Source organism: Mycobacterium sp. NGS29 (assembly GCF_059812965.1).
Genome location: NZ_JCALDR010000008.1, coordinates 54,096 through 109,800, shown reverse-complemented (window position 1 = coordinate 109,800; position 55,705 = coordinate 54,096). Strand labels below are relative to the sequence as shown.

General features: G+C 66.7%; 58 protein-coding genes, 1 tRNA gene and 2 pseudogenes (3 of these 61 cut by a window edge). 23 read left to right on the top strand and 38 right to left on the bottom strand.

Features of this window, described 5'->3' with window-relative positions:
- Positions 1-17 carry the end of a mycobilin-forming heme oxygenase MhuD gene (mhuD, locus tag AC5Y5Z_RS13575; RefSeq protein WP_463828557.1) on the top strand. It extends 301 nt beyond the left edge of the window, so 17 of the gene's 318 nt are visible here — the last part of the coding sequence; its start codon lies off the left edge, out of view; its stop codon occupies positions 15-17.
- Positions 1-1,347, top strand: partial view of a serine hydrolase gene (locus tag AC5Y5Z_RS13570; protein ID WP_499925554.1) — the 3' portion only. The gene continues 9 nt to the left of window position 1, outside the view; only the last 1,347 of its 1,356 coding nucleotides appear in the window; its start codon lies beyond the left edge, outside the window; it ends in the stop codon at positions 1,345-1,347. Before mhuD ends, AC5Y5Z_RS13570 begins: the two co-directional genes overlap by 26 nt.
- Positions 1,348-1,426: 79 nt before the next feature.
- Here AC5Y5Z_RS13570 and clpC1 read toward each other — a convergent pair whose 3' ends face one another.
- The 15 genes from clpC1 to AC5Y5Z_RS13495 form a co-directional block, all read right to left on the bottom strand.
- Positions 1,427-3,949 carry an ATP-dependent protease ATP-binding subunit ClpC gene (gene clpC1 / locus AC5Y5Z_RS13565; protein ID WP_463828555.1) on the bottom strand — a complete coding sequence of 841 codons (2,523 nt, stop codon included), beginning with the start codon at positions 3,947-3,949 and terminating at the stop codon, positions 1,427-1,429.
- A 293-nt stretch (positions 3,950-4,242) separates the two neighbouring features.
- On the bottom strand, positions 4,243-4,581 hold the full coding sequence (gene lsr2 / locus AC5Y5Z_RS13560; protein ID WP_236978550.1) for a histone-like nucleoid-structuring protein Lsr2: 339 nt from the start codon (positions 4,579-4,581) through the stop codon (positions 4,243-4,245).
- Between the two features lie 111 nt (positions 4,582-4,692).
- Positions 4,693-6,204, bottom strand: a complete 1,512-nt coding sequence (gene lysS / locus AC5Y5Z_RS13555; RefSeq protein ID WP_473139854.1) for a lysine--tRNA ligase — start codon at positions 6,202-6,204, stop codon at positions 4,693-4,695.
- A gap of 48 nt (positions 6,205-6,252) precedes the next feature.
- Positions 6,253-7,071 carry a type III pantothenate kinase gene (locus tag AC5Y5Z_RS13550; protein ID WP_463828553.1) on the bottom strand — a complete coding sequence of 273 codons (819 nt, stop codon included), beginning with the start codon at positions 7,069-7,071 and terminating at the stop codon, positions 6,253-6,255.
- Positions 7,072-7,073: 2 nt separating this feature from the next.
- Positions 7,074-7,493: an aspartate 1-decarboxylase gene (gene panD, locus AC5Y5Z_RS13545; protein ID WP_463828552.1), complete on the bottom strand. Its 420-nt coding sequence runs from the start codon at positions 7,491-7,493 to the stop codon at positions 7,074-7,076.
- Positions 7,493-8,413, bottom strand: a complete 921-nt coding sequence (gene panC, locus AC5Y5Z_RS13540) for a pantoate--beta-alanine ligase (RefSeq protein ID WP_499925552.1) — start codon at positions 8,411-8,413, stop codon at positions 7,493-7,495. Before panC ends, panD begins: the two co-directional genes overlap by 1 nt.
- Entirely contained in the window at positions 8,410-9,321 is a 912-nt protein-coding gene (locus tag AC5Y5Z_RS13535; RefSeq protein ID WP_463828550.1) for a Rossmann-like and DUF2520 domain-containing protein, read from the bottom strand. The genes panC and AC5Y5Z_RS13535 overlap by 4 nt, the downstream gene beginning before the upstream one ends.
- A gap of 102 nt (positions 9,322-9,423) precedes the next feature.
- Positions 9,424-10,716 (bottom strand): DUF6779 domain-containing protein, encoded by a 1,293-nt coding sequence (locus AC5Y5Z_RS13530; RefSeq protein ID WP_499925550.1) that lies wholly within the window; start codon positions 10,714-10,716, stop codon positions 9,424-9,426.
- 77 nt (positions 10,717-10,793) lie between these two features.
- The gene (locus tag AC5Y5Z_RS13525; RefSeq protein WP_463828548.1) at positions 10,794-11,270 is read right to left on the bottom strand and encodes a DUF3180 domain-containing protein; all 477 of its coding nucleotides are present in this window, start codon (positions 11,268-11,270) and stop codon (positions 10,794-10,796) included.
- Positions 11,270-11,785 (bottom strand): 2-amino-4-hydroxy-6-hydroxymethyldihydropteridine diphosphokinase, encoded by a 516-nt coding sequence (folK, locus tag AC5Y5Z_RS13520; protein WP_499925548.1) that lies wholly within the window; start codon positions 11,783-11,785, stop codon positions 11,270-11,272. The genes AC5Y5Z_RS13525 and folK overlap by 1 nt, the downstream gene beginning before the upstream one ends.
- Positions 11,786-11,792: 7 nt before the next feature.
- The gene (folB, locus tag AC5Y5Z_RS13515) at positions 11,793-12,194 is read right to left on the bottom strand and encodes a dihydroneopterin aldolase (protein WP_473139859.1); all 402 of its coding nucleotides are present in this window, start codon (positions 12,192-12,194) and stop codon (positions 11,793-11,795) included.
- A complete protein-coding gene (gene folP, locus AC5Y5Z_RS13510) occupies positions 12,187-13,029 on the bottom strand; it encodes a dihydropteroate synthase (protein WP_499925547.1) in 843 nt (280 codons plus the stop codon). Before folP ends, folB begins: the two co-directional genes overlap by 8 nt.
- Entirely contained in the window at positions 13,026-13,628 is a 603-nt protein-coding gene (gene folE, locus AC5Y5Z_RS13505) for a GTP cyclohydrolase I FolE (protein WP_463828544.1), read from the bottom strand. The genes folP and folE overlap by 4 nt, the downstream gene beginning before the upstream one ends.
- A 15-nt stretch (positions 13,629-13,643) precedes the next feature.
- On the bottom strand, positions 13,644-15,878 hold the full coding sequence (gene ftsH, locus AC5Y5Z_RS13500) for an ATP-dependent zinc metalloprotease FtsH (protein WP_473139860.1): 2,235 nt from the start codon (positions 15,876-15,878) through the stop codon (positions 13,644-13,646).
- Positions 15,879-16,020: 142 nt separating this feature from the next.
- Positions 16,021-16,434: a VOC family protein gene (locus AC5Y5Z_RS13495; protein ID WP_499925663.1), complete on the bottom strand. Its 414-nt coding sequence runs from the start codon at positions 16,432-16,434 to the stop codon at positions 16,021-16,023.
- Between the two features lie 87 nt (positions 16,435-16,521).
- Here AC5Y5Z_RS13495 and AC5Y5Z_RS13490 point away from each other — a divergent pair, with 87 nt between their 5' ends.
- The 4 genes from AC5Y5Z_RS13490 (at position 16,522) to AC5Y5Z_RS13475 (ending at position 19,950) form a co-directional block, all read left to right on the top strand.
- Positions 16,522-17,487, top strand: a complete 966-nt coding sequence (locus AC5Y5Z_RS13490) for an alpha/beta fold hydrolase (RefSeq protein ID WP_499925545.1) — start codon at positions 16,522-16,524, stop codon at positions 17,485-17,487.
- Positions 17,484-18,671: an LLM class flavin-dependent oxidoreductase gene (locus tag AC5Y5Z_RS13485; protein WP_463828541.1), complete on the top strand. Its 1,188-nt coding sequence runs from the start codon at positions 17,484-17,486 to the stop codon at positions 18,669-18,671. Before AC5Y5Z_RS13490 ends, AC5Y5Z_RS13485 begins: the two co-directional genes overlap by 4 nt.
- Positions 18,671-19,684 carry a zinc-binding dehydrogenase gene (locus AC5Y5Z_RS13480; protein WP_499925543.1) on the top strand — a complete coding sequence of 338 codons (1,014 nt, stop codon included), beginning with the start codon at positions 18,671-18,673 and terminating at the stop codon, positions 19,682-19,684. The genes AC5Y5Z_RS13485 and AC5Y5Z_RS13480 overlap by 1 nt, the downstream gene beginning before the upstream one ends.
- Before the next feature lie 68 nt (positions 19,685-19,752).
- Positions 19,753-19,950: a three-helix bundle dimerization domain-containing protein gene (locus AC5Y5Z_RS13475; protein ID WP_463828539.1), complete on the top strand. Its 198-nt coding sequence runs from the start codon at positions 19,753-19,755 to the stop codon at positions 19,948-19,950.
- 12 nt (positions 19,951-19,962) lie between these two features.
- On the opposite strand, the gene AC5Y5Z_RS13470 is transcribed toward AC5Y5Z_RS13475, so the two are convergent.
- The 6 genes from AC5Y5Z_RS13470 to dacB all read right to left on the bottom strand — a co-directional run bounded on the left by AC5Y5Z_RS13470 (position 19,963) and on the right by dacB (position 26,227).
- Positions 19,963-21,210 carry a PPE family protein gene (locus AC5Y5Z_RS13470; RefSeq protein WP_463828538.1) on the bottom strand — a complete coding sequence of 416 codons (1,248 nt, stop codon included), beginning with the start codon at positions 21,208-21,210 and terminating at the stop codon, positions 19,963-19,965.
- 12 nt (positions 21,211-21,222) lie between these two features.
- Positions 21,223-21,522, bottom strand: a complete 300-nt coding sequence (locus tag AC5Y5Z_RS13465; protein WP_463828537.1) for a PE family protein — start codon at positions 21,520-21,522, stop codon at positions 21,223-21,225.
- A 724-nt stretch (positions 21,523-22,246) separates the two neighbouring features.
- Positions 22,247-22,864 (bottom strand): hypoxanthine phosphoribosyltransferase, encoded by a 618-nt coding sequence (hpt, locus tag AC5Y5Z_RS13460; protein ID WP_499925541.1) that lies wholly within the window; start codon positions 22,862-22,864, stop codon positions 22,247-22,249.
- The gene (gene tilS / locus AC5Y5Z_RS13455) at positions 22,861-23,820 is read right to left on the bottom strand and encodes a tRNA lysidine(34) synthetase TilS (protein WP_499925539.1); all 960 of its coding nucleotides are present in this window, start codon (positions 23,818-23,820) and stop codon (positions 22,861-22,863) included. The genes hpt and tilS overlap by 4 nt, the downstream gene beginning before the upstream one ends.
- A complete protein-coding gene (locus AC5Y5Z_RS13450; RefSeq protein WP_463828534.1) occupies positions 23,799-24,842 on the bottom strand; it encodes a zinc-dependent metalloprotease in 1,044 nt (347 codons plus the stop codon). The genes tilS and AC5Y5Z_RS13450 overlap by 22 nt, the downstream gene beginning before the upstream one ends.
- A complete protein-coding gene (gene dacB, locus AC5Y5Z_RS13445) occupies positions 24,839-26,227 on the bottom strand; it encodes a D-alanyl-D-alanine carboxypeptidase/D-alanyl-D-alanine endopeptidase (protein WP_499925537.1) in 1,389 nt (462 codons plus the stop codon). Before dacB ends, AC5Y5Z_RS13450 begins: the two co-directional genes overlap by 4 nt.
- Before the next feature lie 90 nt (positions 26,228-26,317).
- Here dacB and AC5Y5Z_RS13440 point away from each other — a divergent pair, with 90 nt between their 5' ends.
- From AC5Y5Z_RS13440 to AC5Y5Z_RS13425, 4 genes are read left to right on the top strand one after another with little or no spacing between them, the layout of a single operon-like run.
- The gene (locus AC5Y5Z_RS13440) at positions 26,318-26,806 is read left to right on the top strand and encodes an inorganic diphosphatase (protein ID WP_473139866.1); all 489 of its coding nucleotides are present in this window, start codon (positions 26,318-26,320) and stop codon (positions 26,804-26,806) included.
- Between the two features lie 30 nt (positions 26,807-26,836).
- Entirely contained in the window at positions 26,837-28,102 is a 1,266-nt protein-coding gene (locus AC5Y5Z_RS13435; RefSeq protein ID WP_463828531.1) for a hypothetical protein, read from the top strand.
- 35 nt (positions 28,103-28,137) lie between these two features.
- Positions 28,138-28,833 (top strand): polyprenyl-phospho-N-acetylgalactosaminyl synthase PpgS, encoded by a 696-nt coding sequence (gene ppgS / locus AC5Y5Z_RS13430; protein ID WP_463828530.1) that lies wholly within the window; start codon positions 28,138-28,140, stop codon positions 28,831-28,833.
- A complete protein-coding gene (locus AC5Y5Z_RS13425; protein WP_463828529.1) occupies positions 28,830-29,192 on the top strand; it encodes a DUF2304 domain-containing protein in 363 nt (120 codons plus the stop codon). The genes ppgS and AC5Y5Z_RS13425 overlap by 4 nt, the downstream gene beginning before the upstream one ends.
- Before the next feature lie 24 nt (positions 29,193-29,216).
- Here AC5Y5Z_RS13425 and AC5Y5Z_RS13420 read toward each other — a convergent pair whose 3' ends face one another.
- On the bottom strand, positions 29,217-30,161 hold the full coding sequence (locus AC5Y5Z_RS13420; RefSeq protein ID WP_499925535.1) for an NAD-dependent epimerase/dehydratase family protein: 945 nt from the start codon (positions 30,159-30,161) through the stop codon (positions 29,217-29,219).
- Between AC5Y5Z_RS13420 and AC5Y5Z_RS13415 the strand changes: the two genes are divergently transcribed.
- Both AC5Y5Z_RS13415 and AC5Y5Z_RS13410 read left to right on the top strand, forming a co-directional pair.
- Positions 30,127-31,941 carry a hypothetical protein gene (locus AC5Y5Z_RS13415; RefSeq protein ID WP_499925533.1) on the top strand — a complete coding sequence of 605 codons (1,815 nt, stop codon included), beginning with the start codon at positions 30,127-30,129 and terminating at the stop codon, positions 31,939-31,941. The genes AC5Y5Z_RS13420 and AC5Y5Z_RS13415 overlap by 35 nt on opposite strands.
- Positions 31,942-32,202: 261 nt before the next feature.
- Entirely contained in the window at positions 32,203-32,409 is a 207-nt protein-coding gene (locus AC5Y5Z_RS13410; RefSeq protein ID WP_473139870.1) for a hypothetical protein, read from the top strand.
- Here AC5Y5Z_RS13410 and AC5Y5Z_RS13405 read toward each other — a convergent pair.
- From AC5Y5Z_RS13405 to AC5Y5Z_RS13385, 5 genes are all read right to left on the bottom strand, one after another.
- Positions 32,406-32,930, bottom strand: coding sequence for a hypothetical protein (locus tag AC5Y5Z_RS13405; protein ID WP_473139871.1), 525 nt, complete (start codon positions 32,928-32,930; stop codon positions 32,406-32,408). The two genes, AC5Y5Z_RS13410 and AC5Y5Z_RS13405, sit on opposite strands and share 4 nt — an antisense overlap.
- Positions 32,920-33,102: a hypothetical protein gene (locus AC5Y5Z_RS13400; RefSeq protein WP_473139872.1), complete on the bottom strand. Its 183-nt coding sequence runs from the start codon at positions 33,100-33,102 to the stop codon at positions 32,920-32,922. Before AC5Y5Z_RS13400 ends, AC5Y5Z_RS13405 begins: the two co-directional genes overlap by 11 nt.
- Before the next feature lie 171 nt (positions 33,103-33,273).
- Entirely contained in the window at positions 33,274-33,702 is a 429-nt protein-coding gene (locus tag AC5Y5Z_RS13395; RefSeq protein WP_473139873.1) for a hypothetical protein, read from the bottom strand.
- Positions 33,699-34,241, bottom strand: coding sequence for a hypothetical protein (locus tag AC5Y5Z_RS13390; RefSeq protein WP_473139874.1), 543 nt, complete (start codon positions 34,239-34,241; stop codon positions 33,699-33,701). The genes AC5Y5Z_RS13395 and AC5Y5Z_RS13390 overlap by 4 nt, the downstream gene beginning before the upstream one ends.
- Positions 34,228-35,013: a TIGR04255 family protein gene (locus AC5Y5Z_RS13385; RefSeq protein WP_473139875.1), complete on the bottom strand. Its 786-nt coding sequence runs from the start codon at positions 35,011-35,013 to the stop codon at positions 34,228-34,230. The genes AC5Y5Z_RS13390 and AC5Y5Z_RS13385 overlap by 14 nt, the downstream gene beginning before the upstream one ends.
- Before the next feature lie 184 nt (positions 35,014-35,197).
- Between AC5Y5Z_RS13385 and AC5Y5Z_RS13380 the strand changes: the two genes are divergently transcribed.
- From AC5Y5Z_RS13380 to AC5Y5Z_RS13355, 6 genes are all read left to right on the top strand, one after another.
- Entirely contained in the window at positions 35,198-35,365 is a 168-nt protein-coding gene (locus tag AC5Y5Z_RS13380; RefSeq protein ID WP_473139876.1) for a hypothetical protein, read from the top strand.
- A 310-nt stretch (positions 35,366-35,675) separates the two neighbouring features.
- Positions 35,676-36,170 (top strand): hypothetical protein, encoded by a 495-nt coding sequence (locus AC5Y5Z_RS13375; RefSeq protein ID WP_499925530.1) that lies wholly within the window; start codon positions 35,676-35,678, stop codon positions 36,168-36,170.
- A 10-nt stretch (positions 36,171-36,180) separates the two neighbouring features.
- On the top strand, positions 36,181-36,336 hold the full coding sequence (locus AC5Y5Z_RS13370) for a hypothetical protein (protein ID WP_499925528.1): 156 nt from the start codon (positions 36,181-36,183) through the stop codon (positions 36,334-36,336).
- Between the two features lie 260 nt (positions 36,337-36,596).
- The gene (locus AC5Y5Z_RS13365; RefSeq protein ID WP_499918763.1) at positions 36,597-36,869 is read left to right on the top strand and encodes a hypothetical protein; all 273 of its coding nucleotides are present in this window, start codon (positions 36,597-36,599) and stop codon (positions 36,867-36,869) included.
- A 19-nt stretch (positions 36,870-36,888) separates the two neighbouring features.
- Positions 36,889-37,749, top strand: coding sequence for a hypothetical protein (locus AC5Y5Z_RS13360; RefSeq protein WP_499925526.1), 861 nt, complete (start codon positions 36,889-36,891; stop codon positions 37,747-37,749).
- Between the two features lie 253 nt (positions 37,750-38,002).
- Entirely contained in the window at positions 38,003-39,181 is a 1,179-nt protein-coding gene (locus AC5Y5Z_RS13355) for a hypothetical protein (RefSeq protein ID WP_499925525.1), read from the top strand.
- A 285-nt stretch (positions 39,182-39,466) separates the two neighbouring features.
- Here the strand turns inward: AC5Y5Z_RS13355 and AC5Y5Z_RS13350 are convergent.
- Positions 39,467-40,626, bottom strand: a pseudogene (locus AC5Y5Z_RS13350) (IS3 family transposase).
- Between AC5Y5Z_RS13350 and AC5Y5Z_RS13345 the strand changes: the two are divergent.
- A pseudogene (locus tag AC5Y5Z_RS13345) lies at positions 40,625-41,639 on the top strand (tyrosine-type recombinase/integrase). The pseudogenes AC5Y5Z_RS13350 and AC5Y5Z_RS13345 overlap by 2 nt on opposite strands.
- 19 nt (positions 41,640-41,658) lie before the next feature.
- Here the strand turns inward: AC5Y5Z_RS13345 and AC5Y5Z_RS13340 are convergent.
- Both AC5Y5Z_RS13340 and AC5Y5Z_RS13335 read right to left on the bottom strand, forming a co-directional pair.
- Positions 41,659-41,734, bottom strand: a tRNA-Thr gene (locus AC5Y5Z_RS13340).
- 34 nt (positions 41,735-41,768) lie between these two features.
- Positions 41,769-42,986 carry a DNA polymerase III subunit delta' gene (locus tag AC5Y5Z_RS13335; protein WP_499925523.1) on the bottom strand — a complete coding sequence of 406 codons (1,218 nt, stop codon included), beginning with the start codon at positions 42,984-42,986 and terminating at the stop codon, positions 41,769-41,771.
- A gap of 110 nt (positions 42,987-43,096) precedes the next feature.
- Between AC5Y5Z_RS13335 and AC5Y5Z_RS13330 the strand changes: the two genes are divergently transcribed.
- Entirely contained in the window at positions 43,097-44,752 is a 1,656-nt protein-coding gene (locus AC5Y5Z_RS13330; RefSeq protein WP_499925662.1) for an adenylate/guanylate cyclase domain-containing protein, read from the top strand.
- A 10-nt stretch (positions 44,753-44,762) separates the two neighbouring features.
- On the opposite strand, the gene topA is transcribed toward AC5Y5Z_RS13330, so the two are convergent.
- From topA to cspA, 3 genes are all read right to left on the bottom strand, one after another.
- Positions 44,763-47,567, bottom strand: coding sequence for a type I DNA topoisomerase (topA, locus tag AC5Y5Z_RS13325; RefSeq protein WP_499925522.1), 2,805 nt, complete (start codon positions 47,565-47,567; stop codon positions 44,763-44,765).
- Positions 47,568-47,774: 207 nt separating this feature from the next.
- Positions 47,775-48,353, bottom strand: a complete 579-nt coding sequence (locus AC5Y5Z_RS13320; RefSeq protein WP_463828524.1) for a hypothetical protein — start codon at positions 48,351-48,353, stop codon at positions 47,775-47,777.
- A 174-nt stretch (positions 48,354-48,527) separates the two neighbouring features.
- Positions 48,528-48,731, bottom strand: coding sequence for a cold shock protein CspA (gene cspA, locus AC5Y5Z_RS13315; RefSeq protein WP_036363014.1), 204 nt, complete (start codon positions 48,729-48,731; stop codon positions 48,528-48,530).
- Positions 48,732-49,031: 300 nt separating this feature from the next.
- Here cspA and AC5Y5Z_RS13310 point away from each other — a divergent pair, with 300 nt between their 5' ends.
- The 3 genes from AC5Y5Z_RS13310 (at position 49,032) to AC5Y5Z_RS13300 (ending at position 53,907) form a co-directional block, all read left to right on the top strand.
- Positions 49,032-51,359, top strand: a complete 2,328-nt coding sequence (locus AC5Y5Z_RS13310; RefSeq protein ID WP_499925521.1) for a DEAD/DEAH box helicase — start codon at positions 49,032-49,034, stop codon at positions 51,357-51,359.
- 145 nt (positions 51,360-51,504) lie between these two features.
- Positions 51,505-52,335: a PE family protein gene (locus AC5Y5Z_RS13305; protein ID WP_499925519.1), complete on the top strand. Its 831-nt coding sequence runs from the start codon at positions 51,505-51,507 to the stop codon at positions 52,333-52,335.
- 549 nt (positions 52,336-52,884) lie between these two features.
- Positions 52,885-53,907, top strand: coding sequence for a PAS domain-containing protein (locus AC5Y5Z_RS13300; protein WP_499925518.1), 1,023 nt, complete (start codon positions 52,885-52,887; stop codon positions 53,905-53,907).
- 34 nt (positions 53,908-53,941) lie between these two features.
- Here the strand turns inward: AC5Y5Z_RS13300 and AC5Y5Z_RS13295 are convergent, their stop codons facing one another.
- The 5 genes in view from AC5Y5Z_RS13295 to AC5Y5Z_RS13275 are tightly spaced (at most 35 nt apart) and all read right to left on the bottom strand, a layout consistent with a single transcriptional unit that may run on beyond the window.
- Positions 53,942-54,247 (bottom strand): Rv3654c family TadE-like protein, encoded by a 306-nt coding sequence (locus AC5Y5Z_RS13295; protein ID WP_463828520.1) that lies wholly within the window; start codon positions 54,245-54,247, stop codon positions 53,942-53,944.
- Between the two features lie 16 nt (positions 54,248-54,263).
- Positions 54,264-54,548 carry a TadE family type IV pilus minor pilin gene (locus tag AC5Y5Z_RS13290; RefSeq protein ID WP_499925517.1) on the bottom strand — a complete coding sequence of 95 codons (285 nt, stop codon included), beginning with the start codon at positions 54,546-54,548 and terminating at the stop codon, positions 54,264-54,266.
- A 35-nt stretch (positions 54,549-54,583) separates the two neighbouring features.
- A complete protein-coding gene (locus tag AC5Y5Z_RS13285; RefSeq protein WP_463828518.1) occupies positions 54,584-54,784 on the bottom strand; it encodes a DUF4244 domain-containing protein in 201 nt (66 codons plus the stop codon).
- Between the two features lie 15 nt (positions 54,785-54,799).
- Entirely contained in the window at positions 54,800-55,381 is a 582-nt protein-coding gene (locus tag AC5Y5Z_RS13280) for a type II secretion system F family protein (RefSeq protein WP_463828517.1), read from the bottom strand.
- On the bottom strand, positions 55,378-55,705 hold the end of the coding sequence (locus AC5Y5Z_RS13275; protein ID WP_499925515.1) for a type II secretion system F family protein. It continues 473 nt past the right edge of the window; only the last 328 of its 801 coding nucleotides appear in the window; its start codon lies beyond the right edge, outside the window; the stop codon is at positions 55,378-55,380. The genes AC5Y5Z_RS13280 and AC5Y5Z_RS13275 overlap by 4 nt, the downstream gene beginning before the upstream one ends.

The window sequence follows — 55,705 nt, the reverse complement described above, 5'->3', positions numbered from 1 at the left end:
ACGCGCCCGCCGAGTAACCGGCGCCGCGTCGCGGCGCTGGCCGCGACCGCCGCGCTGGTGGTGACGCTGACCCCCGGGTGCGCGTCGTCCCCGACGCCCTCGGCGAACGCGGCGAACCCGGGGCGCCGGATCGAAACCACCACTCCCCCAGGTCTGCGGGCCCAGCAGACGCTGGACATGCTCAACTCCGACTGGCCGATCGGACCGGTGGGCGTCGGTACCCTGGCCACCCCGGACAAGGTCGACTCGGTGCAAGCCACCATGGAAAGCCTCTGGTGGGACCGGCCGTTCGACCTCAACAGCGCGGACATCGGCGCCAACGTGGCCACCCTGCACCTGATCTCGTCCTACGGTGCGCGACAGGACATCCGGATACACACCGACGACACCGGCCAGGTCGACCGGTTCGATCTCGACACCCAACCACCCCCACCGATCACCGCGTGGCGTGATGTCGACGCCGTGCTGAGCAAGACCGGCGCCCGCTACTCCTACCAGGTGGCCAAGATCGACAACGGCCAATGTGCCCGGGTGGCCGGCGCCAACACCGAGACAGCGCTGCCGCTGGCGTCGATCTTCAAGCTGTACGTGCTGCATGCTCTCGCCACCGCGGTCACGCGCGGCACGGTGTCCTGGGAGGACCAGCTGACCGTGACCACCAAGAGCAAAGCCGTCGGGTCCTCCGGGCTGGAACTGGCCCCCGGTGATCACGTTTCGGTGCGCACGGCGGCGGAGAAGATGATCGCCAACAGCGACAACATGGCGACCGATCTGCTGATCGACAGGTTGGGCACCCACGCTGTCGAGGAAGCCCTGGCCACCGCCGGCCACCACGATCCGGCCAGCATGACGCCCTTCCCCACCATGTACGAGTTGTTCTCGGTCGGCTGGGGACAGCCCGATCTGCGGGAGCGATGGCAGCACGCCTCCCAGCAGGAGCGCGCCGCGCTGCTCGCGCAGGCGAATTCCACTGTCTATCAACCTGATCCGACTCGTGCGCACACTCCGGCCTCGGCGTTCGGCGCCGAATGGTACGGCACCGCTGAGGACATCTGCCGGGTGCATCTGGCGCTGCAGGCCGACGCGGTCGGTCCCGCCGCACCTGTGCGGAAGATCCTGTCCGCCGTTGCCGGCATCCAGCTGGACCGCAATGTGTGGCCGTACATCGGCGCGAAAGCCGGCGGCCTGCCCGGAGATCTGACGTTCAGCTGGTACGCCGTCGACAAGACCGGCCAACCCTGGGTGGTCAGCTTCCAGCTGAACTGGCCGCGCGATCACGGGCCGACGGTGACCAGCTGGATGCTCAAGGTCGCCAAGCAGGCCTTCGCGCTGATCGAACCGCGCTGACCCCGAGGACCTGGTCGCCGGCCGATAGTTTTACGAGCGGCGCCGGGCCAGCTGAGCAGCCGTCGTCAGACGACTCCTGCTACTGGGCCTCGTGCGCCCCGGCCTTGGCCAAGTCCGGCTCGGTCGGCTTACGCGCACCGGTGAAGGTGAACTTCGCTTCCTCGCCCGAACCTTCGCCGTCCCAGTTCTCGACGTCGACGGTGACGACCTGCCCCGGACCGACCTCCTCGAACAGGATCTTCTCCGAGAGCTGGTCCTCGATCTCGCGCTGGATGGTGCGCCGCAGCGGACGGGCACCCAGCACCGGGTCGAAGCCGCGCTTGGCCAGCAGTGCCTTGGCCTTGTCGGTGAGCTCCATCGACATGTCCTTGGTCTTGAGCTGCTTGCCGACCCGCTCGATCATCAGGTCGACCATCTGGATGATCTCTTCGCGAGTCAACTGGTGGAAGACGATGATGTCGTCGATGCGGTTCAGGAACTCCGGGCGGAAGTGCTTCTTCAGCTCGTCGTTGACCTTCTGCTTCATCCGCTCGTAGTTGTTGTCCCCGCCACTCTGGCTGAACCCGAGGCCGACCGGCTTGGAGATGTCGGAGGTGCCCAGGTTCGACGTGAAGATCAGCACGGTGTTCTTGAAGTCCACCGTGCGGCCCTGACCGTCGGTGAGTCGTCCGTCTTCGAGGACCTGCAACAGGCTGTTGTAGATCTCCTGGTGCGCCTTCTCGATCTCGTCGAACAGCACCACCGAGAACGGCTTGCGCCGCACCTTCTCGGTGAGCTGGCCACCCTCTTCATAGCCGACGTAGCCCGGAGGGGCACCGAACAGCCGCGACGCGGTGAAGCGGTCGTGGAACTCGCCCATGTCGATCTGGATGAGCGCGTCGTCGTCGCCGAACAGGAAGTTGGCCAGCGCCTTGGACAGCTCGGTCTTCCCGACCCCGGACGGGCCGGCGAAGATGAACGAACCCGACGGGCGCTTGGGGTCTTTCAGCCCGGCGCGGGTACGGCGGATGGCCTTGGAGACGGCCTTGACGGCATCCACTTGGCCGATGATCCGCTTGTGGATCTCGTCCTCCATGCGCAGCAACCGGGTGGTCTCGGCCTCGGTGAGCTTGAACACCGGGATACCGGTCCAGTTGCCCAGCACCTCGGCGATCTCGTTGTCGTCGACCTCGGCGACCACGTCCATGTCCCCGGAGCGCCACTGCTTTTCCCGCTCGGCGCGCTGGGCGACCAGTTGCTTCTCCCGGTCCCGCAGGCTGGCGGCCTTCTCGAAGTCCTGGGCGTCAATCGCCGACTCCTTCTCCCGGCGCGCGTCGGCGATCTTCTCGTCGAACTCGCGCAGGTCTGGCGGAGCGGTCATGCGCCGGATACGCATCCGGGCGCCGGCCTCGTCGATCAGGTCGATCGCCTTGTCCGGCAGGAAGCGGTCGTTGATGTAGCGGTCGGCCAGGGTGGCCGCAGCCACGATCGCGGAGTCGCTGATGGAGACCCGGTGGTGGGCCTCGTACCGGTCCCGAAGCCCCTTGAGGATCTCGATGGTGTGGGCCACCGTCGGCTCACCCACCTGCACCGGCTGGAAGCGGCGCTCCAGGGCGGCGTCCTTCTCGATGTACTTGCGGTACTCGTCGAGCGTGGTGGCGCCGATGGTCTGCAGCTCACCGCGGGCCAGCTTCGGCTTCAGGATGCTGGCCGCGTCGATCGCACCCTCGGCAGCACCGGCACCCACCAGCGTGTGCAGCTCGTCGATGAACAGGATGATGTCGCCGCGGGTGTTGATCTCCTTGAGCACCTTCTTCAGGCGTTCCTCGAAGTCACCGCGGTAGCGACTGCCGGCCACCAACGATCCCAGGTCCAGGGTGTAGAGCTGCTTGTCCTTCAGCGTCTCGGGAACCTCGCCGTGCACGATGGCCTGCGCCAGGCCCTCCACGACGGCGGTCTTGCCGACGCCGGGCTCGCCGATCAGCACCGGGTTGTTCTTGGTGCGGCGGCTCAGCACCTGCATGACCCGCTCGATTTCCTTTTCGCGGCCGATGACCGGGTCCAGCTTGCCTTCCATGGCGGCCGCGGTCAGGTTGCGACCGAACTGGTCGAGCACCAGCGACGTCGACGGGCTGCCGGATTCGCCGCCGCGACCACCGGTACCGGCCTCCGCGGCCTCTTTGCCCTGATAGCCGCTGAGCAGCTGAATGACCTGCTGACGCACCCGGGTCAGCTCGGCACCCAGCTTGACCAGGACCTGCGCCGCCACGCCCTCACCCTCGCGGATCAAGCCCAACAGAATGTGCTCGGTGCCGATGTAGTTGTGGCCGAGCTGCAGGGCCTCCCGCAGGCTCAGCTCGAGGACCTTCTTGGCGCGCGGGGTGAACGGGATGTGCCCGGACGGTGCCTGCTGACCCTGTCCGATGATCTCCTCGACCTGGCTGCGGACACCCTCCAGGGAGATTCCCAGCGATTCCAGCGACTTGGCCGCGACGCCTTCGCCCTCGTGAATGAGACCCAGCAGGATGTGCTCGGTGCCGATGTAGTTGTGGTTGAGCATCCTGGCTTCTTCTTGAGCCAGAACGACCACCCTGCGGGCACGGTCGGTAAAACGTTCAAACATCGGTTATTACCTGCTCTCCCTCACCATCGGTAGCTCCGTCGTGCAAAGACATCTGCCGGCACAGGGGCCGACTACCGCGTACCTGCCATCCACTCTAATGCTCGGCCCGTCAGGGCACTAACCTCACGGTGCGCAGCGACGCCGGAGCACAAGAGAATAACGGGGAAAAGCGACAATGCGTTTCCCATCTCCGGCGGTGATCGCTACGCCACAAGCGAAATGCAAAAAACCGGCGCCCAGGTTTAATACCTGGACGCCGGATCGCGCGTACTAGCAGTGCCGATCGGTCGCGACTACGTGGCCGCGTGGAAGGCGTCGATGACGTCGGCCGGGATGCGCCCCCGGGTCGAGACGTTGTGACCATTGCGACGCGCCCATTCCCGGATCGCGGCGCTCTGTTCGCGGTCGATGGCGCCGCGACCGCGCCCGGAACCCGAACGTCCGCGCCGCCGGCCGCCGACCCGACGTCCGGCCGCGACCCAACCCTTCAGGTCGTTACGCAGTTTCGCCGCATTTTTACTGGAAAGGTCGATCTCATAGGTCACCCCGTCAAGCCCGAATTCGACGGTTTCGTCGGCGGCGCCGGCACCGTCGAAATCATCGACCAAGGTGACGGTCACTTTTTTCGCCATTGGCTTACCCTCATGTTCTTCCTGTGCAGTTAGAGATGCAGTTCGGATAGACTCCCCGGTTCTCTAATCTGCCATAGGAAGTGGAAATACTCAATCCGACACAAGAGCAGTTCAGTTGGAGTGCGGCCGAACAATCGGGAACAAAACAGTCTCCCTAATTGACAGACCGGTCAAACACATCAACAACCGATCGATACCCATTCCGGTACCAGTGCACGGCGGCATACCAAACTCCAGAGCGGCCAGGAAATCCTCATCGAGAACCATAGCCTCGTCGTCACCGGCAGCTGCCGCGCGTGCTTGATCGGCAAATCTCTCGCGTTGCACTACCGGGTCATTCAATTCCGAGTAGCCGGTTGCCAGCTCGACTCCGTGCAGGTAGAGGTCCCACTTCTCGGTGACTCCGGCAATACTGCGGTGCTGGCGCGTCAAAGGCGTGGTCTCCACCGGGAAATCCCGGACAAATGTGGGCGCGGTCAAGCTCTTGCCCACTGCGTGCTCCCAGAGTTCTTCGACGAGTTTGCCGTGACCAAAGCCACGATCGTCCGGAATCTCGACATCTAGTCGGGCCGCGATCGCACGTAAGGTCTGCACCGAAGTCTGCGGTGTGATCTCTTCACCGAGCGCATCGGACAACGATAAATACATCTCCAGAGTTGCCCATTCTCCGTCGATGTTGTACACACTGCCATCCGGCATCGGAAGTTCTCTGGTTCCGATCGCCTCGTCGGCAACCTCTTGAATAAGCTCTCTGGTGACCAGTGCCGAATCGTCATAGGTGCCGTAGGTCTGGTAGGTCTCCAGCATAGAGAATTCCGGGGAATGCGTGGAATCGGTTCCCTCGTTTCGGAACACTCGATTTAGTTCGAAGACCTTGTCGAAACCACCGACGATGCAGCGCTTGAGGAACAGTTCCGGCGCGATCCGCAGGTACAGGTCGATGTCGAGGGCATTGGAATGGGTGACAAACGGTCGCGCCGCCGCACCACCGGCCAGCGTCTGCAGGATGGGCGTTTCGACTTCGAGGAATCCGCGCCGGTCCAGCGCGTTGCGCAGCGCCCGGATGACGGCGATCCGCTGCCTGGCCACGCTGCGCGCCTGCGGGCGCACGATCAGGTCGACGTAGCGTTGCCGTACCCGCGCCTCCTCGCTCATCTCTTTATGTGCAACGGGCAGCGGCCGCAGCGACTTGGCGGCCATCTGCCAGGAATCGGCGAGAACGGACAATTCGCCGCGACGTGAACTGATCACGGTGCCGTGCACATACACGATGTCGCCGAGGTCGACGTCGGCCTTCCACGCGTCCAGGGACTCCCGGCCGACTTTGTCCAGGCTGATCATCGCCTGCAACTGCGCGCCGTCGCCGTCCTGCAAAGTCGCGAAACACAGCTTGCCGGTGTTGCGCGCGAAGACCACCCGGCCGGCGACGCCGACGACGTCCTCGGTGGCGGTATCGGTCGGCAGATCGGGGTAGGCAGCCCGGATTTCGGCCAGCGTGTGCGTGCGCTCGATGGCCACCGGGTAGGGATCGTGGCCTTCAGCCAACAGGCGAGCGCGCTTGTCCCGGCGAATCCGAAACTGTTCGGGAAGGTCCGCGGCGGATTCTCGATCGGGGGCACTCACGACGTGCCAGCTTAAATGAACCCGCGGCGTGCGCCCCAATTGCGACTGTCAGCGCGCGGTCTTGAGCCGGCCGCGCTGGGCGTCCTGATTGCGCTCGAAGACCATCCGCAGGCCATCCAGGGTCAGGTGTTTGTCGTAGTGCTCGACGGTGTGCAGTTCCGGCAACAGCAGGGGTGCGGTATGTCCGGTGGCCACCACCGCGACGTCCTCACCGGCCGCGAAACCCTGCACATCGTCGCGGATGCGGCCGACCAGTCCGTCGACCAGGCCGGCGAAACCGAACACCGCGCCGGCCTGCATGCACTCGACGGTGTTCTTGCCCACCACGGACCGCGGCCGGGTCAGTTCGACCCGGCGCAGCGCCGCCGAGCGGGCCGCCGCGGCGTCCGAGGACACCTGCACGCCGGGCGCGATCGCGCCCCCGAGAAACTCCCCTTTGGCCGACACCACGTCCACGCAGATCGACGAGCCGAAGTCGACGACGATCGAGGCCTTGCCGAACTTGCTGAATGCCGCCAGGCAGTTGACGATCCGGTCGGCGCCGACCTCTTTGGGGTTGTCGACCAACAGCGGGATGCCGGTGCGGACGCCGGGCTCGATCAACACATGCGGCACCGACGGCCAGTACTGCTCGAGCATGATGCGCACCTCGTGCAGCACGGACGGAACGGTGGACAGCGCGGCGGCACCGGTCAGCCGCTCGGCATCCTCACCGATCAGGCCGTCGATGGTGAGCGCCAGCTCGTCGGCCGTGACCTCGGACTCGGTACGAATCCGCCACTGCTGCACCACTTTTGCGTGATCTTTGACCCCGGCCAGCAAGCCGACGACGGTGTGGGTGTTGCGGACATCGATCGCCAGCAGCACGGTTATCGCACGCCGATCCGCGGATCGAGTAGCTCATCCACGCCGTCGGGCACGAAGGCCGGGTCGTGGCCCAGGTCGATCTGCTTGTTCGCCGCGTCGACGAATACGATCCGCGGCTGGTAGGCGCGCGCCTCGGCATCCTCCATGGCTCCGTAGGCGATCAGGATCACCAGATCGCCCGGGTGGACGAGATGTGCTGCGGCACCGTTGATTCCGATTATCCCACTACCGCGTTCACCGGTGATCGCGTAGGTCACCAGCCGGGCGCCGTTGTCGATGTCGACGATGGTGACCTGTTCACCTTCGAGCAGGTCGGCGGCATCCATCAGATCTGCGTCGATGGTCACCGATCCGACGTAGTGCAAGTCGGCCTGGGTAACGGTGGCGCGGTGGATCTTCGACTTCAGCATCGTCCGTAACATCAGTTCCTCCAGTGTGATTCGTCCGACCCAGCGGTGTCGGCGACATTTCCGATTTGAATTGCAACGTTGTCCAGCAGGCGGGTGGCGCCCAGCCGCGCCGCGATCAGCAGCCGGCCGGATCCGCCGGTGGGTACCGGGCCCAGCTCGGTGTCGCGCAGTTGCAGGTAGTCGACCTGCAGGCCGGATGTCGCGTCCAGCACCGCCTGTGCCGCGTCCAGCGCGGCCTGCGCACCGAACGTCGCGGCGTGTGCCCCGGCCGTCAGGGCCGACGAAAGTGCCACCGCGAGTTCACGTTGCGCCGGGTCGAGGTAGCGGTTGCGCGACGACATCGCCAGCCCGTCGGATTCGCGCACCGTGGGCACTCCGACCACCCGCACATCGAGATTCAGGTCGGCGACCATCTGCCGGACCAGGACCAGCTGTTGATAGTCCTTCTCGCCGAAGAAAATCCGATCGGGACGCACGATCTGCAGCAGTTTCACCACGACGGTCAGCATCCCAGCGAAATGCGTTGGGCGCGAGGCGCCCTCGAGCTCGGCGGCGAGCGGACCGGGCTGCACGGTAGTGCGCATGCCGTCGGGGTACATGGCCCCGGCGGTCGGTGCGAACACGATCTCGACGCCTTCCTCCCGCAACATCGCGATGTCCTGGTCGAGGGTGCGCGGGTAGGCGTCGAGGTCTTCGTTGGCACCGAACTGCAACGGGTTGACGAAAATCGACACCACCACCACCGAGCCCGGCACCCGCTTGGCGGCGCGTACCAGCGTCAGGTGGCCGTCATGCAGGGCGCCCATGGTGGGCACCAACATGACTCGACGGCCGGTATGCCGCAGCGCCCGGGTAACCTCGGAAACCTCGCGCGGGACGGCGTACACGTTCAGCCGGCCGCGGTCGAACGTCGGCGCCTTGCCGGCGGTCATCGCGCCAGCACCTCGACGACGTCGGTGGGGGCATGGGCACGCTGCGCGGTGCGCAGCGCATTCACCCGGTACGCCTGGGCGAGGTGCGGATCAGCGCCTTCCAGCGCGCGCAGATGCCCGGCGACGGCGGCGGCGTCCCCGCGGGCGACCGGCCCGGTGAGTGCGGCCTGTCCGCGTTGCAGGGTGTTTTCCAGGGCCGCGCGGGCCAACGGTCCGACGATGCGCTCGGCGATGCCACCCGGCTGGTTCTCCACGGGCTGCTGCCCCAGCAGTTCGCCGCCGCGGATCGCGGTCCGCAGCGCCTCCAGCGCGTCGGCCAGCACCGTGACCAGGTGGTTGGAGGCGTGGGCCAGCGCGGCGTGATAGAGAACACGGGCGTCCTCGCGCACACTGAACGGCTCGCCACCCATTTCCAGCACCAGCGACTGCCCGATGGCGTAGCCGACGTCGTCGGCCGCGGTGATGCCGAAGCAGGTGTCGGCCAACCGGGCGATGTCCTCATCGGCGCCGGTGAAGGTCATCGCCGGATGAATCGCCAGCGGAATGCAGCCCTGCTCGCTCAGCGGGGACAGGACCGCGACGCCGTTGGCGCCGGAGGTGTGCGCCACGATGGTCCCGGGCCGCACCGCCGAGGTGGCCGCCAGGCCGGACACCAGGCCGGGCAGTTCGCTGTCGGTGACCGCCAGCACCAGTAGCTCAGCGGCGGCTGCGACGTCCGGCGGCGGCAGGACCGGGGTGTCGGGCAGCCGACGCTGTGCCCGGAGCAACGATGCGCGGGAGATGGCGCTGCACGCGACCACGACGTGATCGGCGCGCTCCAGCGCGACTCCCAGTGCGGTGCCCACCCGGCCGGCGGAGATGATCCCCACCTTGAGCCTGGCCGGGCGCAAACCGTCGAACTGCACCATCGCAGACGACCTCACAGATGTCTTTGTTCGTTCCAGTCCCGCAATTCGGGTACCGGACGGTCACCAAGACTCTAGTCGATCCGCCGGACGCAGCACAGCGTGTCAGCCGTCACGCCGCCGCCGGCGCCCACCGCCCGGCTGGACCTGGAGCCGCGCCATCAGGTCTGCGACCGTCTGCCCACCCGCCGGCTCCTCCGGGACATCGGACGCGTCGGCGTCGGCGCTGCGATGCCTGGATGCCGGGGGGGCGGGCGCCAACCGCGGGGACGCAGGCTCGGCCGGCGCGACGGACTCGTCCGGTCCGGAATCCTCGGTCCGGGCGAAGCTGCCGACCCCGTGGTCCCGGTACTCCGCGGAGTGCCGCGACCGGGACCGACGACCGCCGTACTGGGACGGTGCCTCGCCGTGAGCGCCGGCGGGCTCGTCCTCGGCATCCCGGTAGCGCCTTCTGCGGCCCGATTGTCCGGGCGGGGCCGGGTCGGAGGGTGCCCACCGACTGCCGGGTGTCCCGGGTGGCAGCCACTGCCCTTCGGCGGCGACGGCCTGCCATTCGGCCGGACGCTCCGGCCGCGGCTCCGGCAGCAAAGGTGCAGGTGGCGGCGTCTGCGGCTGCGGCCACGCCGCCGGCGGCTGCGGCCACGCCGGCTGTTGCGGAGCCTGTGGCGGCGGGCGGTGGCGTGGTTCGGCGGGCGTTTCCGGGGGTGCCGGGGCTGCGAACTGCGGCACCGGCGCGGGTTGCTCGCGCACCGGCGCGGGCGGGCGGGGCGGCAGCAGCGGTTCCTCCGGTACATCGATGATGGCGGTGTCGTCGCTGCGCACGATCCGGTCGTCCCGCCGCACCGCCGTCACCCGATCACTGGTCACCCAGTCCGCGGGGGGGATTTCGCCGTTCTGGGCGGGGGCCCGGTCCGTCAACGCACGGGTGCCGTCCCTGCCCAGGGTCTCCAGCGCCGGCCGCTGTTCGAGATCGGTGTCGAACAGAATCTCCAGGTTGGTGCGCAACGAGGCCAGTTCGGCCCGCAGCGCCGCAATCTCGTCGGCGGCCTGCGCATGTATCTCCGCGGCCAGCTCCCGGCGCAACTGGGATTCCACCGTCAGTTCGTACTCACGACGAGCGGAGATCTCGCGATCCAACTGCAGGTCGTAAACCAGCTTCATGTCGCGGGCGCGTGCCTGGTCGGCCTCGGCCTGCCGGCGATACAGCACCGACACGAACGCACCGGCGACGGCGGCCCACAGCGCCAGGATCACAGCGAGCTTGAGCAGTTCCACGCGATCGGTGAAAACCAGCGCGGAACTGGCCCCGATAGCCAGGACCAGCAACGCCGTCAAGAGCACCCAACCCGGCCTGCGGCCGCCGCGCCGGACTCGGGCGCCGCGGGACAGAACGGTCATGGCCAGAAACTGTACCCGGGCGAGGTCAGTCAGCGTGTCGTGCCGGTCCGGCGATTCTCCGGCCGAGCCGACTTTCGTCAGGTTTCGACGCCCTCGCCGTGCTCGGTCGGATCCGGCGGGGACTTGCAGCAATGCTGTAGCCAGAGCGCCGCGACGATCAGGGCCAACGCGCTCACGGCGGCTACCACCGCGCCGGAGGTGTCGGCTGCGGCCGCCCGCAGCCACGACCGCCGCGGCAGGAAATACACCAGCACGCCCAACCACCACCCCAGCACCAGCGCGCCCATCCACGCTGAGGCCTTGGCCACCACCAGGCTGCGCGCCACCGCCAGCGGGTGCAGCCAGCCTGGCGCGTCGCCGATCTCCCCGTCGTCGATCTTGGTGCGCACGTAGCGCCCCCACCGCCACTCGGCGAACGCGACCACCAGCAGCGAGATCCCCGTCCAGATCGTGATCGGCGGAAACCACCGGTAGAGCACCGTGATCAGCAGGTAGCCGACCACCGCCGCCCCGATCACCACCACGGTGAGGTCGCGCTTGCGGGTCGGGCCCATCAACGCTCCAGCTTCAGCGACGTCGGCCGCACGCCGGCCCGGTCGGCGGGCCGTAGTGCGCCGATCATCTCCGCGACGGGGCGCGAACTCCCGTCGAGCCCCAACTCGGCGCCGGGATCGACCTCCAGCCACGGAACCAGGACGAAGGCCCGCAGGTGGGCCCGCGGATGGGGCAGCGTCAACTCGCTGCTGCGGCAGACGACTTCGCCGCCGGCATCGTGACAGGCCACCAGGTCCACGTCGAGCGTTCGCGGACCCCACCGTTGTTCGCGGATACGCTGCGCCGCCTGCTCGAGTTCGTGGGCGCAGCTCAGCCAGTCGGTCGCGGTGCGGGCCGGATCGTCGGCGACCAGCACGGCGTTGAGGAACGGGTCCTGCGGCACACCACCCCACGGGTCGGTCTCGTAGACACCGGATACCGCGGTGACCGCGTCGCCGAGTCCGTCGACCACCGATTGCAACGCGGCCACCCGGTCACCGACGTTGGAGCCGATGGACAGCACGACGCGACTCATCGGCGCGTCATACCGCTCGGTCCGCCGGGATCACCGAACCCCGACCGCCGCGACGCGACCGTCGGGTCACCACCGCGACGTCGTCGAACTGCTGCGCAATGGGAGCCTGCGGTTTGTGCACCGTCACCTCGACGGCGTGCACCCGCTCGTCCTTGATGACGTCGTCGGCGATCTCGGCTCCGACCGTTTCGATCAGGTTCCGCGGCGTGCCCCCGATCACGTCGGCAGCCAACTGGGCCAGCACGCTGTAGTCGTAGGTGTCGGCCAGGTCGTCGCCAGCGGCGGCCTGCGCCAGGTCGATCCACACGGTGATGTCGACGACGAATTCCTGCCCATCGCGCCGCTCGTGTTCGAACACACCGTGCCGGCCGCGAATCCGCAAGCCGCGCAACTCGATTCGATCAGCCATCGGGCCCGGTCCCGTTCCCGCCCTGCCAGGCACGGACCACCCGCAGGGCGTCGACCGAGGCGCGCACATCGTGCACCCGAACACCCCACGCCCCGTGCAGGGCGGCCAGCGCCGAGATCACCGCGGTCGCCGTCTCACGCCCGTCCGGCGGACGGGGCGTTCCGTCCGGCCCGGCCAGCAACGTCCCGAGAAAGCGCTTGCGCGAGGCGCCCACCAGCACCGGCAGCCCGGTGGCGACCAACTCGGACAAGCCGTGCAACAACGCCCAATTGTGTTGACCGGTCTTGGCGAATCCCAGACCGGGATCGATCACCAAATTGGCCGGATCGATGCCGGCGGCCACGGCGTCGTCGACACTGGCCAGTAGATCCGCGCGCACGTCGGCAACCACATCGGCGTAGTCGGGGACCCGGTGCGGGTGGTCCGCCGACACCGGCCGCCAGTGCATCAAGACCCACGGCACCTGCGCTTCGGCCAGCAGCGGGGCCATCGCCGGGTCGGCCCGCCCTCCCGATACGTCGTTGACGAGCTGTGCGCCGTTCTCCAGCGCGGCCCGCGCCACGCACGCGTGCATAGTGTCGATACTGACTGTAATACCTTGTGCAGCAAGCTTTTTGACTACTGGTACCACGCGAATCGACTCGACCTCAGGGTCCACCCGCGCCGCGCCGGGCCGGGTCGACTCGCCCCCGACGTCGACGATCTGCGCACCGTCGGCGGCCAGCGCCAGGCCATGCTCGACGGCACCACCGGCGTCCAGGTAACGCCCGCCGTCGGAGAACGAGTCGTCGGTGACGTTGAGCACTCCCATCACCTGCACGGGCGCCGGACTCACTTGCGCAGGATGAGATCGAGCGCTTCGGCCCGAGAAGCGGCGTCGGTCTTGAACTGACCCCGCACCGCCGACGTCGTGGTGGTCGATCCGGGCTTGCGCACCCCGCGCATTGCCATGCACAGATGCTCGGCCTCGATCACCACGATCACCCCCCGTGGATTCAGCTTGTGCACCAGCGCGTCGGCGATCTGACTGGTGAGCCGTTCCTGGACCTGCGGGCGCTTGGCGTAGAGGTCGACCAGGCGGGCGATCTTGGACAAGCCGGTGACTCTGCCGTCCACCCCGGGGATGTAGCCGACGTGGGCCACCCCGTGAAAGGACACCAGGTGGTGTTCGCAGGTGGAGTACATCGGGATCTCTTTGACGATGACCAGTTCGTCGTGGTCCTCGTCGAACATCGCGGTCAGCACCGAGGCCGGATCGGTGTAGAGGCCGGCGAATATCTCCCGATAGGCCCGGACAACGCGAGCAGGGGTGTCCCGCAAGCCATTTCGGTCTGGGTCCTCACCGATCGCAACGAGCAGTTCGCGAACCGCGGCCTCGGCGCGGGCCTGGTCGAATTCCCGCACCCGGGTACTCCTGGAATCCAGCTGCGTCATTGAAGCCTCCGTTATTCAGCCGTGGGCCGGCGGGTTGGACCGAGTCACGTCCTTCTCGCGCTGGTCGGACTCGGCGGGGTCCGTCTCGGTATCCGGGCTGGGATAACTGGGAGCTGGTTGTGGACGATTGGACGACTTGGGCGGCCACCCGGGGGCGTGCCAGCCGGCGGGGGCGCCGTAGTCCGGCTGGGTGCTGCCGTGCGAACCGTTGGCACCCTGAGAACCGCTGTCGCCGTTGCCCTGCGTCTCGGATTGAGCTTGTTCGGCAGCCTTGCTGGCCCGTGCGATCGCGGCCTTGAACGCCGGCTCCGGCACCGGCTGGGGCCACGGCTCGCCGCGTTCGATCGCCAGTTCCCCCGGCGTCTTGATCGGCGGTTTGTCCGACGGGATCCGGCCCCCGAAGTCGTCGAACATGGTCAGTCGGGGCCGCTTCTCGACGTCGCCGAAGATCGCCTCCAATTCGGGGCGGTGCAGGGTCTCCTTTTCCAGCAACTCGCCGGCCAGCGTGTCCAACACATCGCGGTATTCGGTGAGGATCTCCCAGGCCTCGGTGTGCGCCGCCTCGATCAGCTTGCGCACCTCCTCGTCGATGGCGCCGGCAACCTCGTGGGAGTAGTCCGGCTGGTTGCCCATGGTGCGTCCCAGGAACGGGTCGCCGTGTTCGGTGCCGTATTTCACCGCTCCCAAGCGGGCACTCATGCCGTACTCGGTGACCATCGCGCGGGCCACCTTGGTCGCCTGCTCGATGTCGGACACCGCACCGGTGGTGGGCTCCCGGAACACCAGTTCCTCGGCCGCGCGACCACCCATCGCGAACACCAGCTGGGCGATCATCTCCGAGCGGGTGCGCAGACCCTTGTCTTCCTCGGGTACCGCGACCGCGTGCCCGCCGGTGCGCCCACGGGCCAGGATCGTCACCTTGTAGACCGGGTCGATGTCCGGCATCGCCCATGCGGCCAGCGTGTGCCCGCCCTCGTGGTAGGCGGTGATCTTCTTTTCGTGCTCGCTGATGATGCGGCCCTTGCGGCGCGGGCCGCCGATGACCCGGTCGACGGCCTCTTCCAGGGCCGGGCCGGTGATGACGGTGCCGTTCTCGCGGGCGGTCAACAGCGCCGCCTCGTTGACGACGTTGGCCAGGTCGGCGCCGGTCATCCCGACGGTCCGCTTGGCCAGCCCGTCCAGGTCGGCGTCGTCGGCGATGGGCTTGCCCTTGGAGTGCACCCGCAGCACCGCGCGGCGACCGGCCAAGTCCGGGTTGGACACCGGGATCTGCCGGTCGAAGCGACCGGGCCGCAGCAGCGCCGGGTCCAGGATGTCGGGACGGTTGGTGGCCGCGATGAGGATGACGCCGGCACGGTCACCGAAGCCATCCATCTCCACCAGCAACTGGTTGAGGGTCTGCTCGCGCTCGTCGTGCCCACCGCCGAGCCCGGCGCCGCGCTGGCGGCCCACCGCGTCGATCTCGTCGACGAAAATGATGCACGGGCTGTTCTGCTTGGCCTGCTCGAAGAGATCCCGCACCCGGGACGCACCGACGCCGACGAACATCTCGACGAAGTCCGAGCCGGAGATGGTGAAGAACGGCACACCGGCTTCGCCCGCCACGGCGCGGGCCAGCAGCGTCTTGCCGGTCCCCGGCGGGCCGTAGAGCAGCACGCCTTTGGGAATCTTGGCGCCCAGCGCCTGATACCGGGACGGGTTCTGCAGGAAGTCCTTGATCTCGTAGAGTTCCTCGACCGCTTCGTCGACACCGGCGACGTCGGCGAACGTGGTCTTGGGCATGTCCTTGGACAGTTGTTTGGCCCGTGACTTGCCGAAGCCGAAGCCCATCCGGGCACCGCCCTGCATGCGGGAGAACATCACGAACAGACCCACCAGCAGCAGCAGCGGTAGCACGTAGACCAGCAGCTCGCCGAGCAGACTGCCTTCGTTGACCACGGTGCTGACCTTGGCGTTCTTGGCGGTCAGCGCCTTGAGCAGCTCGACCCCGTACCCGGCCGGGAACTTGGTGATGACCTTGTCGGAGTTCTCGGTGTCGTTGTTGCTCTTCTTCAGGGTCAGTCGCAGCTGCTGCTCGCGATCGTCGATCTGCGCGCTCGCGACGTTGTCGCTGTTGATCTGTGCCATCGCCACCGAGGTGTCGACGGGTTTGTAGCCGCGGGTGTCGTCGCTGAAATAGAAGAACAACCAGCCGAACAGCACCAATACGGCGATCACCGTAATTGTGCGGATCACGTTTCTACGGTTCATCTATCATCGGCCGGCTCGGCCAGGTCCTTCCCGATACACGCAGCTGGAAATGTCCAGGTTACCGCCCCTGGCGACAGCAAGCTCCGGCAGAGCCGGGGCGCAGCATGAACAACGAGCGGAAGTTCCCGAAAAGCGCGCCCGGCTACCGGTAATAACGCGCTTCCACCACATTGCCGTCCGGATCGGGAAAGTAGTAACCCTGCGGCGCCCATCCCTGCGCGCCGAACGAATTGTCCAGCCGCGAGCTGGTGTCGATGCCTTCGTCGCGCAGTCGCCGATCCAGGGCGTCGTATTCGTCCTTCGACATCGCCAGGCACACGTGGTTGATCCGGTGGCCGGCGCTGCCTTCGACGTTGGTCATCGCCTCGGTGCCGGAGGCGCCCTCGGCCGGTATCAGGTCGAGGATCGAATCCGCGCAGACCCGCACACTCGGGAACGGCGCCCGGCCGGCATCGAACTCTTCGAACCGGACCGGTTCCAAACCCACCACCCGGGTATAGAAGTCCATTGCCGCCCGCGGGTCCTTCGTCCACAACACCACGTGGTCCAGCCGCATCGCGCCCACCTTCATGTCGTCGCCTCTGCGGTGTCCAAACTACCCGCGGGCCTTCTCAGCCCCGGGCTGCTGTGCTTTGGTGAGACGGTGGGCTCATCAACCGAACGGTTAGTCGACACCAACGGTGTGCAGCTGCGAGTGGTCGAGGCCGGGGAGCGCGGGGCGCCCGTGGTGCTGCTGTGTCACGGCTTTCCGGAACTGGCCTACTCGTGGCGACACCAGATTCAACCGCTGGCCGATGCCGGCTACCACGTGTTGGCGCCCGATCAGCGGGGTTACGGCGGGTCGTCGCGCCCGGCGCCGATCGAGGCCTACGACATCCACCAGTTGACCGCCGACCTGGCCGGGCTGCTCGACGATGTCGGCGCCGAGCAGGCCGTGTGGGTCGGCCACGACTGGGGTGCCGCCGTGGTGTGGAACGCACCGCTGTTGCATCCCGAACGTGTCGCGGCGGTTGCTGCCCTGAGTGTTCCCGTCACGCCGCGCCCCAAGGTCGCGCCCACCCAGGCCTGGCGGCGCATGTTTGGCGACCACTTCTTCTACATCCTCTATTTTCAGCAGCCCGGCGTCGCCGATGCGGAGTTCGACGCCGATCCGGCCCGCGCCGTCCGCCGGATGATGGGCGGCCTGCGGCTTTCTGACGACCACAGTGCGGGGCTGCGCATGGTGGCGCCCGGATCCGAAGGTTTCATCGACCGGCTGCCGGAGCCCGACGGGCTGCCCGACTGGATCAGCCAGGCCGAACTGGACCACTACATCAGCGAATTCGCCCGTACCGGCTTCACCGGCGGCCTGAACTGGTACCGCAATTTCGACCGTAACTGGGAGACCACACCCGAACTCGCCGGTGCCACCATCTCGGTGCCGTGCCTGTTCATCGGGGGGACGGCCGATCCGGTCCTCAGCTTCACCCGCGCCGATCGAGCCGCAGAGGTGATCACCGGCCCCTACCGCGAGGTGATGCTCGAGGGAGCCGGGCACTGGATACAGCAGGAGCGACCCGAAGCGGTGAACGAGACCCTTCTCGACTTCCTCAAAGGAGTGCAATGGTGAGTGCGCCAATGCGATTCGGTGTTTTCATCACACCGTTTCATCCCACCGGTCAATCCCCCACGGTGGCACTGGAATACGACATGGAGCGGGTCGTCGCGCTGGACCGCCTGGGCTTCGACGAGGCGTGGTTCGGCGAACACCATTCCGGCGGTTACGAATTGATCTCCTGCCCGGAGGTGTTCATTGCGGCCGCCGCAGAGCGGACCAAGCACATCCGGTTGGGTACCGGTGTGGTCTCACTGCCCTATCACCATCCGCTGATGGTGGCCGACCGCTGGGTGCTGTTGGATCACCTGACCCGTGGCCGGGTGATGTTCGGCACCGGTCCCGGCGCGCTGCCGTCGGATGCCTACATGATGGGAATCGATCCGGTCGACCAGCGGCGGATGATGCAGGAATCGCTGGAGGCGATCCTGGCCTTGTTCCGCGCCGCTCCCGACGAGCGCATCGACCGGCACACCGAGTGGTTCACCCTGCGCGACGCGCAGTTGCACATCCGCCCGTATACCTGGCCTTATCCGGAGATATCCACGGCCGCAATGATTTCGCCGTCGGGACCGAGGTTGGCCGGCGCACTGGGCACCTCGCTGCTGTCCCTGTCGATGTCGGTACCGGGCGGGTATGCAGCTTTGGAGACAACCTGGCAGGTGGTGGTCGACCAGGCCGCCAAAGCCGGCCGCGAAGCACCCCGGCGGCGCGACTGGCGGGTGTTGAGCATCATGCACATCGCCGACACCCGGGACCAGGCGATCGAGGACTGTACGTACGGGTTGCTGGATTTCGCCGAATATTTCGGCGCCGCCGGATTCGTCCCGCTGTCCAACTCGGTCGACGGCACCCAGTCACCCCGCGAGTACGTGGCAGACTATGCGGCGCAGGGAAATTGCTGCATCGGCACGCCGGACGACGCAATCGCGCACATCGAGGATCTGCTGGAACGCTCCGGCGGGTTCGGTACATTGCTGCTGCTCGGCCACGACTGGGCGTCGCCGGCAGCGACTTTCCATTCCTATGAACTGTTCGCGCGCAAGGTTATTCCGCATTTCAAGGGACAACTCGAAGCCCCGCGGGCTTCGCACGAATGGGCCAAGGACAAGCGTGAGGAGTTGATCGGACGCGCCGGTCAGGCCGTCGTGCAGGCCATCACTCAGCACGTCGCCGAACACGACGAGACGGGCAACTGATGCGGGCATCGGTGCTGCGCGACGGGCGCATGGTCTACCGCGACGACCTGCCCGAGCCGACACCGGGGCCGGGACAGGTGCTGGTCGCGGTCCGTGCGTGCGGAATCTGCGGCTCTGACCTGCATTTCGCGGCCCACGGCGGCAAGGTGCTGGAAATGAGCCGCCGGGTGGCCGGCAATACGGGTGGCATGGACGTCGACCTGAGCCGGGACATCTTCATGGGCCACGAGTTCAGCGCCGAGGTGCTCGAGGCCGGTCCCGACACCGACACCCATCCGCCGGGAACACTGGTCACCTCACTGCCGGTGTTGTTGTCCGACAAGGGCGTCGAGCCGATCGTGTACAGCAACAGCACGCTCGGTGGGTATGCCGAGCGGATGCTGCTGTCGGCGCCGCTGTTGGTGCCGATCCCCAACGGTCTGGACCTCAAGCACGCGGCCCTCACCGAGCCGATGGCGGTGGGGTTGCATGCGGTGAACAAGTCCGACATCAAGGTCGACGAAGCGGCCCTGGTGCTGGGCTGCGGGCCGATCGGCATCGCGATCATCGCCGCGCTGCGCGTCCGCGGCGTGCAAAGCATTGTGGCGGCTGACTTTTCGCCCAAACGTCGCGAGCTGGCGACCCTGATGGGAGCACATCGGACGGTGGATCCGGCACAGGGCTCGCCGTTCGACGTCACGAAGGCGGTGGTGGTGTTCGAGGCCGTCGGGAGACCCGGGGTCATCGACGACGTGCTGCTCCGAGCACGGCGCGGCACGCGCCTGGTGGTGGCCGGTGTCTGCATGGAACCCGACACCATCCACCCGTTCTTCGGCACCGCCAGCGAGATCAGCATCCAGTTCTCGTTGGCCTACGACTTCGAGGAGTTCAGCGAGTCGCTGCGAGCGATCGCCGAGGGTGACATCGACGTCAGCCCCCTGATCACCGGCGAAGTCGGACTGGACGACGTCGGGGCGGCGTTCGACGACCTGGCCGACCCGGAACGGCACTGCAAGATCCTGGTTACGCCCTAGCAACCACGACGTTCCCCGGGCCTGAATGCCAAGTTGACGGACGGTGCATCCTGTCGCACGCTTACTCGATGGCCGGGATCAACGAGGACGCGATGATCGCCCGTCTGGAGCGCCGACTGGCAACGCAATACCGCCATCTGCCGCCCGATCAGGTGGCCGGCGCCATCGAGAATGCACGCGCCAGCCTGGCCCACAGCCGGATCCGGGACTTCATCCCGTTGCTCGTCGAGCGGCGGGTCAACGCCGAATTGGCGGGGGCCAGGTAGGCGGCTGCTGCGCTAGCCGCCGGACGGCGGCTGCGCGATCACGGTGGGCTTGAAGCCGTAGCGGGGAGCGGCGAAGTTCGCCACACTGCGCCCGGTGCCGGCCCCGGGCGCCATCGGGAGCCCGCCGAACGCTGAGGTAGCGGGTTGGGCGGCGGCCGCACCTGCAGCGCCGTTGAGCGCCACGTTGATCGGCGTCGCCCCCGGCGTGGCCGTCCAACTGGCCGGGACCGAGACCGCCCCGACCTTGGCCGCGTTACCGACTGCGCCGGTGATCCCGCCGAGAGCGTTGCCGAAACCGCTGCCGAAGGTCGGTGCAGCAGCCGCCGCAGCCCCCTCCGCCGCCTTTGCAGCGCCCTCTGCCGCTTTTGCGGCCGCGGGGAACGCGCTGTGGAACAGGCCGTCGATATCCTTCATCGCGGTGGTGCTCAGTCGGAATGGAGAGACCATTCTGATGTAGGTGTCGAACCCGGAACTGAAGTCCACCGTCTGGGAACCGGTCAGCCCTTCCACCACATCGCCCAGGATTCCGTTCAACACGATCCCGTCGCCGTTGGCATTCCAGGCCGCTCCGGTCAATCCGAGCGCTGCTTGCGGATTGGCCAGCCACGGTGGGACGTTCGTCAGGCCGCCCAGCTGGTTGAGCGCCCGCACCACATCGTGATAACCCGCCGATGCCAGGGCGGAGTTGACCGCGTTGATCTGCGCGTTGATTTGGTTGCTGAGCCCGGCGATGCTGGTCGCGACGGACTGCGGTGTCAGAGTCGGCAGGTCCGCGGCCGCCGCGGAGGCACCCGAGTAGCCGTACATGGCGGCGGCGTCCTGCGCCCAGAACTCGAGATATTGCGCCTCGGTGGCGGCAATTGCCGCGGTGTTCTGGCCCAGAAAGTTCGTCGCCAGCAGACCGGCCAGCAGTGCCCGGTTGGCCTCGATCACCGGTGGCGGCACCGTCGCCAGAAATGCGGCCTCGTAGGCTGCCGCCGCGGCGACAGCCTGCGCGCCGGTCTGTGCGGCCTGTTCGGCCGTAGCGGTCAACCAGGCAATTTGCGGCGTGGCCGCGGCGGCCATGGCTGCCGCCGAGGGGCCGGCCCACGGCCCGTCGGTCAGGCCGGTGACGACCCCGCCGTAGGAGGCTGCAACGGATTGCAATTCGCCCGCCAAACCTTCCCAGGCAGCGGCTGCGGCCAGCATCGGCCCCGACCCCGCACCTGCATACATCAGCGCGGAGTTGACCTCCGGCGGAAGAGCTGCGAAATCCAACATTGACCTGTCGTCCTAACCGATCGTGGCAGCGTTGGCGGCTTCGGTGGTGCCGTAGGAACTACCGCTGAGACCCAGCGTGGTCGCCAACTGCTCCTGGACCGCCACGGCCTGCTCACTGATCGCCTGAAACAGCGTGGCGTGGTTGACGAAATGGTTGGCCATGATCAGCGACACCACGTCGGATGCGGCCGGAACGACCGCACTCGTCGGGCCCGCGGCGGCGGAATTGCCGGCACGGTGGGCCGAAAAAATGGACATGAGCTCCCCCGACGCACCGGTCAGAACTTCTGGCTCAGCAAAGACAGTCGACATTTGAGTCCTCCCTCAACGTTTACGTTGCACAACAGCAATCAGCGACCAATGACGTGGCACGTCACTCGTCGCTGAGCTGGTTCCTCGACCACGTTAAGTCCGACAAAGGGCGCAAAACAGGCCATCAGCGGCTTGTTCACTGGCGGGACAATAACTATTCATTTGCTGCATTGAATCCGCAGGTGGAGTGGAGACTAGGTATGAATCATATATGTTTCATATATGAAATGAGTTTTATATGAAGTTCTAAAAAGCACGTGCAATCGCAGCTACCCTGTGCGTCTGCGGCCCCGGCTATCCGCCGCGAACACCGCCACCAATCGGGGCACAAGCTGCCGCCTGATAGCCCAGAGAACGCCGTTGACCTGCAGTTCCAGCCCGGACGCGACTGCCTGCGACTTCCCTGCGCACGCGAACAGACTGGACCGGAGCGACGGCTCGTCGCCGCCGAGCGGCTGCTCACCGCCTCCGATGGCGGCGGAGTCCAGGCTCGGCGACGGTCCCGGCGTCGGACCCGCAGATTTGCGAACGACGCGAGATTCCCAACGGATCGCCGCTGCTTAAACGTGAAATCGTTGAACCGGACCTGCCCCCATAAGCGGCCAGCAGTCGACTTTCGAACCAGAACGGCGTTTGCTGGGTGTTATCCAGGTCACTCAATTAGGACGGTGTTCACCTCGGCGACAGCTGAACAGCAGGTGAACGGAAAGTAATTTACCAGCGGTTATTGATAAACGCGGGGGTCCAGAGTGCCGATATAGGACAGATCACGATAGCGCTCGTCGTAATCCAGGCCGTAGCCGACGACGAAGTCGTTGGGGATGTCGAAACCCACGTAGGTGATGTCGACGTTGGCCCCCACCGCATCGGGTTTCCGCAGCAGCGTGCACACCCGCAGCGAGCGCGGATGCCGGCTGCTGAGGTTCCGCAGCAACCACGACAGCGTCAGCCCCGAGTCGACCACGTCCTCCACGATCAACACGTCGCGGTCGTGGATGTCCCGGTCGAGATCTTTAAGGATGCGCACCACCCCCGACGACGATGTCGAGGACCCGTAAGAACTGACCGCCATGAACTCGAACTGGGTCGGCAGCGGAATGGCGCGGGCCAGGTCGGTGACAAACAGGACGGCACCCTTGAGCACGGTGATCAGCAGCAGATCCTGACCGGTGGTGGCCGCCGGGTCACGGTAGTCGTCACCGATCTGTTGCCCGAGCTCGGCGATGCGGGCCTGGATCTGCTCCCGGGTCAGCAACACCGACTCGATATCCCCCGGATACAGCTCCGCCGTCACGTCCACAGCGTGCCACGCCGACCGGTCAACAACCAACGCAACCGTCAAATCGTCTCGGGGCGCAACTCGAGTAGGCCGTCGCGCCGGCCCGCGACCAGCCGGCGACCGCGCAGCTGCGACCCAACCGCCACACCACCCTGGCCGCGCCAGCCCGTGACCAGTTTGTCGACCCCGCGAATCTGCTGGTCGGTAAGTCCGGTCGCACCGCCGGCCAGCAGCCAACGGCGAATCACCCGTCGACGCACCGGGTCGGGCAGCTCGCCGAGCGCCCGGGTATCCAGCCCCGTACCGGCCGTGGCCCCGCTCAGCGCCTCCGCGGCGAGCGCATCGATCAGCTCGGTGTCCTCGCGCAGGGCGGTCGCGGTGCGGGCCAGCGCCGCCGCGACCCCGCCGCCGAGCACGTCTTCCAACAGCGGCAGCACCTCGGTGCGCAGCCGCACCCGGGTGAAACGGCGGTCGCCGTTGTGCGGATCCTGCCAGGCGGTGACGCCCAGCTCGCGGCAGGCAGCGTGGGTGACCTCCCGCCGCAGCCCCAGCAACGGGCGGCACCACGGCGGATCAAACGGACGCATACCGGCGAGCGAGCGGGCTCCCGAGCCGCGGCCCAGGCCCAGCAGCACCGTCTCGGCCTGGTCGTCGAGCGTGTGCGCCAGCAACACCGGCCCGTCCCGATGGGCGGCCAGCGCGCCATAGCGGGCGGTCCGGGCCGCGAACTCCGGGCCGCCGTCGGTGCCGACCTGCACGCGCAATACCCGGGCATCCGCGCATCCCATCGAAAGAGCTTGTGCCCGTGCGGTTTCGGCCACCTCAGCCGAATCGGACTGCAACCCGTGATCCACGATCAGCGCGGTAGTGGGACGCAACCGAGCTGCGACGGCGGTGAGCGCCAGCGAATCCGGGCCACCGGAGAGTCCGATGCACCACCGCTCGTCAGGACCCAGATAGGTCTGCGCGAAATCTGCTGCAGCCCTACGCAACTGGGCTAAAGCACCCGGTCGATCCATCGCTGTGGGTGCTCGATCTCGGCGGGTAGCGGCAGCGTCTCGGGTCCCGTCCAGATCGTATTGAAACGCTTCATCCCGACCCGCTCCACCACCGAGTCGACGAACACCTTGCCGCGGGTGTACTGGCTGAGCTTGGCATCGACACCGAGCAGCGCGCGCAGCAGCCGCTGCAGCGGCGGTTGTTTGCGGCGGCGGCGTTCGTCGAACCGTTGCCGGATGGTGGCGACCGACGGAACCACCATCGGCCCGACCGCGTCCATCACATGCTCGGCGTGCCCTTCCAGCAGGGTGCCGAGCACCAACAGCTGATCCAGCGCCTGGCGTTGCGGTTCGGACTGCACGGCGCGCATCAGGCCCAGGATCCCGGTGGCATTGGGATCGTCCGTCCCGGCACCGCGCGACCGGATGAACTCGGCGAGTCGGCCGGCCACCTCACGGATATCGTCAGCGGGCTCCCGGGTCAGCAGACCCAGCGAACTCGACATGTAACCGGCGATCCACGGGTTGGCGGTGAACTGCACCCGGTGGGTGACCTCGTGCAGGCACACCCACAATCTGAAGTCCGACGGATCGACATTGAGCTGGCGCTCGATGGCGATGACGTTCGGATACACCAGCAGCAGCGTTCCGCCCTCGGACCCGAACGGGTCGTACTGACCGAGGATGCCCGACGACACGAACGCCAGCACCGCACCGGTCTGCGCGCCGGTGAGCCGGCCGGTGAGCCGGCCGCGGGGCTGGTCGCTGCCGTTGGTCATCGCCTTCATCGATTCGGTGGCAGCCCGGATCCACGCCGGCCGGTCCACCACCCGCGCCGGCGGCACCGCGCCGTCGGTGATCAGCCCGGTCACGTCGCGGACCGGCGGTTCGGCCTGCTCGGCGGACCGCAGCAGCTGATCCACGACCTGCCGTCGGGTGTAGTCAGAGGTGACCGGACCGCCACGGGTCAGCTTTTCCCCGACGGTGGCCGCGAAACGCCAGTCAACGGCGTTGCCCATCGTCAATTCCGCGCTGTCGGTCATACCGCACACCCGCAGAACCACAACCGGGTGGCGAGCGCGTCGATCGCGTTGCGACCGTTCGGGCCGGCGTCGTTGGAGATGAATGCGAACGTGAGCACCCGTCCGCTGGCGTCGGTGAGCACCCCCACCAGGGAGTTCACCGCGGTCAGCGAGCCGGTCTTGGCCCGCAGCCAGCCGGCCGGGCCCTGGTCGGTGGACCGGTCCAGAAACCGCTCGCCCAGCGTGCCGCTGCCGCCGGCGATCGGCAGCAGATCCAGCAGTGCCCGCAGCGATGGTTGATCCGGACCTGCGGCGGCCTGCATCACGCCGTCCAGGGTGCGGGCCGTCAGACGGTTGTTCACCGACAGTCCGCTGGAGTCGGCCAGGGCGGCGCCGCCGGTGTCGACGTGCGCGGTGTTCAGCCGGCTGGTCACCGCGTCGACGGCCCCGGTGAAACTGCGCGGCCGGTTGATGGCCGTTGCCACTTCGCGGCCGATGCATTCGGCCATCACGTTGTCCGAGGCGTTCATCATCTGGGACAGCCGCTGCACCAGCGGCGCCGACTGCACCACCGCCAGCTGGCGCGCACCGGACGGCGCCGAAGCGATAGACACCGCCGCCGGATCCAGACCCAGCGCGATGGCCAGCTCCCGGCCGGCATCCAGGGCCGGCGTCCGGCTGCGGCGGGAGTTGACGGTGGTGGGCTGGATCCGGCCGGCGTCGATCATCGCCGCCTCAATCGGGGCGACGTCACCGTTGTCGACGTCGGCGGGGTCCCAGCCCGGCGCCAGGGTGGGACCGCTGAACGCCGAGATGTCCACCTGCACCGAGGTGGGCGTCATACCGCTGCGGTGCACCTGCTCGACCAGGTCGTTGATCCGTGCCGCACCGCGATACCAGGTGTCCACGCCGGGCGGGGCCGCGGACAGGGTCGGGTCCCCGGCACCGACCAGCACAACGGGACCCTGCGCGCTATTCGGGGCGGCCACCACCCGGGTGCTGATCCGGGCTTGGCGGTCCAGCGTGAGCAGCGCCGCGGCGGCAGTCAGCACCTTGTTGGTGGACGCCGGCACCAACGGTACGTCGTCGAGCTGTTGCCAGAGCTGCTTATTGCTCATGGCATCGGTGATCCGGCCGCCCAGTCTGCCCAGATTGGGATCCGCCACCACCGCCGCCAGCGCCGCGGCCACCCCCGTCGGGCTGGGTGCCTCTGCGTTGTCGGCCACCGCGCTCACGCCTGCCTTGACCGTCGGTGGTCGCGGCGGCGGCACCGTTGAACGCGCCCCGCCGCTGCCGTGCCCGCCGGTGGTGAACAGCACGGCCGCCGCCACCACCGCAGCCACGCACGCCAGCACCGCCAACCCGACGAACACCCGGGTGGTCTTGCGCCAGCGTCTGGGAGCCATAGATCGCGCGATCTCCTGTCTTGTCGTGTCCCATTCTGCCGAACCGCCCACACAGCAGTGCCGCCGCACCTGCTCGACTACTGTGTAGCCGTGCAATTCGACGTGACCATCGAAATCCCCAAGGGCCAGCGCAACAAATACGAAGTCGACCACGAGACCGGTCGCGTGCGCCTGGACCGCTACCTCTACACCCCGATGGGCTACCCGGCCGACTACGGCTTCATCGAGGACACCCTGGGTGAAGACGGTGACCCGCTCGACGCCATGGTGTTGCTGCCGCAACCGCTGTTTCCCGGGGTGCTGGTGGAGGCGCGGCCGGTGGGCATGTTCCAGATGGTCGACGAAGCCGGTGGCGACGACAAGGTGCTCTGCGTGCCGGCCGGCGACAAGCGCTGGGACCACATCCAGGACATCGGCGACGTTCCGGAGTGGGAACTCGAGTCCATCAAGCACTTTTTTGTGCACTACAAGGACCTGGAGCCCGGCAAGTTCGTCAAGGCCGCGGACTGGGTCGGCCGCGCCGAGGCCGAGGCCGAGGTGCAGCGTTCGGTGGAGCGGTTCAAGACCAGCGGGCACTGACCGACATCCTCGACCGCTAGTGTCGCGACGGTGACGGACGGCGCGGGTACCCCCGCAGTGTCGGCGGGACCGGTCACCCGCGGCAGCGTCGCCCGGGTCGGCACGGCCACCGCGGTCACCGCCTGCTGCGGCTACGCGGTGGTCTACCTGGCCGCACGCCATCTTGCGCCCAGCGGCTTCTCCGTCTTCGCCGTCTTCTGGGGAGCGTTCGGCCTGGTCACCGGCGCCGCCTCCGGCCTGCTCCAGGAAACGACGCGCGAGGTGCGCGCAATGCAGTACCTCGACGTGCTGCCCGAGCGGCCCCGCACCCGCCCGTTGCAGGTGGCCGGCCTGGTCGGGCTGGTCTCGGCCGTCCTGATCGCCGGCAGCTCACCGTTGTGGAGCGGGCGGGTGTTCGTCGCGGACCGCTGGTTGTCGGTGGCGCTGCTCAGCGTCGGGCTGGCCGGATTCTGCCTGCACTCGGCCCTGCAGGGCATGCTGGCCGGCACCAACCGATGGGGGCACTACGGGGCGCTGATGGTGACCGACGCCGTCATCCGGGTGGCGGTCGCCGCGGCCACCTTCGTGATCGGCTGGGGCCTGGCCGGGTTCCTGTGGGCGACCGTCGCGGGTTCGGTGGCATGGTTGATCATCCTGGCCGCCTCGCCCGCGGCACGCAGCACGGCACGGCTGCTGACCCCGGGCAGCCCCGCCGCCTTCCTGCGCGGCGCCGCACACTCGATCACCGCCGCCGGAGCCAGCGCGATCCTGGTGATGGGCTTCCCGGTGCTGTTGAAAGTGACCTCCGCCGAACTGGGCACCGAAGGCGGTGTGGTGATCCTGGCGGTCACGTTGACCCGGGCGCCGTTGCTGGTGCCGCTGATGGCCATGCAAGGCAACCTGATCGCACACTTCGTCGACGAGCGCGGCCACCGGCTGCGGGCGCTGGTATCCCCGGCGCTGCTGGTCGCCGGGATCGGCGGGATCGGGGTGCTGCTCGCCGCCGTGGTGGGCCCGTGGCTGCTGCGTTTCGCGTTCGGGTCGCAATACGCAACCAGCAGTGCACTGCTGGCCTGGCTGACCGCCGCCGCCGTCGCGATCGGGTTGTTGACGCTCACCGGATCCGCCACCGTCGCGGCCGCCCTGCATCGGGCGTATTCGCTGGGGTGGGTCGGCGCGACGGTGACCTCGGGGCTGTTGCTGCTGCTGCCGACCGCATTGCAGACCCGCACCGTGGTCGCGCTGCTGTGTGGCCCCCTGGTGGGGATCGCCGTCCACCTGCTTGCGCTCGGGCGCGGCGCACGCGTCGGCACCTGATCACGGCCTGCCCGGCGTGTACTTTGTGGCTTGACATGGGTTCTGAAACGCATGACGTGTGGATCGTCGTCCCCAACTTCAACGAAGGCGCTGTCATCGGTGCGGTGATCAGCGAACTGCGATCGGTTTTCGACAACGTCGTCTGCGTGGACGACGGCAGCTCCGACGGCAGCGGTGAAATCGCCCGGCGGGCCGGCGCTCACCTGGTGCGTCATCCGATCAACCTGGGTCAGGGCGCGGCCATCCAGACCGGCATCGAGTACGCCCGCGCGCAGCCCGGTGCCGCGGTGTTCGCGACATTCGACGCCGACGGTCAGCACCGCGTCAAAGACGTGGCCACGATGGTCGCGCGGATCAAGCGGGGCGACGTCGACGTCGTGATCGGGACCCGTTTCGGCCAGGCGGTGGCCACCCGGCCGCCGTTGCTGAAGCGGATCGTGTTGCAGACCGCGGCGCGGCTGAGCCGGCGCGGCCGCCGGCTCGGGCTCACCGACACCAATAACGGCCTGCGGGTCTTCAACAAGACCGTCGCCGACGGGATGAACATCACCATGAGCGGCATGAGCCACGCCACCGAGATCGTCATGCTGATCGCCGAAAACCGGTGGCGCGTGGCCGAAGAACCGGTCGAGGTGCTCTACACCGACTACTCCAAGTCGAAGGGGCAGCCGCTGCTCAACGGCGTGAACATCATTTTCGACGGGTTCCTGCGCGGGAGGATACGACGGTGAACTGGATTCAGCCGCTGCTGATCGGCGCCATCATCGCGCTTTTGGTGTTCCTGCTGCGGTCGCGGCGCAGCGCCCGGGCGCGCGCGTGGGTGAAGGTGGGCTACGTCCTGTTCGTGCTGCTCGGTGTCTACGCGGTGCTCCGTCCGGACGATACGACGGTGGTCGCGCACTGGTTCGGGGTGAACCGCGGCACCGACCTGATGCTCTACGCGCTGATCATGGCGTTCAGTTTCACCACGCTGAGCACCTACATGCGGTTCAAGGATCTGGAACTGCGCTACGCGCGCCTGGCGCGGGCGATCGCGCTGGAAGGCGCGCAACCGCCCGATGCCAGCGTGGGTTCGCCGCCGCGAGAGTGAATTCAGCCGCCCGCCCCGGCGGGCTCAACTCCCGTGCTTGTGCCGGAAATATTCCACCGTGCGCCGCACCCCGTCGGCTAACCCGACCTGCGGTCGCCAACCCAAAATCTCTGCCGCCAAACCGATGTCGAGGCAGGAGCGCTTCAGGTCACCTAGCCGCGGCGGATGGAACTCCGGGTCGTCGGGCCCGCCCACGGCGGCGGCGACCGCGGTGTGCAGTTGGCGATCGGAGGTTTCGACTCCGGTGCCCACGTTGAACCGCTGCCCGCCGCCCTGCTCGCCGGACGCCTTGACGAAGGCGTCGACGACGTCATCGACGAAGACGTAGTCGCGGGTGTTGGAGCCGTCACCGAACACCTTGGTGCTGCTGCCCTCGAGCAACGCCTGGGCGAAGATCGCGACCACGCCGGCCTCGCCGTGCGGGTCCTGGCGCGGACCGTACACGTTGGCCGGCGCGATGTGCGAACAGTCCAGGTCGTACAGGTGCCGGAAGGTGTTCAGGTAGATCTCCCCGGCCACCTTGCCCGCGGCATAGGGCGAAAAAGGATCGGTCGGCACCGTCTCGGGCGTCGGGTACTGCGGCGGGATGCCGTAGATCGACCCCCCCGAGGAGGTATGCACGACCTTGCGTACCTGTGCGCGACGCGCCGCCTCGGCCAGCCGGATGGTGCCGATCACGTTGACCGAGGCGTCGAACTGCGGGTTGGCCACCGAGTGCCGCACGTCGATCTGGGCCGCCAGGTGGAACACCACCTCGGGGCGGTGTTCGTCGAAGATGGCCTGCAGGTCCGAGGTCACGATGTCGGCCTCGACGAACGTGTGCGCCGGCTCGTCGAGTAGATGCTCGAGGTTGGTCGCCCGGCCGGTCGCGAAGTTGTCCAGGCCCACCACCGTGTGACCGTCGGCCAGGAGACGGTCGACTAGCGTCGAGCCGATGAAACCGGCAGCCCCGGTGACCAGTGCGCGCACCGGCCCACCATACCGAGTGGCGCGGGCGGTCATCGTCGCCGCAGGTGTGCTGATCGCGGTGCAGCTGGCAATCCGCGCGGCGCTGGCGTTCAGCGGCTATTTCTACTGGGACGATCTGATTCTGATCGGCCGCGCGGGCAGCCACAGTCTGGTGTCCCCGTCGTATCTGTTCGACGACCACGACGGGCACGTGATGCCCGGTGCGTTTCTGCTGGCCGGTGCGATCATCCGGCTGGCACCGCTGGAGTGGGCCGGGGCGGCGGTCAGTCTGGTGGTGCTGCAACTGCTGGCGTCGCTGGCGGTGCTGCGGGCGCTGCGGGTGATTCTGGGCTGGCGGCCGGTGTTGTTGCTCCCGTTGACCTTCGCGCTGTTCACCCCGCTGGGAGTGCCGGGGTTCGCGTGGTGGGCGGCGGCGCTGAACTCGCTGCCGATGCTGGCGGCGCTGGCGTGGGTGTGCGGTGACGCGGTGTTGCTGGTTCGCACCGGCAGGCAGCGTTACGCGCTGACGGGTGTGTCGGTGTATCTCGGTGGCCTGCTGTTCTTCGAGAAGGCCGCGGTGATCCCGTTCGTCGCCTTCGCGGTCGTGGCCCTCGCCGGTCATGTGCGCGCAGATGCGTCGCCGCTGCGGGCCGCCTGGCGGGCCGGCATCCGGCTGTGGGTGCCGTCGCTGGCGGTGACCGCCGGCTGGGTGGTGCTGTATCTGGTCGTGGTGAATCAGCGGCGATGGAGTTCGGACGTCGCGATGACCTGGGCCCTGCTGCGCCGGTCCGTCACGCACGGCATCGTGCCCGGTCTGGCCGGCGGCCCCTGGCACTGGGCGCGTTGGGCGCCGGCCTCCCCGTGGGCCACCCCGGGGACCGTGGTGATGGCGCTCGGATGGCTCAGTGTTGCTGCGGCGCTGGCAGTTTCGCTGATCCGCAAGCAGCGGATCGGACCGGTGTGGCTGATCGCCGCCGGTTACGCCGTGGCCTGCCAGGTTCCGATCTACCTGATGCGGTCGTCGCGTTTCACCGCCCTCGAACTGGCGCAGACCTTGCGGTATTTCCCCGACCTGGTGGTGGTGCTGGCGCTACTGGCCGCGATCGCGTTCACCGCCCCCAACCGGCCGTCGGCGGCGTGGCTGGACACCTCCCGGCTCCGGACCGCTGCGACAACCGTTGTGGCGCTGCTCTTCTTGGCCAGCAGCCTGTACTCGACGTCGACGTTCGCGCAGGTATGGCGCGACAATCCGGCCGAGCCCTATCTAAAGAACGCCCGGGCCGGCCTGGCGATGGCGGACCCGACGGTGCCGTTGCTGGACCAGGAGGTGGACCCGATGGTCTTGCAGCGGGTGGCATGGCCGCAGAACCTGGCCAGCCAGCTGTTCGCTTTGCTTCGCGATCGACCTGAATTCAGTTCCGCCACCACACAATTGCGGATGTTCAACAGCAAGGGGCAACTGGTCAACGCCCGGGTGACCTGGGTGCGGACCATCAGGCCGGGGCCGGTCGCGCAGTGCGGCTACTTCGCCCAGCCGGACCGCCCGACGCGCCTGATCCTGGACGGTCCGCTGCTGCCGGCCGACTGGACTGTCGAGTTGCACTACCTGGCCAATACCGACGGCTCGATGATGCTGGCCCTGTCCGACGGGCCAGAGGTGAAGGTCCCGGTGCATCCCGGACTCAACCGCGTCTATGCCCGGTTGCCGGGTGCCGGCGATGCGATCACGGTGCGGGCCAACACCGCTGCACTCGCGCTGTGTCTGGCCTCCGGGCCGGTGGGGTTTCTGGCGCCGCTGTGAGCGCCCAGCCCGGAGACTTCGCGGCGCGTCGCCGATCCGGTGAAGTGTGGAGCCGCCTAGGAGAATCGAACTCCTGACCTATTCACATATTGACGTAGAACGATAGCGTTCAAGAGAGTCCGCTAAGATATTGCAGCGCAACGTGATACACGATTCATCGTCCGCTAGCGTGCCCACGGATCCGGGGTGATTTAGGGGCGTTTGTATCAGGAAAGTGGAGACCCGTCTATTTTGTCGGTGCCTTTCATTACAGTCACCCACATGAGCACCGACATCAGCGTCCAGACCACCACATTCGGCGGTTCCGGCCAGCCGTCGCACTACCTCCCTGGCCCCAGACCAGAGAAACTGCCGATTTCGGCGAAGGTCTGGGACGTCGCCAAGGACTACGGCAAGGAGTCGGAGGCGGTCGTGGTGGCCTTGTACGAGGCCGTCATGCGACTGGAGTCGGCGTTGACAGCAGACTAGGACGGCCCTACCCCCCAGGTGGCACCGCGCGCAAACATCTCGCGATTGCGCTTATCCAGCTTCTCCCACCGCTTCTCGTCGCGAGGCTCCGCTCCCTGTTGGAACGCCAACTTCAGTACATCCTCGATCATGACCCGGCCGGTCGGTATGTGCCCCTTGCCGAGTGCCGAGCAGTGAAGATGTGGACGCACTTCATGCGACGACGAAATCGGGTGCCAGTGATATTCGTATTGGGGGGTGCCATCGATCAGCAGGTCGTACATGTAGCCCGTCGTGGTGACCTTCCACGGACCCCGGTCACGATCGTCGGAGGCGACGATTTTGTATCGCATACTCACACTCAGGCCCAGCTTGCCGGCGGCGCGGAGTCCGACGACCTCGCCGTTGTTGAGGGTGAGAACACCCTCTTCGCCTGCCCTGTAGTTGTCGGCGGTGACCTTGCCGTCGAGGAACATACCGAGGGCGGCCTGGATCGGCGCGACAAACGCCTTAACTGCTTCGGCCTGAGTCCTACCGGCCACTCGGACGAAGCATGGCGACCTTCATCACGTCAGTGTCGGAGTCATCCGCATAGGAGCCGTTGTCCCAACGCCGCGCGAACGTCGCGCCATCAATGCCGAGCAGACGGTGAGCAGCTTGATCGAAGATCTTCCACGATCCGTCTGCGCTGATCTTCTGAAACTTGACTGCCATACTCACACCCCCTCTGTTCGTAACGATAGCTTTGTTTCTCGTAGCGTCGCATGTACCTCTGACAACTATATCTCTCCCGGCTATTTCGACCTGCCGGTTCGTGTCAAAACGCGCAGGTGGGCGGGCCGGGGGGCGGCTCGGCGAACCGGGCTTGCGTCGCGTCTGCGCCTTCTATTCCGTGATACCGCTGTGGATTATCCGCGCCCGCCTGGCTAGGTCCTCGCGCGCTTTCCTGCCCTGCTTCTTCGGTAGGTCGTTGTCGACGACTAGGGAATGGGCGACGTCGCGAGGGTGTGACTGTTCGGTGTCAGGGTATGGGTCGAACGCCACGCCGAGGCAGACCTCCCGGACATCCTTCACCAGCATCGAGAAAACTCCATTCTTGGGTTCCCGCTTGACATCCGCCCAACTGAGTCCGTGTTCGGCGAGAATTCGGTCTCGATAGCAAGAGATGCCGTCGTCATCAAAGCGCACTGCAGCCACGGTGATCGACACCTTCTTCGTTCCCTGGTCGGTCACTGTCCAGTGTTCGTGAGGGATGCTTGGCGAATATCGGTACAGCACTTCCTCTGGGCCGATCTGAGGATCGTCAGCCTTCACCGCGGAATCAGTTGATGTTGAACTCCTGCACTGATCTTCTCGAGGAAGATGCGCGAATCATCGAGTGCGACTCCTAGCAGTCGAGGCCCGTCAGTCTGGCCTTTGCTGACTGCGAGTTCATGATCAAACGCTTCACGACCATCGGCCCAGTAGCCACGAAACGCCAGTTCACCATCCTCAAATGCGATTGTGAGTTGGTCACCATCAACGAGCCAGACGACATGCAGTCCGCCGTCGGGGAGCGGCGAGAACTGCGGCGTTGCAAGCCCATCAGCGTGTGTGAGTGCCTTGATCAAGGAGACCGCAAGGTTCGCGACTGCGGTGTGCACCGCGCGGCCGCTGGCGCCGTCCCAACCTCGGGGCAGCCGCGTTAGCTTGGCCAGCTCGCTCTGTGCGTACACGATGACTTCTGACCGCGTCGGGTGGGAGACTTGCGGTTGTCCGGGCTGGGCGGCCCACCATCGAATATGCGCATCTTGAATAAACGTCGGCACAGTTCTGGGCGACGAAGTGATTGGCGATTGTTCAATTACTGGCATCGGTCTTTCCCCATTCGATGTGCATGCCCTCCGTTGTGACGTGGTCAAACATCATTACGCCTTCCCTATGTGCAACATCAAGGGCGGCGAAGACGTCCACTGAAGAAAGTTCGGCGTCTATCGCAACTATCGAGTTGATCTCAAGTTGCAGCTCATTCTCGTCAGCAGGGTAACCGAGCGATATTGTCTGCCGCCCAAACGGTTGGCCGTCCGTCTCGCTGAGTTGGCGCTCCATCTGGACCCTGGTTGCGACATGACCGTCGAGAGTGAAGGTGGTCGAGAGCGCATCAATCACCCGCGGTACATCAGATGCGCCGGCTACCGCGATTCGGTTGAAGAAGGTCACCTCTGCGGCACTTGGCCGGAGAACGCCAAACCCCGCACCTTCTATGTAACGCTCGAAGTCGCTCCAGATAGACGACAACTCAGCACGTAACACGTCATAGCGCGGATACGGGTTATCACCCTGTTGCTTACGCCAATTGATCAGTAGGCGGTCGTGTTGCACCTGAATGAGTAGTGATTCGTCCTCGGTCAAAACCCACAACCGAATCGGTGCGACCGAGTTGCCGAATTGGAACATGAAGTTGGCCGGCCCCAGTGGTGGCAGAGCTACCTGTTCCTGAACTTTCGGGAAACGCTCTCGCCATCTGTCGACCAGGCGCACCAACGCGACCGTGTCAAGACCAGGCAACTGCAGAAAGTGAATGCCCGCGGCCACCTCGATCACCGGCGGCAGTTTGAACGAGGGGAGAGCTTGTGCAATGGCCACGCCCCCCATTGTGCAATGTTAAGGCAGCGGTGGGACGGTTGTGACCAGCGACACTGGCGTCATCGCCGGCAGCAGCGTGATCGCTAATGCCGACCAGTGAGGACCGAATCGAGTCCCGTGGCATCAGATTGTGTATCCGGGTATGCCTCTGACGGATTGGCGTTGGCGTGGGAGTTGGGCGGTCATGGCGGTGTCGATCATGTCTTTGGACGTGGCTGTCGCCGAGGATGAAGACTTGGACGAGCCGGAGCGCAGCAGAGCCCGAAAAGTGCTTGACGGCCTGCTGTCAGGAGGCTCAAAAATCGCAATCACAGCCCTCGGTGGCGCCGGCGGCCACATTCTGCACAGCTGAGCGGCCACTGACTCCGAGGTAACAATCTCCCGAGTTATCACCGGAGTCTTAGACCGATGTGTCCGGCCCTGGAGCGAGACTGACCGCATGGCAATCAAGGTGCAACTGATAACAGGCGAACCGCCCCTGAGCTTCGACACCGGGACAGGTTGGAGGTAGTCGCCGGCGGCGTCCTGAAAATCAGCAAGGCAGACCGCGAGACCCTCTACATCAGTCCCGCGCAGTGGGTGACCGTCGAGGAGACTCGGGGGCCAGTCGCAATGCCAGTGGTTGGTCACGCAGATCCGGGTCCGGAAGATTCCGCGTTCTAGTGTCGGCCGAGCCCGCTTCCGACAAGCGCCTTGAATTGGCCTATGCCGTAGCGCAGGAACGGCTGAAGCTGCAGGACGCCACGCTAGCGAACACGCGAACCAGGGCGAGCAATCTGCTCGCCACTACCGCGCTGTTTATCTCCTTTTCAGCCGGGGTCGGCTTGATCCAGAGCGATCCGGACTCAGAGTCCGCGCTTTGTTCCGGCATAGCCCTGATCCTCTTGCTGGTCGTGGTCGCTCTAGGTATCAGCGTGCTGGTGGTCGTGTGGCCGGCCAAGATGTGGTGCTACACCCCGTTAGCTTCGAAGATCATGGCCAGGATTGCGGCGGGAGATGACGTAGCAGCTATCCGCCGGTACGTCATCGATGCAATGATCACCGGAGCCGAGGCTAACCACGACATGCTCGAACTGAGACAGAATGCGTTCCGTTGCGCGGTCGTGCTGCTCGTAGTCGAAGTCGTACTGCTCCTTTGCGCTATCGCCCTCCACTGAAGGACCGCACGTGACTGACCATTGGGACAACAAGAGCAAGCGCGAAGAGATCGAACGAAGGAAGGCAGAGGCCGCCGAGCGTAAGAAGGCCGAGCTCGCGCAGGAACGAGATCGCCGTGAGCGTGAAATCGACGAACGCCGAAGTCGGCGCGATGGGGACAAATAACGCGCGTTGTCTTGCCCGACGCTGGATTATCTTTGGAGGGAGCCCGCATGCAGTTCGACGAGTTACGCACACTCATCACCGCATCCAGACACTCTGACTGGCATCGAATCCGTTCGGGCCCAACGTATCGTGACAGCTTCGCGACTTGGAGCAGCCCCGCCGACGGATCGGCCGGTTGCGAGGTTCACGGTCACACGTACGTTGCGGTCTACAAGCCGGACATCGACATCACCATCGCATTCGGGCGAGAATCCGGTTTGATGTCGCGCGATCTGAAATTCGGGTGGGCGGAGTTTCCAGATCCCAAGGTGTCCATGCACGATGCCGACGTGTTCTGGCGGGGGTCGCTCGTTGATCGAGTCAACTTCGTATACGTTGACGGCGGACGCTGCGCCCTACCGCTCGGACTCGGACACCAGGGCCTCGAGATCACCCGACATGAGTTCGCGGTGGCCCGCCTGATCGATGCGTTGGAGAGCGGCGATCGCTTTGACACGTACGCGTCGGGTGTGCCCTACGAGTTCGTCGACTGATCAAGTCCCCCGAGCCCGCATGACCGAACCACCGACCCCCTCACCGGTTCCCGACGAGCACCTAGAGGAATGGAAATCATCGGCGCTATTGGCCCGGTCATGCCGACTCGTGATGCAGAGAACCGTCGACCCGGTACCAGGCAGCGCACTCGCTACCGCAGATCTTCATTACCCACATGAGAAAGTCTCGGCGTGGACGCGCGAGTACTTGTTGGCTGCGGGTGACTCTCTCGGTTTCTGGGCCGATCACTTCTCTCCGTACGAGTTCGCCCCGGATGCGGCGCACGAGGTGCCGTACCGGTCGTATCTGCTGCTGGGACGTGCTGGTCTGGAAGCCGCCGCCCATGCGCTTTGGCCGCTCAGCTCGCCTACCTCCGAGGACTGCGCCAGTCGCCATGTCCGCTTGCTGCACCGCGACTTTCGTTACCATCGCCAGGCTCTCCGGGCAGGTGTGCGCGACGAGTCCTATATCCAGTCGCGGATCAACAACCTTGAACGGCGTGCTCGCGACTCGCCGCTGCCGCTGCGGCCGGCGGATAATCCGCCCGGGTACGAAGGGCTCATACGTCATGCGGCGCAGCATGTTCAGCGCGATCCCGACGAGTGGGCCTACATATGGAATGCCGCTAGCGGCGCGGCGCATGGACAGAATTGGTTTGGCATTGAGGGGTACGAGCTGCACAGCCGAGATGAGTACGAGCCTGGGTACTTCCGGATTCAGCGTCTCCCCGATCCCGAGTTCATTACAGCGACAATGGACGCGGCGTCGCTCTGTGTCCTGGCCGGGACGCACAGGTGGCTGTCCCTCGGTGGTCACCCTGATGAGCTGTACAGGCAAGCACTGCAAGGCATTTCGGACCGGATGCCGAAGGGCCGCTAATGTCCATGTCCATCGGAAGAAATCCCGCCATAGTCCCGTGCAATTGCACGGATGTGCTTGCCCGTCCAGATCTTGGACCACAGTTTGCGTCCGATCTCAGTCTTGGTGAAAACCCCCAGATCGCGTCCCCTGCAGCGATAACACCGGCCGCAAGCAGGTGTGTTCCCAAGCCACACGTATCCAATGTGACGCGCTCCCCGGTGCGCAGTCCGCCGACTCGCCGCTCGGCGGCGTGAAGACTACGGAACGCGTCGTGAAACTCTTCAGTGACGTTAAGCGGACCGACCGTAGTCCGGCCCGGTTTTCTGAGGGTGACTTCGAGTTCCTTGACCGTGTTGCTGGTGCGCATTGGGATCGCGTGCGGGTGTTGCTCGAGCGGTGGTTCGCCGAGCATCCGAGCGACGCCAAGCGTGACCTCTACAGCAGGTTCACCGATCACGACAGCGGTCAGCACCTGGGGGCTTGGTGGGAGCTGTATATCGCTAGCTTGTTCCGGTACTTGCGGTATGACGTTGTCGCACACCCCATTATCGAAGGATCTAAGGGCAAGCCCGACTTCCTTATGACGAAGCCAGGAGCTTCTTTCTACATCGAATGCGTGGTCGCCGGCACCGGGGGGACACGCGGCAACGTTGAATGGATCTACGACTGCATAAGCGATGTTGAGACTCGCGACTTTCTCGTCGGTGTCGAGCGCGTCGAAACCGGTACCAAGAAACCGAAACGGAGAGATGTCACCCGACCTATCGCGCAGTGGCTCGCGTCGCTTGACCCTGACGATATTCTCTCGAAACCGGGAGAAGAACTGCCTCGCAGGACGATTCCGATACGCGACTGGTCACTGGAGCTGGTTGCCTACCCGACTAGGCCTGATGCAAGACATAAGGGCGGCCGGATAATCGGCACACTGCCCGCAGTCTTCGGCTTCCCTGCCAACACAATTGATCGCATCCAGGAGAAGATCACTAAGAAAGGGCGGCGTTACGGTAATAGCCCGCTGCCGCTGCCGCTGATCGTAGCCGTGTTGGAGGGAACCGGATGGGTGGATGAGGATGAGTTCGGCGACGCATTGTTTGGCCGCAGGGAATTTCAATGGAATGAGGGCGACGCCGCGTCGATACGTCAAGTGCGACGACGCGATGGCTACTTCCGTGGTGATTGGAAAGACGATGACGACCAGCGTGGAATTCGCGTATCGGCTGTGCTGATCGGATCCAACCTTCGGTATTGGAGAATCGCAACAGATTTACCCCGCTTATGGCTGAATCCATGGGCCGCAACCCCAATCAACAACCGCGACGGCTTCGCTACCACCACAGCACTTGAGAGCGGGCAGTTCGTAGAAAGCGCGGCAACGCTCGATGCGTCGTCAGTATTCGATCTCGAACCCGACTGGCCATCTTTCCCTACGAAGCGCTTCGATGATGAATAAGCCGAGTGCCATGGCGGGCGCACCCAACCTGCCGTCATGAGCGCCGTACACACTGGGCGACGCCGAAAAATCTCGAATGGTCGAAGGGGCAGTGACCGTTGTTCTCGTACGGCGCCAACCTCGCGCCCTCATGTTCTTGAGCCCAGGCGTCACGGGCCGCCAGGAACCTCGCGAACGCCGCCCTCCACGTCCGCTCAGTCCGATACCGAACACCCTGAAAGGGTCTGCTGCACCGTCAGGTGACAGTTTTGACCTGACCCACCTGTTGGGTTCCATTTTCGGTGACTAACTGACGGCGGTGAGGGTGTTGTTGGTGAAGGATAGTTCGTATTCGACCGGGGTGCGGTAGCCGAGCGCGGAGTGGCGGCGTCGGCGGTTATGGAAGATTTCGAGGTAGTCGAAGATCGCGTTGGCCAGCTCGACGCGGGTCTTCCATTTCTGGCGGTCGAGCAGCTCGATTTGCATCGAAGACCAGAAGCTCTCCATCATGGCATTGTCCAGCCCGTCGCCGATCGTCCCAAAGGACGGCAAAAGCCCCGCGGCGCGGATCTTCTCGCCGAAAACCCAAGAGGTGAACTGGGTTCCGTGATCAGCGTGAACGATGCCACCGGGTGATGGGCGGCGGTTGCGGATGGCCATGTCCAACGCATTGACCACCAAAGTCGCATCGGCCTTCGAGTCCATCGACCAGCCCACGATGCGGCGGCTGAACGCATCCAGGACAGCACAGCAGTACAGCCATCCTTCCCGGGTCCTGTGTTGGGTGATGTCGGTGAACCACAACTCATTTGGCGCCAGCCGGTGGAACTTGCGGTTCACCAGATCATCGGCGGTCACTACGCCGCGCAACCGTTTGACCCGGATCGGACCGGGCAGGCCGTAGATGCCGGCGAGCGTCATCAGGACCGAAACCGTGCGTGGGCATACTGTGATCCCCATACCGAGGGTGAGTTCGGCGTGGACGCGACGATAGCCGTAGGTGCCGCGGGAAGCGACATGGATCTCGCGGATCAGTCCGGTCAACCACTGCCGGCGCAGCTGAGTGGCTGTGATCGGTTTTCGCTTGTGCTTGTAGTAATTCTGCCGGGTCACACCGAGAATGAGGCAGCAGCGATCCACAGGCGCCCCGGCGTCGACGAGTCGGTCGATCACCGGGTACAGGCTTTTGGGCGGGGCTTGTCCTCACCGAGGACCGTGGCGGCCTGGCGCACGATGGCAAGCTCGGTTTCCAGCTCGCGGATCCTTCGCCGCGCTGCTCGCAACTCTGTTGATTCGCACGTCGGGACACCGGGGCGTATGCCGCGGTCGATGTCGTCCTGTTTGATCCACTTGGACAGCGTGACCGGGTGGATACCCAGATCGTCGGCGGTCTGCTTCTGCGGCTTGCCGGCGCGCACGAGGGCAATCGCTCGGGCACGGAACTCGGCAGGATACGGGCGCGGCATGACGGTCAGACTTTCGTACAGGCCGTCAGGTAGTCACCGAATCTGGAACCCAGACGGTGGGTCAGGTCAAGATGTCACCCATCCGTGCAGCAGACCCAAGTATGGCGCCGGCCAGCTAGGCGCGCTGCGGGTGACTGAGCTTCCGACGTCGCGGGCCAACGCGCACATTCAGGGCGTGGCGGCAACGACAACGTCTCAGGCCGGCTATCTGCGGATAATTCTGCGCGGGATGTTCTCGTTGGCCGTGCGCTTTGACGTCCTGGCGGTGAATCCGATCGTGGAGACCAAGACCGCGAAGCTGCACAGGAAGCCAGCCCGCGCGATGACACCCGCCGAGTTCGAGCGAGTGCGGGCCGCGGTCGACGCGTACGCAAGCCGCGAGGGGCATGGCGGCCCGAAGCCCGGCCGACTGCTGCCGGCGTTCATCGAAGTGCTGGCCGCGACCGGCGCACACCCGAGTCAGGTGCTGGCATTGCGGTGGTCAGATGTCGATCTGCTCGCGGACCCCCCGACTGTGACAATCTCGGGCACCCTGGTCGACCACCAACGGATCCCAGGCAAGGGGCTGCACCGCCAGGAAGCCCGCAAGGGCGACGCTCCGGAGCATACCGTGGTGCTGCCCCAGTTCGGCGTGGAGGCCTTCACGGTACTCCTGGGCGAGACGGCCCGTCCGGGCCGGTGTTCGCCAACAGGGAGGGCGGCTGGATGTCGCTTTGCAATCTGCGGCGGGCGCTACGGACCGCGCTGCCCGCAGATCTTCGGTGGGTCACACCGCACTCGTTTCGCCGCACGGTGGCCACCGTGGTCCGCGACGACCTGGGCCGGCGTTAGCGCAGCAGCAACTGAGCCACTCGAAGCTGGCCACCACCGAAGCGCATTACCTGCAGCGTCACATTCGCGGCCCGGATGTGCGGAACACGCTGGACAGATTCGCGTCGGGGAAAGTGGCGGCTGAAAGTATCAGGAAAGTATCAGGTGGACCGGGTTCTCATGGGTCCAGCGGTTCTGTGTAGCTGCATTTCCGCTGGTAGATGGAGCCGCCTAGGAGAATCGAACTCCTGACCTATTCATTACGAGTGAATCGCTCTACCGACTGAGCTAAGGCGGCGGTGCCCTGTCGCGGGCGGGACGAGTCTACGTGGCTACCGTAGCTCCTGCCCAATCGTGGCCACCATGGCGTCGACGGCGAACTTGGGCTTGACGTTGATCGCCAGCGCCTCGCGGCATTCCAGCACGGCCTCCGCACAGCGCAGCAACCGCTCGGGGCTGGCGTGCGCGGCCAGCGAACCCACTCGCTCAGCCATGTCGGGATGGTTGGGCCGCACCGACCCGGCGCCGGCCGAGACCAGCACCGCATCCCGGAAATACGAGGCCAGGTCCATCAAGGCCCGGTCCAGAGCATCGCGTGAGGCGCGGGTATGCCGAGACTTCTGCCGTCGCTCCAGGTCCTTGATCGCCCCGGCGGAGCCACGGATCGCGCCGGCGACGCCTTTGCCGGTCCCGCCCGCCCCCAGCGCCGTACGCAGTTCCTCGGTCTCGGCTTCGGCGCGCTCGGCGGTCAGGGCGACGGCCTCTGCTTCGGCGGCGGCCACCAACTCCTCGGCGGCGGCGTAGGCCCCCGACCGTCGGGCGGCGTCGCGAACCAACTCCAGCGCCTGCTCGCGCCGCGTGCGGGCGTCGGGGTCGGTGGCGAGCCGCCGTGCCCGCCCCACGTGGCCGCCGCTGACCGACGCCGCCCAGTTCGCGGTCGCGGCATCAAGGCCGTCGCCTCCGATCAGCACCTGGGCGATGGCCTCGGTCGACGGGGTCACCAGCGCGACGTGCCGGCACCGGGAGCGCAGCGTGATCGCGATGTCCTCCGGATCCACCGAGGGGGCGCACAGCAGGAATACCGTGGACGGGGGCGGCTCTTCGACGACCTTGAGCAGCGCGTTGGCGGCACCCTCGGTCAACCGGTCGGCGTCTTCGATCACCACGATCTGGTGGTGCCCGGTCGTCGGGCGCCGCGACGCGATCTGCACGATCGCGCGCATCTCGTCCACACCGATCGACAGGCCTTCCGGAATCACCCGCCGCACGTCGGCGTGGGTGCCCGCCATCGTCGTCGTACAGGCTCGGCAGTCGCCGCACCCCGGATCTGCCGACGAGGTGCACTGCAGCGCCGCCGCGAAGCACAACGCGGCCACTGAGCGGCCGGAACCCGGCGGACCGGTGATCAGCCAGGCATGTGTCATAGTCCCGGCTCGCTGGCCTGCGTGACCCTGATCACCCTGGACAGTACGTCGGGCAGCCCGGGCAGCAGCCAGCAGCTCGTCCTCCACTACTTGCTGGCCTACCAGCCGCGTAAACACGCCCGTCATGATCGGCAACAGTAGTGAGCACCCCCGACAGATACCGATCAGCATCCGTTTCGCGACAGTTTCGTGACCTTCGGCCATCATCTGCCCACGTCGGACGACTTGCCGAAGCAATTTTTGGTTACCGGCCTGTCCCCGCTGACCGATACGGTAGTTGCGTGACCACGGCCGCAAGCTTCCCCAGGCGAATCAGCGCATTCGCCCGCTGGGTGATACGTACGCCGTGGCCGGTGTTCTCGCTGAGCATGCTGCAGGCCGACATCATCGGCGGCCTGTTCGTGCTCGGCTTCCTGCGCTACGGCCTGCCGCCCCGCGACCGCATCCAGCTGCAGGACCTGCCGCCGGCGAACGTCACGATCTTCATCTGCTCGGTGGTGTTCCTGTTCCTCGCGGGATTCGCCTGGAACCTCGAGTTGCTGGTGCCGGTCTTCCGGTGGCAGCGCCGCGACAACCTGCTCGTCGAAGCCGACCCGTCCACTTCCGAATTGGCCCGCACCCGCGCCCTGCGGATGCCGTTCTACCGCACCCTGATCAGCGCGGGCTCCTGGGCCGTCGGCAGCGTGGTGTTCGTCATCGCGAGCTGGTCGGTGGCCCGCCACGCCGCGCCGGTGGTGATGGTCGCCAACGCCCTGGGCGCCACCGCCACCGGAATCATCGGCTACCTGCAGTCCGAGCGGGTGTTGCGGCCGGTGGCGGTCGCCGCGCTGCGCAGCGGCGTGCCGGAGAACGTCCGGGCCCCCGGCGTCATCCTGCGCCTGATGCTCACCTGGGTGCTCTCCACCGCCGTGCCGCTGCTGGCGATCATCCTGGCCGTGGTGTCGGACAAGATCTCGCTGCTGCACGCTTCGGCGGAGAGCCTGTTCAATCCGATCCTGCTGCTGGCGCTGGCGGCGCTGGCCATCGGCGCCGCCAGCACGCTGCTGGTCTCGATGTCGATCGCCGACCCGTTGCGCCAGCTGCGCTGGGCCCTGTCGGAGGTGCAGCGCGGCAACTACAACGCGCACATGCAGATCTACGATGCCAGCGAACTGGGGCTGCTGCAGGCCGGGTTCAACGACATGGTCCGCGATTTGTCCGAGCGGCAGCGGCTGCGCGACCTCTTCGGTCGCTACGTGGGTGAGGACGTGGCACGCCGGGCACTCGAGCGCGGCACCGAGCTGGGCGGCCAGGAACGCGACGTCGCGGTCCTGTTCGTGGATCTGGTCGGCTCCACCCAGCTGGCCGCGACGCGACCGCCGGCCGAGGTGGTGCACCTGCTCAACGAGTTCTTCCGGGTTGTGGTCGAGACCGTCGGGCGGTACGGCGGGTTCGTCAACAAGTTCCAGGGCGACGCCGCGCTGGCGATCTTCGGTGCGCCGATCGAACACCCCGACGGCGCCGGCGCAGCGCTGGCCGCGGCGCGCGCGCTGCACGACGAGCTCATCCCGGTGCTGGGATCTGCCGAATTCGGCATCGGGGTGTCCGCCGGCCGGGCCATCGCCGGCCACATCGGCGCCCAGGCCCGCTTCGAGTACACCGTCATCGGCGACCCGGTCAACGAGGCCGCCCGTCTTACCGAACTGGCCAAGCTGGAAGAAGGCCACGTGCTGGCATCGGCGATCGCGGTAAGCGGCGCCCTGGATGCCGAGGCACTGTGCTGGGACGTGGGCGAGGTGGTCGAACTGCGCGGCCGCATCGCCCCCACGCAGTTGGCGCGTCCACTGAATCTGGCCGGGCTGGATCAGGTTTCGCCGCAAACCGAGCAGGTCGCCACGCAGGCGACCCCGTAACGGCCGGCGACTAAGTGCGCTTGGCGGCGCGCTTGGCCGGTGCCTTCTTGGCGGCCGACGTCGCCTTGCGTGCCGTCTTCTTCGCGGTCCGCTTCACCGGACCGCGGGCCCGCCGGTCGGCCAGCAATTCAGCGGCGCGCTCGTCGGTGATGGACATGACGTCGTCACCCTTGCGCAGGCTGGCGTTGGTCTCCCCGTCGGTGACGTAGGGGCCGAATCGGCCGTCCTTGATCACCATCGGCTTGCCCGACGCCGGGTCGGCGCCCAGCTCGCGCAGCGGCGGGGCCGAAGCAGCTTGGCGCCCGGACCGTTTCGGCTCGGAGTAGATCTTCAGCGCCTCGTCGAGGGTGATGGTGAACATCTGGTCCTCGGTGGTCAGCGATCGAGAGTCGGTGCCGCGCTTGAGGTATGGGCCGTACCGCCCGTTCTGCGCGGTGATCTCCTCGCCGGAGGCCGGGTCCACCCCGACCACCCGCGGCAGCGACAGCAACTTCAGCGCGTCCTCGAGCGTCACCGTCTGCAGGTCCATGCTGCGCAGCAGCGAACCCGTCCGCGGCTTGGGACCCGTCGGCTTCTTGCCCTTCTTGGCCGGCGCGGCGTCGCCGTCATCGTCCGGCGACTTCGGCAGGATCTCGGTCACGTAAGGCCCGTAGCGGCCGTCCTTGGCCACGATCTCGTGTCCCGTCTGCGGGTCCACGCCCAGCACCCGCCCCTCCTGCGGAGTGGCGAAAAGTTCTTCTGCCACATCCAGAGTCAGCTCGTCGGGAGTCAGCGAGTCGTTCAAGTTGGCCCGTTGCGGCGTCGGTTCGCCGTCGTCACCGGTCACCGTGCGTTCCAGGTACGGACCGTTCTTGCCGACCCGGACATAGACCGGACGCCCCTGCGCGTCGTCGAACACCTTGATGGAGTTGACTTCTCGGGCGTCGATGCCTTCCAGGTTGACACCGACCAGTTTCTTCAGGCCGCCGGCGCGGGCCACCGAGTCGGGCACGCCGTGTTCGCCGCCGAAGTAGAAGTTGTTGAGCCAGTTGGTGCGTCGCTCGCTGCCCGAGGCGATGGCGTCGAGTTCGTCCTCCATCGCCGCGGTGAAGTCATAGTCCACCAGACGACCGAAATGTTGTTCCAACAGCCCGATTACGGCGAACGCCACCCAGGACGGCACCAGGGCGCTGCCCTTCTTGTACACGTAACCGCGGTCCTGGATGGTCTTGATGATCGAGGAGTACGTGGACGGACGGCCGATGCCCAGCTCCTCCAGCGCCTTGACCAGCGAGGCCTCGGTGTAGCGCGCGGGCGGGTTGGTGGAGTGCCCGTCCGGGGTCAGCTCGACGGCGTCCAACCGCTGGCCCGGGGTGAGTTGCGGCAGCCGACGTTCGGCATCGTCGGCCTCGCCACCGGCCAATTCGTCGACGGTCTCCACGTATGCCTTGAGGAAGCCCGGGAACGTCAGGGTGCGCCCGGAGGCCGAGAAGATCACGTCCCGTTCTCCGGACCGGCCCTCGATGCGCAGGCTCAGCGTGGTGCCGCGCGCGTCGGCCATCTGCGATGCCACCGTGCGCTGCCAGATCAGCTCGTACAGCCGGAATTCGTCGCCGTCGAGTTCGCGGCGCACCGCATCGGGTGTGGCGAATGTCTCACCGGCCGGCCGGATCGCCTCGTGTGCCTCCTGGGCGTTCTTCACCTTGCGGGTGTACTGGCGCGGCGACGGCGACACGTATTCCTCGCCGTAGAGCTGGCGTGCCTGGTTGCGCGCGGCGCCGATAGCCGACTCCGACAGCGTCGTGGAGTCGGTCCGCATATAAGTGATGTAGCCGTTCTCGTAGAGCCGCTGCGCAATGCTCATGGTGCGCTCCGAGGAGAACCGCAATTTGCGGCCCGCCTCCTGCTGCAGCGTCGAGGTCATGAACGGGGGATACGGCCGCCGGGTGTAGGGCTTTTCCTCCACCGACGCCACGGCCAGCTGGGCGCCCTGCAGTCCGGTGGCGATCGCGGTGGCGCCCGCTTCGTCCAGGACGGTGACCTCGTCGGCCTTGCGGAGTTGGCCCAGCGAGTCGAAGTCGCGACCGGTAGCCACGCGCAGACCGTCGACGCTGGTCAGACGCGCCGCGAAGGTCGGCGGCTGCGCCTTGGGGTCCGACACGCTGGCGTCCAGCTTGGCCAGGATGTCCCAGTAGGAAGCGCTGCGGAACGCCATCCGGTCGCGTTCGCGCTGGACGATGATGCGGGTGGCCACCGATTGCACGCGGCCGGCAGAGAGTTTGGGCGCCACTTTCTTCCACAACACCGGGCTGACCTCGTAGCCGTACAGCCGGTCCAGGATGCGGCGGGTCTCCTGAGCGTCGACCAGGTCGATGTCCAGGTCGCGCGGGTTCGCAGCGGCCTCGAGAATGGCCGGCTCGGTGATCTCGTGGAAAACCATCCGTTTGACCGGGACGCGCGGCTTCAGGGTCTCCATCAGATGCCAGGCGATGGCCTCCCCCTCGCGGTCGCCATCCGTGGCCAGGTAGAGCTCATCGACGTCTTTGAGCAGGCCCTTCAGCTCGGTGACGGTGCTCTTCTTCTCCGGACTGATGATGTACAGCGGCTCGAAGTCGGCATCGACGTTGACCCCGAGGCGGGCCCACGGCTCGGACTTGAACTTCGCCGGCACGTCAGCGGCGGCGCGCGGCAGGTCGCGGATATGCCCCCGCGAGGATTCGACGATGTAGTTGGATCCCAGGTAACCGGCGAGTTTGCGCGCTTTGGTGGGCGACTCGACGATCACCAATCGCCGGGTGTTCCCGTTCCTGCCGCTGCTAGCCCTCCGGTCAGCCACCTGCGCCTACGCTCCATCTCCTGTGTCGGTTCCCTGGCGGAACCGCCTTCGCGGGGAAGAATGACAGGTCGGCGCCCTGAAATTCCCGATAATCCGGTCCGTTGAGGCTCGCCGCCGTCCGTTCGCCCCCGCGGGCAACTGCCAATTTCGCACCAATAGGCGCGCCCGCGCAAACCGACCGGCTCTCCGCCGTGCCCCGGCAACCCGTCAAACGCGCGGCCACTGGCCGGCCGCCTCGGGGTCGTCAGGAGCTTCTCCGACGTTCTCTACCAGGCGCGATAGCCTGCGACGGCCACTGATCCGAAGCGCCGGGCGGGCTCCCCGGGTGCCGATCAGGGTTGGTGCGATCCCGACCCGCATCAGCGCCGACGCCAGCGGCGAATGTGTGTCCGGCGCGTGCGGATCCAGCCCGAGCAGGTAACGGTCGGCATCCGGTGCGCCGGCCGCCAGGATCCACGCCCGCAACTCCCGCGGGCCGGGCACCCAGCGCGGTGGCACGGTCTTGACCGCGCCGCGCGTCCACTCGGTGGCGATACTGCACAGCCGGGCGTCCACCGCCGTCCGGACCAGCGGGTGGTCTTCGTCGGTCCGGGTGATCTCGGGGACCAATCCGGCCTCGGTGATCATGTCCGCCAGGGCGGCGGCCCGCCACGACTGCTCGACCACCACTGACAACCTGGCACCCGTGCCAACCATGACGATCTGACCGGGGGCAGCCAGCAGCCCGCACAAATCTTCGACCGCGGGCGGCACCGATTCCGCGGCGAAGAAGGAAAGCTGGCTCACGCCACAGACAGTAGGCCAGCCGGGGAGTCGGCGGCGGCTCCGCGCGCGGCGCGGCGGCACCGCGCTACGACGGCGGGGGGACGTGGGACGCGAGGCCCCGATGAAACGAAAACCCCCCGGCGGTTTCCGCGAGTGCGGGGCTGCGCCGGGGGGCTACGTCAGAATCTGCTCGGATTAAACGGAGCGGACTCCGGTGGCCTGGGGGCCCTTAGGGCTATGGCCGATCTCAAATTCGACCTTCTGGTTCTCTTCGAGGGTGCGGAAGCCCGTCCCCTGGATTTCCGTGTAGTGGACAAAGACGTCAGCGGATCCATCTTCGGGGGCGATGAAGCCGAACCCCTTCTCCGCGTTGAACCACTTCACAGTTCCCTGTGGCATTTCTCGATATTTCCTTCTCTTCTGGGTGCAGGGCACCGCTGTTCGGGTGCCCCGGGCCCGCTGCGACCGCCATACCTTCTCGGAGTCGCCGGAATTTCACCCGACAGATAACCTCGCAGGAACCGCGACCGCAACGTCGATCCTGCGAAAGTTTTACACGAACACAGAAGCTGCGACCGCACCCAGTCAACCACGTTCGTCGCGTCGGCGACAGCCTGAAGTCAGCGCAGGTCGCCCAATTTACGTCTGCGTCACCCGCGGACCCCGGGAGCGCACCACTACGACCCAGAAAGGCACGCGATGGCGAGCTTCGGCAGCGAACTGCTTGCCGCCGCCCTCGCCGGCACCGCATCCGGCGAACATCCGCTGCGTCACGTCGCCGAATTGCCACCGCGACCGGGGCGTCCCGGGGCCTGGCCGCAGTGGGCGCCGCCCGACGTGGTGCGTGCATTCACCGACCGCGGCATCCGCGCACCCTGGTCACATCAGGTGCAGGCCGCCGAACTGGCCCACGAGGGTCGTCACGTGGTGGTGAGCACTGGTACCGCGTCGGGCAAGTCGCTGGCCTACCAGCTGCCGGTGCTCAGCGCGCTGGCAACCGACCCCCGCGCGCGGGTGCTGTACCTGTCGCCGACCAAGGCGCTGGGTCATGACCAGTTGCGGGTAGCGCACGCCCTGACGACAGCCGTGCCCGCTCTGGCCGATGTCGCACCCACCGCCTATGACGGCGACACCGCCGCCGAAGTGCGCCGCTTCGCCCGGGAGCGCTCGCGGTGGCTGTTCTCCAATCCCGACATGATCCACCTGTCGATCCTGCGCAACCACCCCCGGTGGGCGGTGCTGCTGCGCGGTCTGCGCTTCCTGATCGTCGACGAATGCCACTACTACCGCGGTGTTTTCGGCTCGAATGTGGCGATGGTGCTGCGCCGGTTGCTCCGCCTCTGCGCGCGCTATTCGTCGTATCCGACCGTGATCTTCGCCAGTGCGACCACCGACTCTCCCGGCACGACGGCCACCGAACTGATCGGTCAGCACGTCGTCGAAGTGCTCGACGACGGATCACCCCAGGGCGGCCGCACGGTGGCGTTGTGGGAGCCGGCGTTGCGCACCGACCTGCTCGGCGAGCACGGCGCCCCGGTGCGCCGGTCGGCGGGCGCCGAGGCGGCGCGGGTGATGGGCGACCTGATCGTGGAGGGAGCGCAGACGCTGACTTTCGTGCGTTCCCGCCGGGGTGCCGAGCTGACGGCGTTGGGAGCCCGGGTCCGGTTGGAAGAGGTCGCCCCGGAGCTGTCGTCGCTGGTGGCGTCCTACCGCGCCGGGTATCTGGCCGAGGACCGCAGCGCGCTGGAACAGGCCCTGGCCGACGGTCGACTGCGGGGACTGGCCACCACCAACGCTCTCGAACTCGGTGTCGACATCGCCGGTCTGGACGCGGTGGTGCTGGCCGGGTTCCCGGGCACCGTCGCGTCGTTCTGGCAGCAGGCCGGCCGGTCGGGACGGCGCGGTCAGGGCGCACTGGTGGTGCTGGTGGCCCGCGACGATCCGCTGGACACCTACCTCGTCCACCATCCGGCCGCGCTGCTGGGCAAGCCCGTCGAACGGGTCGTGATCGACCCCACCAATCCCTACATTCTGGGTCCTCAACTACTCTGTGCTGCAACGGAACTGCCACTCGAAGAAGCCGAGGTCCGGTCGATGGACGCGGTGCGGGTGGCCGACGGACTGGTCGACGACGGACTGCTGAAACGCCGGGGCGGCAGGTACTTTCCCGCACCGGGCGTCGAACCCCATGGGGCCGTGGACATCCGCGGTTCCATCGGCGGCCAGATCGTGATCGTCGAAGCCGACACCGGACGTCTGCTGGGCAGCACCGGCGTGGGACAGGCGCCGGCCTCGATCCATCCCGGAGCGGTCTACCTGCATCAGGGTGAGAGCTACGTCGTCGACTCGCTGGACCTCGAGGACGGCATCGCGTTGGTGCATGCAGAGGACCCCGGCTATGCGACGTTCGCCCGGGAGATCACCGATATCGCGGTCACCGGATACGGCGAGCGGTCCGCGTTCGGTGCGGTCACCCTCGGTCTGGTGCCGGTGACGGTGACCCACCAGGTGGTCGGATACCTACGTCGACGGATCGACGGCGAAGTGATCGACTTCGTCGAACTCAGCATGCCGCAGAGTTCGTTGCCGACGGTCTCGGTGATGTACACCGTCGAGCCGGAAGCGTTGGACGCGAACGGGATTGACCTCAGCAGGACACCCGGTGCGCTGCACGCCGCCGAGCACGCCGCGATCGGCCTGCTTCCCCTGGTAGCCAGTTGCGACCGCGGTGACATCGGCGGGCTGTCCACCGCGGTCGGTCCCGACGGGCTGCCGACGGTGTTCGTTTACGATGGCCATCCGGGCGGGGCGGGCTTCGCCGAACGCGGCTTTCACCGGGCGGCCACCTGGCTGGGTGCCACCGCCGCGGCCATCGAAGCCTGCGAATGCCCCAGCGGATGTCCGTCGTGTGTGCAGTCGCCCAAATGCGGCAACGGCAACGACCCGTTGGACAAGGCCGGCGCCGTGCTGGTGCTGCAAATGGTGCTGGCGGCGTTGGACGGTGGGGCCGCCCGGGCGGTGGGGTGAATCGGCCGATGGGCCGCTTTGCGACACAGCCGGAAAGAATTGCTTTTCGATTCGGCGAAATGACCTTACAGTGCATTTATCCATTGCACGGTGATGGCGATCAGACACTGGCCGAGTCTGTCGACAATCGAGTCGGAGGTGTCGCATGTCTCATGTCAACGCGGCGCCCGGCACCATAGGCAGCACGGCCACCAACCTGGCCGGCATCGGTGCCACGATCAGCAGGGCCAACGCCGTGGCGGCGGCCCCGACGACGGGTCTGGTGGCCTCGGCCCGGGATCAGGTATCGGCCGCGGTTGCCGCGTTCTTCAACGGGCACGCGCAGGGATACCAGACGCTCGGCGCTCAGGCGGAGGCGTTCCACCAGGACTTTGTGCAGTTGCTCCGATCCGGTGCGGGCGCGTATGCGGCCGCGGAGTCCGACAACGTCGCCGCCACCGGCAGCACCGTTGCCGAGCCTGCCGTCACCACGCAACGCGAATCCGTCGGCCGCTCCGACAACCACGCCGCCGGCCACCGTCCGGAGGTCGCCGGCAGCACGATGGAGGGCAACCGCGGATCGGGCGCGCCCCCCGGCGGTGAGTCGAGAAGTGCGGTGACTGGTCTGATCGGTGTCGGCGCAGCGGGCCGAGTCGGGGTTCCGACCGGCGAGTCGGGCGGTCGTGCCACCCGGTGGCTGTCCGGTGCCGAGGCGGGCCGCCCCAGGATCGCCGGCCCCGCGCTCAGCGCCCGAAAGTCCGACAGCTCTCCGCTGTCGTCACCCAGCGGGTTGTCCGCACGACAACTCGCCGGACCGGTCGCCGACAGACCCCGTGGCGGCGCCACCGTGGTGATCCTCAACTCCCGCGGCGGCGGCAGCGGCGGCATGGCCCATGGTTGCCGGACGAGCATGGCCAGTCGCGGTTCCGGTGGAGCCGGAGGGGTCTATTGCCCGCCTGTTCCGACACCGGAATCGAGGGCAACCAATCGGCCCTAGGCCGAGGATCATCAAAAGGATTGCTGTGCAATCCCGGTGACTAATCCGTTGGACGGGCGACCGACCCCTCGACGGTCGACCTCCACGGATCCACTATTCGACGGTCTGCCAACACAAATCCGTCCACTCTGCTGAAACTCCAGCGCAGCAGAAACCTACCTGGCGTGAAGCCTCAATTGCAACACGACAAGCACCCATTTTACGAAGTCTATTCGGACAAACCCGTCGGACGGTATGACAAACAAGTTGGCAATAAACCGAGATATGTTGCAGGGGCGTGAAATACCTACCCGCGCACTCAACTGACCGCCGGTCATAGAACGACCGTTGCGTGACGACCGGGATGCGCCGGGGCTGCGGGACAACGGTTTTGACGTCGTCGTCAGCATGACGGGCGCAGCGCGGTACGGGTAGACCCACGCCCCGCGGGCGCACACTGTATCCGCTTTTGCTGCAACACTATTACGCAGCAAACGCAACGATGGCTCCCGGCCGGCGCCACCCCCCGGCGGTGTCCGTGGCCGATCACCGGATCAGTAAACTGCGCCTATGGGCCACGACTGGTTGCTCGTGGAGACGCTGGGAGACGAGCCCGCCGTCGTAGCGCAGGGGCGTCAACTCAAGAACCTCGTCCCGATCACCTCGTTCCTGCGGCGCAGCCCGTATCTCGCGTCGATCAAGACGGCGATCGCCGAGTCGGTGCAGACCGGCCAGGCCCTCAGCAGCATCACCCCCAAGAGTGACCGCGTCATCCGCACCGAACCGGTGGTGATGTCGGACGGCCGAATTCACGGGGTGCACGTGTGGAGCGGTCCGATCGACGAGGAACCGCCCGAGCGACCAATGCCGGGGCCGCTGAAATGGGACCTCACCCGCGGCGTGGCTACCGACACTCCCGAATCACTGGCCAACAGCGGCAAGAACCCCGAGGCCGAGGTCACCTACGGCAGGGCATTCGCCGAGGATCTGCCGTCTCGCGAGCTCAACCCCAACGAAACCAAGGTCCTGGCCATGGCGATCCGGGCTGAGCCGGGTCAAACGCTGTGCAGCACTTGGGATCTCACCGATTGGCAGGGCAATCCGATCAGGATCGGGTTCACCGCGCGCAGTGCGATCGAACCCGGACCTGACGGCCGTGATCATCTGGTGGCGCGGGCGATGAACTGGCGGGCAGAGCGCAAAGGTCCAGCGGTGGCCACCGACGACCTGGCGCAGCGGATCCTCAAGGGCCTCGCGCAGGCCGGTGTCCATCGCGCCCTCGTCGACCTCAAGACCTGGACCCTGCTCAAATGGCTGGACGACCCCGCTCCGTTCTACGACTGGCGCGGCAACGAGGACGACCGGCAACGCGTCCATCCGGACGACGAGGGTCTGGTGGCCGCCATGACAACGGAATTCGCCGAGGGTGCGACCAGTCGGGTGCTGCGACTGCCCGGCACCGACACCGACTGGGTGCCGGTGCATGTCACCGTCAACCGGGTCGAGATCGAGCCGGACACCTTCGCCGGGCTCCTCTCGCTGCGGTTGCCGACCGACGGCGAGATCGCCGACGCAGACTTTCCGTCGGCGTAGCCGCCGGAGCGGCAAGGTATCCGGGCCGGCTGGCTCAACCGACCGGCCCGGCCCGCGCCGAGGCCCGTGCGGTGCCGGCGTGCGCGACCGGCACCTGGACCTCGACGATCACGTCAAGACCGTCCACCCGGCATCCGGCGGTGGCAACGCCCATCGCCCGGGCCACCGCCGCGGCCCGGGCACAGGCCGCGGATGCGCCCTGCGGCACCTGTGCAGCCCCCGCCAGGGCGGCCAGGTCGGCGCCGGCCTGGGCGCGATGCCGGGCCACCACGACACAGCCCAGCCAGGCACCCGCCGCAGTCACGCAGAGCAGCGCCGCGATGATTGCAACCGCAAGCACCGTGGCGGCGCCGTCCTCACCCCGGTTCAGTCGCCGACACCGCCCGGGCCGCAATATCAAGGTGCGGCAACAGCTTTGAATGCGCGACCACGGTGGCAACCAGCAGATCGCCATCCCGGCGCACCGCGACCCGAGCCCCCGGCGGCGCGATGCTTCGGGCCACCTCGACAGCGCCCGGGTCGCCGCGCGCCGCCAACCGGGCAGCCTCGCGGGCCGCATCGACGCAGCGCACCTGCATCGACACCGCGGTGATCGCGGCCAGGCACAACACCAGGACCACCACCAGGGCCGCGAGCGCCAACGCGGCCTCGACGGTGCTCGAACCGGCACTGGCGACTAGACGTTGGTGCTCAGCGCGCGACCGATGATGTGGTTCAGCGCCGACACGACCGAGTCGCCGGTGACGACGGTGTAGAGGATGGCGCCGAACGCCGCCGCCGCGATGGTGCCGATCGCATACTCGACGGTGGACATGCCGGACTCGTCCACAACCAACAGCGTCATGCGCGCCCTGAACAGACGAAATATATTGAACATCAACCATTTCCCTTCTCACAACAGACCTGATTGCAGAACACCGCCGGCCAACCCGGCCACCACCGGGATGATGCCCAGGCACACGAAGGCCGGCAGAAAACACAGGCCCAGCGGACCGGCGATCAGTACCCCGGCCCGCTCGGCGGCTGCGCCGGCCGCATGCGCGGCATCGTGGCGGGTCTGGGCAGCCAGTTCGGCCAGACCGTCGGCAAGCGCGGCACCTGATGCCGCCGATCGCCGCGCCAACCGCAGCAGGCCATCCACCTGCGTATCCGGTACCCGGCCAGCCGGAGCCGACCAGGCGACGCCGGCGTCAGCGCCCAGCGCCAGCAGGTCGGCGGCCCGCCGCAGCACCGCAGCAAGGCGAGGCGGCGCGGATCCGGCGGTGGCGGACGCTGCCGTCGACACCGCCATGCCGGCCGTCAGGCATACCGCAAGCACGTCCAAGGTGGATGCCGCCCCCAGCGGATCCGGCCCGCCCGACGCGCGGGGCGGCGACTGCGCCGCGTGGGCAGCCAACCCGGCCCGATGACGTGCCGCCGCAGGTCCCGCCCCGCACCACAGGGCGGCGGCCAGCAAGAGCGCGGCGCTAGTCATGACGGAGTCACCCGATCGGTGATCCGATCCGACCACCACAGCCCGGTGCAGATCAGCGTGGTACCGACAAGCAGGAACCACCCCCCGGGTGCGGAGCACAGAAACGTCAACGGCCGCGCCCCGATCAGTTGCCCGAGCGCCACGCCGAGCACCGGCAGCCCGGCCAGAATGACCGCAGTGGCGCGCGCACCGGCCAGGCCCGCACCCACCTTTGCCGAAAACCGTTGCCGCTCAGTGATATCGCGTTGCGCGGCCCGCATCAGCCCGGCGATAGCCAGGCCGTGTTCACTGGCCAGCTGCCAGCACACCGCGATGCGTTCCCAA

Excerpts from the sequence above, each read along its gene's own strand:
- clpC1 (WP_463828555.1), bottom strand. The coding sequence starts at position 3,949 with ATGTTTGAACGTTTTACCGACCGTGCCCGCAGGGTGGTCGTTCTGGCT.
- lsr2 (WP_236978550.1), bottom strand. The coding sequence starts at position 4,581 with ATGGCGAAAAAAGTGACCGTCACCTTGGTCGATGATTTCGACGGTGCC.
- panD (WP_463828552.1), bottom strand. The coding sequence starts at position 7,493 with ATGTTACGGACGATGCTGAAGTCGAAGATCCACCGCGCCACCGTTACC.
- panC (WP_499925552.1), bottom strand. The coding sequence starts at position 8,413 with ATGACCGCCGGCAAGGCGCCGACGTTCGACCGCGGCCGGCTGAACGTG.
- AC5Y5Z_RS13535 (WP_463828550.1), bottom strand. The coding sequence starts at position 9,321 with ATGGTGCAGTTCGACGGTTTGCGCCCGGCCAGGCTCAAGGTGGGGATC.
- AC5Y5Z_RS13530 (WP_499925550.1), bottom strand. The coding sequence starts at position 10,716 with ATGACCGTTCTGTCCCGCGGCGCCCGAGTCCGGCGCGGCGGCCGCAGG.
- AC5Y5Z_RS13525 (WP_463828548.1), bottom strand. The coding sequence starts at position 11,270 with ATGGGCCCGACCCGCAAGCGCGACCTCACCGTGGTGGTGATCGGGGCG.
- folK (WP_499925548.1), bottom strand. The coding sequence starts at position 11,785 with ATGAGTCGCGTCGTGCTGTCCATCGGCTCCAACGTCGGTGACCGGGTG.
- folB (WP_473139859.1), bottom strand. The coding sequence starts at position 12,194 with ATGGCTGATCGAATCGAGTTGCGCGGCTTGCGGATTCGCGGCCGGCAC.
- folE (WP_463828544.1), bottom strand. The coding sequence starts at position 13,628 with ATGACGCAGCTGGATTCCAGGAGTACCCGGGTGCGGGAATTCGACCAG.
- ftsH (WP_473139860.1), bottom strand. The coding sequence starts at position 15,878 with ATGAACCGTAGAAACGTGATCCGCACAATTACGGTGATCGCCGTATTG.
- AC5Y5Z_RS13495 (WP_499925663.1), bottom strand. The coding sequence starts at position 16,434 with ATGCGGCTGGACCACGTGGTGTTGTGGACGAAGGACCCGCGGGCGGCA.
- AC5Y5Z_RS13480 (WP_499925543.1), top strand. The coding sequence starts at position 18,671 with ATGCGGGCATCGGTGCTGCGCGACGGGCGCATGGTCTACCGCGACGAC.
- AC5Y5Z_RS13475 (WP_463828539.1), top strand. The coding sequence starts at position 19,753 with ATGGCCGGGATCAACGAGGACGCGATGATCGCCCGTCTGGAGCGCCGA.
- AC5Y5Z_RS13470 (WP_463828538.1), bottom strand. The coding sequence starts at position 21,210 with ATGTTGGATTTCGCAGCTCTTCCGCCGGAGGTCAACTCCGCGCTGATG.
- AC5Y5Z_RS13465 (WP_463828537.1), bottom strand. The coding sequence starts at position 21,522 with ATGTCGACTGTCTTTGCTGAGCCAGAAGTTCTGACCGGTGCGTCGGGG.
- tilS (WP_499925539.1), bottom strand. The coding sequence starts at position 23,820 with ATGGATCGACCGGGTGCTTTAGCCCAGTTGCGTAGGGCTGCAGCAGAT.
- AC5Y5Z_RS13450 (WP_463828534.1), bottom strand. The coding sequence starts at position 24,842 with ATGACCGACAGCGCGGAATTGACGATGGGCAACGCCGTTGACTGGCGT.
- dacB (WP_499925537.1), bottom strand. The coding sequence starts at position 26,227 with ATGGCTCCCAGACGCTGGCGCAAGACCACCCGGGTGTTCGTCGGGTTG.
- ppgS (WP_463828530.1), top strand. The coding sequence starts at position 28,138 with ATGGGTTCTGAAACGCATGACGTGTGGATCGTCGTCCCCAACTTCAAC.
- AC5Y5Z_RS13415 (WP_499925533.1), top strand. The coding sequence starts at position 30,127 with ATGAAACCGGCAGCCCCGGTGACCAGTGCGCGCACCGGCCCACCATAC.
- AC5Y5Z_RS13410 (WP_473139870.1), top strand. The coding sequence starts at position 32,203 with ATGAGCACCGACATCAGCGTCCAGACCACCACATTCGGCGGTTCCGGC.
- AC5Y5Z_RS13400 (WP_473139872.1), bottom strand. The coding sequence starts at position 33,102 with ATGGCAGTCAAGTTTCAGAAGATCAGCGCAGACGGATCGTGGAAGATC.
- AC5Y5Z_RS13390 (WP_473139874.1), bottom strand. The coding sequence starts at position 34,241 with ATGCCAGTAATTGAACAATCGCCAATCACTTCGTCGCCCAGAACTGTG.
- AC5Y5Z_RS13380 (WP_473139876.1), top strand. The coding sequence starts at position 35,198 with ATGGCGGTGTCGATCATGTCTTTGGACGTGGCTGTCGCCGAGGATGAA.
- AC5Y5Z_RS13365 (WP_499918763.1), top strand. The coding sequence starts at position 36,597 with ATGTCGCGCGATCTGAAATTCGGGTGGGCGGAGTTTCCAGATCCCAAG.
- AC5Y5Z_RS13360 (WP_499925526.1), top strand. The coding sequence starts at position 36,889 with ATGACCGAACCACCGACCCCCTCACCGGTTCCCGACGAGCACCTAGAG.
- AC5Y5Z_RS13335 (WP_499925523.1), bottom strand. The coding sequence starts at position 42,986 with ATGACGGGCGTGTTTACGCGGCTGGTAGGCCAGCAAGTAGTGGAGGAC.
- cspA (WP_036363014.1), bottom strand. The coding sequence starts at position 48,731 with ATGCCACAGGGAACTGTGAAGTGGTTCAACGCGGAGAAGGGGTTCGGC.
- AC5Y5Z_RS13310 (WP_499925521.1), top strand. The coding sequence starts at position 49,032 with ATGGCGAGCTTCGGCAGCGAACTGCTTGCCGCCGCCCTCGCCGGCACC.
- AC5Y5Z_RS13305 (WP_499925519.1), top strand. The coding sequence starts at position 51,505 with ATGTCTCATGTCAACGCGGCGCCCGGCACCATAGGCAGCACGGCCACC.
- AC5Y5Z_RS13300 (WP_499925518.1), top strand. The coding sequence starts at position 52,885 with ATGGGCCACGACTGGTTGCTCGTGGAGACGCTGGGAGACGAGCCCGCC.
- AC5Y5Z_RS13285 (WP_463828518.1), bottom strand. The coding sequence starts at position 54,784 with ATGTTCAATATATTTCGTCTGTTCAGGGCGCGCATGACGCTGTTGGTT.
- AC5Y5Z_RS13280 (WP_463828517.1), bottom strand. The coding sequence starts at position 55,381 with ATGACTAGCGCCGCGCTCTTGCTGGCCGCCGCCCTGTGGTGCGGGGCG.